Origin of the sequence: Streptosporangium sp. NPDC005286 (assembly GCF_040607515.1) — a bacterium.
Classification (GTDB): domain Bacteria; phylum Actinomycetota; class Actinomycetes; order Streptosporangiales; family Streptosporangiaceae; genus Streptosporangium.
In genome coordinates this window covers 1-42,833 of record NZ_JBEXGU010000072.1, presented here as the reverse complement: position 1 = coordinate 42,833, position 42,833 = coordinate 1, and the positions used below count along the sequence as shown (strand labels likewise).

The 42,833-nt window shown below is 69.3% G+C and carries 44 protein-coding genes; 25 read left to right on the top strand and 19 right to left on the bottom strand.

The genetic code is table 11. The features are described 5' to 3' along the window. Positions 1-202: 202 nt before the first annotated feature. From glgB to ABZU75_RS24925, 3 genes are all read left to right on the top strand, one after another. Entirely contained in the window at positions 203-2,509 is a 2,307-nt protein-coding gene (gene glgB, locus ABZU75_RS24935; protein WP_355558654.1) for a 1,4-alpha-glucan branching protein GlgB, read from the top strand. A gap of 317 nt (positions 2,510-2,826) precedes the next feature. Continuing rightward, a complete protein-coding gene (locus ABZU75_RS24930; RefSeq protein WP_355558652.1) occupies positions 2,827-4,434 on the top strand; it encodes a glycosyl hydrolase family 18 protein in 1,608 nt (535 codons plus the stop codon). Between the two features lie 172 nt (positions 4,435-4,606). Beyond that, positions 4,607-6,646, top strand: a complete 2,040-nt coding sequence (locus ABZU75_RS24925) for a S8 family serine peptidase (RefSeq protein WP_355558649.1) — start codon at positions 4,607-4,609, stop codon at positions 6,644-6,646. A 114-nt stretch (positions 6,647-6,760) separates the two neighbouring features. Here ABZU75_RS24925 and ABZU75_RS24920 read toward each other — a convergent pair whose 3' ends face one another. After that, positions 6,761-7,111: a VOC family protein gene (locus tag ABZU75_RS24920; protein ID WP_355558646.1), complete on the bottom strand. Its 351-nt coding sequence runs from the start codon at positions 7,109-7,111 to the stop codon at positions 6,761-6,763. Then, positions 7,108-7,428, bottom strand: a complete 321-nt coding sequence (locus tag ABZU75_RS24915; RefSeq protein WP_355558643.1) for a metalloregulator ArsR/SmtB family transcription factor — start codon at positions 7,426-7,428, stop codon at positions 7,108-7,110. Before ABZU75_RS24915 ends, ABZU75_RS24920 begins: the two co-directional genes overlap by 4 nt. 288 nt (positions 7,429-7,716) lie before the next feature. Here ABZU75_RS24915 and sppA point away from each other — a divergent pair, with 288 nt between their 5' ends. Then, entirely contained in the window at positions 7,717-9,417 is a 1,701-nt protein-coding gene (gene sppA / locus ABZU75_RS24910) for a signal peptide peptidase SppA (protein ID WP_355558640.1), read from the top strand. Positions 9,418-9,499: 82 nt separating this feature from the next. Here sppA and ABZU75_RS24905 read toward each other — a convergent pair whose 3' ends face one another. Then, on the bottom strand, positions 9,500-9,970 hold the full coding sequence (locus ABZU75_RS24905) for a flavin reductase family protein (protein ID WP_355558637.1): 471 nt from the start codon (positions 9,968-9,970) through the stop codon (positions 9,500-9,502). Positions 9,971-10,142: 172 nt separating this feature from the next. Between ABZU75_RS24905 and ABZU75_RS24900 the strand changes: the two genes are divergently transcribed. Then, positions 10,143-10,877 (top strand): alpha/beta hydrolase, encoded by a 735-nt coding sequence (locus tag ABZU75_RS24900; protein ID WP_355558635.1) that lies wholly within the window; start codon positions 10,143-10,145, stop codon positions 10,875-10,877. 720 nt (positions 10,878-11,597) lie between these two features. On the opposite strand, the gene ABZU75_RS24895 is transcribed toward ABZU75_RS24900, so the two are convergent. Continuing rightward, positions 11,598-11,699 (bottom strand): helix-turn-helix transcriptional regulator, encoded by a 102-nt coding sequence (locus ABZU75_RS24895; protein ID WP_355558658.1) that lies wholly within the window; start codon positions 11,697-11,699, stop codon positions 11,598-11,600. Between the two features lie 345 nt (positions 11,700-12,044). Between ABZU75_RS24895 and ABZU75_RS24890 the strand changes: the two genes are divergently transcribed. Together ABZU75_RS24890 and ABZU75_RS24885 are read left to right on the top strand one after the other, a co-directional pair. Next, positions 12,045-12,572: a hypothetical protein gene (locus ABZU75_RS24890; protein WP_355558632.1), complete on the top strand. Its 528-nt coding sequence runs from the start codon at positions 12,045-12,047 to the stop codon at positions 12,570-12,572. Beyond that, a complete protein-coding gene (locus ABZU75_RS24885) occupies positions 12,569-13,270 on the top strand; it encodes a hypothetical protein (protein ID WP_355558629.1) in 702 nt (233 codons plus the stop codon). The genes ABZU75_RS24890 and ABZU75_RS24885 overlap by 4 nt, the downstream gene beginning before the upstream one ends. A 45-nt stretch (positions 13,271-13,315) precedes the next feature. Here ABZU75_RS24885 and ABZU75_RS24880 read toward each other — a convergent pair whose 3' ends face one another. Beyond that, positions 13,316-14,539: a helix-turn-helix transcriptional regulator gene (locus tag ABZU75_RS24880; protein WP_355558626.1), complete on the bottom strand. Its 1,224-nt coding sequence runs from the start codon at positions 14,537-14,539 to the stop codon at positions 13,316-13,318. A 718-nt stretch (positions 14,540-15,257) separates the two neighbouring features. Here ABZU75_RS24880 and ABZU75_RS24875 point away from each other — a divergent pair. Further along, positions 15,258-15,656: a hypothetical protein gene (locus tag ABZU75_RS24875; protein WP_355558623.1), complete on the top strand. Its 399-nt coding sequence runs from the start codon at positions 15,258-15,260 to the stop codon at positions 15,654-15,656. Continuing rightward, positions 15,613-16,161, top strand: coding sequence for an ATP-binding protein (locus ABZU75_RS24870; protein ID WP_355558620.1), 549 nt, complete (start codon positions 15,613-15,615; stop codon positions 16,159-16,161). Before ABZU75_RS24875 ends, ABZU75_RS24870 begins: the two co-directional genes overlap by 44 nt. Before the next feature lie 195 nt (positions 16,162-16,356). Here the strand turns inward: ABZU75_RS24870 and ABZU75_RS24865 are convergent, their stop codons facing one another. The 4 genes from ABZU75_RS24865 to ABZU75_RS24850 all read right to left on the bottom strand — a co-directional run bounded on the left by ABZU75_RS24865 (position 16,357) and on the right by ABZU75_RS24850 (position 20,033). After that, on the bottom strand, positions 16,357-17,280 hold the full coding sequence (locus tag ABZU75_RS24865; RefSeq protein WP_355558617.1) for an ABC transporter substrate-binding protein: 924 nt from the start codon (positions 17,278-17,280) through the stop codon (positions 16,357-16,359). 36 nt (positions 17,281-17,316) lie between these two features. Beyond that, entirely contained in the window at positions 17,317-18,006 is a 690-nt protein-coding gene (locus ABZU75_RS24860; protein ID WP_355558614.1) for an ABC transporter permease subunit, read from the bottom strand. Between the two features lie 118 nt (positions 18,007-18,124). After that, positions 18,125-18,787 (bottom strand): ABC transporter permease subunit, encoded by a 663-nt coding sequence (locus ABZU75_RS24855; protein WP_355558611.1) that lies wholly within the window; start codon positions 18,785-18,787, stop codon positions 18,125-18,127. Beyond that, positions 18,780-20,033 (bottom strand): ABC transporter ATP-binding protein, encoded by a 1,254-nt coding sequence (locus ABZU75_RS24850; RefSeq protein WP_355558608.1) that lies wholly within the window; start codon positions 20,031-20,033, stop codon positions 18,780-18,782. The genes ABZU75_RS24855 and ABZU75_RS24850 overlap by 8 nt, the downstream gene beginning before the upstream one ends. A gap of 289 nt (positions 20,034-20,322) precedes the next feature. Here ABZU75_RS24850 and ABZU75_RS24845 point away from each other — a divergent pair, with 289 nt between their 5' ends. Beyond that, positions 20,323-22,245, top strand: coding sequence for a hypothetical protein (locus ABZU75_RS24845; protein ID WP_355558605.1), 1,923 nt, complete (start codon positions 20,323-20,325; stop codon positions 22,243-22,245). Between the two features lie 83 nt (positions 22,246-22,328). Here the strand turns inward: ABZU75_RS24845 and ABZU75_RS24840 are convergent, their stop codons facing one another. The 4 genes from ABZU75_RS24840 to ABZU75_RS24825 form a co-directional block, all read right to left on the bottom strand. Beyond that, positions 22,329-22,883 carry a DUF6529 family protein gene (locus ABZU75_RS24840; RefSeq protein ID WP_355558601.1) on the bottom strand — a complete coding sequence of 185 codons (555 nt, stop codon included), beginning with the start codon at positions 22,881-22,883 and terminating at the stop codon, positions 22,329-22,331. A gap of 76 nt (positions 22,884-22,959) precedes the next feature. Next, entirely contained in the window at positions 22,960-23,319 is a 360-nt protein-coding gene (locus tag ABZU75_RS24835; RefSeq protein WP_355558598.1) for a hypothetical protein, read from the bottom strand. Positions 23,320-24,170: 851 nt separating this feature from the next. Next, positions 24,171-24,338, bottom strand: a complete 168-nt coding sequence (locus ABZU75_RS24830) for a hypothetical protein (RefSeq protein ID WP_355558595.1) — start codon at positions 24,336-24,338, stop codon at positions 24,171-24,173. 23 nt (positions 24,339-24,361) lie between these two features. Then, a complete protein-coding gene (locus ABZU75_RS24825) occupies positions 24,362-24,988 on the bottom strand; it encodes a helix-turn-helix domain-containing protein (protein ID WP_355558591.1) in 627 nt (208 codons plus the stop codon). Between the two features lie 359 nt (positions 24,989-25,347). On the opposite strand from ABZU75_RS24825, the gene ABZU75_RS24820 reads away from it, so the two are divergent. After that, positions 25,348-26,412, top strand: coding sequence for a glycoside hydrolase family 19 protein (locus ABZU75_RS24820; RefSeq protein WP_355558588.1), 1,065 nt, complete (start codon positions 25,348-25,350; stop codon positions 26,410-26,412). A 285-nt stretch (positions 26,413-26,697) separates the two neighbouring features. On the opposite strand, the gene ABZU75_RS24815 is transcribed toward ABZU75_RS24820, so the two are convergent. From ABZU75_RS24815 to ABZU75_RS24790, 6 genes are read right to left on the bottom strand one after another with little or no spacing between them, the layout of a single operon-like run. Further along, entirely contained in the window at positions 26,698-27,870 is a 1,173-nt protein-coding gene (locus tag ABZU75_RS24815; RefSeq protein ID WP_355558585.1) for a lipid-transfer protein, read from the bottom strand. A gap of 16 nt (positions 27,871-27,886) precedes the next feature. Continuing rightward, positions 27,887-28,291 (bottom strand): MaoC/PaaZ C-terminal domain-containing protein, encoded by a 405-nt coding sequence (locus ABZU75_RS24810; RefSeq protein ID WP_350914428.1) that lies wholly within the window; start codon positions 28,289-28,291, stop codon positions 27,887-27,889. Further along, positions 28,291-29,370 (bottom strand): bifunctional MaoC family dehydratase N-terminal/OB-fold nucleic acid binding domain-containing protein, encoded by a 1,080-nt coding sequence (locus tag ABZU75_RS24805; RefSeq protein ID WP_355558581.1) that lies wholly within the window; start codon positions 29,368-29,370, stop codon positions 28,291-28,293. The genes ABZU75_RS24810 and ABZU75_RS24805 overlap by 1 nt, the downstream gene beginning before the upstream one ends. Continuing rightward, a complete protein-coding gene (locus tag ABZU75_RS24800) occupies positions 29,367-30,521 on the bottom strand; it encodes an acyl-CoA dehydrogenase family protein (protein ID WP_355558578.1) in 1,155 nt (384 codons plus the stop codon). Before ABZU75_RS24800 ends, ABZU75_RS24805 begins: the two co-directional genes overlap by 4 nt. Beyond that, positions 30,521-31,606: an acyl-CoA dehydrogenase family protein gene (locus tag ABZU75_RS24795; RefSeq protein WP_355558575.1), complete on the bottom strand. Its 1,086-nt coding sequence runs from the start codon at positions 31,604-31,606 to the stop codon at positions 30,521-30,523. Before ABZU75_RS24795 ends, ABZU75_RS24800 begins: the two co-directional genes overlap by 1 nt. Beyond that, positions 31,590-33,221 carry an AMP-binding protein gene (locus ABZU75_RS24790; RefSeq protein ID WP_355558572.1) on the bottom strand — a complete coding sequence of 544 codons (1,632 nt, stop codon included), beginning with the start codon at positions 33,219-33,221 and terminating at the stop codon, positions 31,590-31,592. Before ABZU75_RS24790 ends, ABZU75_RS24795 begins: the two co-directional genes overlap by 17 nt. Before the next feature lie 296 nt (positions 33,222-33,517). Here ABZU75_RS24790 and ABZU75_RS24785 point away from each other — a divergent pair, with 296 nt between their 5' ends. The 14 genes from ABZU75_RS24785 (at position 33,518) to ABZU75_RS24720 (ending at position 42,773) form a co-directional block, all read left to right on the top strand. Beyond that, positions 33,518-34,126, top strand: a complete 609-nt coding sequence (locus tag ABZU75_RS24785; protein WP_030913896.1) for a TetR family transcriptional regulator — start codon at positions 33,518-33,520, stop codon at positions 34,124-34,126. A 72-nt stretch (positions 34,127-34,198) separates the two neighbouring features. Next, positions 34,199-35,356 (top strand): steroid 3-ketoacyl-CoA thiolase, encoded by a 1,158-nt coding sequence (locus ABZU75_RS24780; RefSeq protein ID WP_350914418.1) that lies wholly within the window; start codon positions 34,199-34,201, stop codon positions 35,354-35,356. Positions 35,357-35,381: 25 nt separating this feature from the next. Further along, positions 35,382-36,401 carry an MBL fold metallo-hydrolase gene (locus ABZU75_RS24775; RefSeq protein ID WP_355558569.1) on the top strand — a complete coding sequence of 340 codons (1,020 nt, stop codon included), beginning with the start codon at positions 35,382-35,384 and terminating at the stop codon, positions 36,399-36,401. Positions 36,402-36,438: 37 nt separating this feature from the next. Then, positions 36,439-37,113: a FadR/GntR family transcriptional regulator gene (locus tag ABZU75_RS24770; protein WP_350914414.1), complete on the top strand. Its 675-nt coding sequence runs from the start codon at positions 36,439-36,441 to the stop codon at positions 37,111-37,113. A 321-nt stretch (positions 37,114-37,434) separates the two neighbouring features. Then, positions 37,435-37,635: a hypothetical protein gene (locus ABZU75_RS24765; RefSeq protein WP_355558565.1), complete on the top strand. Its 201-nt coding sequence runs from the start codon at positions 37,435-37,437 to the stop codon at positions 37,633-37,635. 159 nt (positions 37,636-37,794) lie between these two features. Then, positions 37,795-38,283 carry a methylated-DNA--[protein]-cysteine S-methyltransferase gene (locus ABZU75_RS24760; protein WP_355558562.1) on the top strand — a complete coding sequence of 163 codons (489 nt, stop codon included), beginning with the start codon at positions 37,795-37,797 and terminating at the stop codon, positions 38,281-38,283. 39 nt (positions 38,284-38,322) lie between these two features. Then, positions 38,323-38,820: an RNA polymerase sigma factor gene (locus ABZU75_RS24755; RefSeq protein ID WP_355558559.1), complete on the top strand. Its 498-nt coding sequence runs from the start codon at positions 38,323-38,325 to the stop codon at positions 38,818-38,820. Further along, a complete protein-coding gene (locus tag ABZU75_RS24750; protein ID WP_355558556.1) occupies positions 38,817-39,434 on the top strand; it encodes a methylated-DNA--[protein]-cysteine S-methyltransferase in 618 nt (205 codons plus the stop codon). Before ABZU75_RS24755 ends, ABZU75_RS24750 begins: the two co-directional genes overlap by 4 nt. Further along, on the top strand, positions 39,431-40,165 hold the full coding sequence (locus tag ABZU75_RS24745; protein ID WP_355558553.1) for a 2OG-Fe(II) oxygenase: 735 nt from the start codon (positions 39,431-39,433) through the stop codon (positions 40,163-40,165). The genes ABZU75_RS24750 and ABZU75_RS24745 overlap by 4 nt, the downstream gene beginning before the upstream one ends. Then, positions 40,162-40,449 carry an Ada metal-binding domain-containing protein gene (locus tag ABZU75_RS24740; protein WP_355558550.1) on the top strand — a complete coding sequence of 96 codons (288 nt, stop codon included), beginning with the start codon at positions 40,162-40,164 and terminating at the stop codon, positions 40,447-40,449. Before ABZU75_RS24745 ends, ABZU75_RS24740 begins: the two co-directional genes overlap by 4 nt. Beyond that, positions 40,437-40,946, top strand: coding sequence for a hypothetical protein (locus tag ABZU75_RS24735; protein ID WP_355558547.1), 510 nt, complete (start codon positions 40,437-40,439; stop codon positions 40,944-40,946). Before ABZU75_RS24740 ends, ABZU75_RS24735 begins: the two co-directional genes overlap by 13 nt. Positions 40,947-40,959: 13 nt before the next feature. Further along, positions 40,960-41,628: an alpha-ketoglutarate-dependent dioxygenase AlkB gene (locus ABZU75_RS24730; RefSeq protein WP_355558544.1), complete on the top strand. Its 669-nt coding sequence runs from the start codon at positions 40,960-40,962 to the stop codon at positions 41,626-41,628. Between the two features lie 16 nt (positions 41,629-41,644). Continuing rightward, positions 41,645-42,262 carry a DNA-3-methyladenine glycosylase I gene (locus tag ABZU75_RS24725; protein ID WP_355558542.1) on the top strand — a complete coding sequence of 206 codons (618 nt, stop codon included), beginning with the start codon at positions 41,645-41,647 and terminating at the stop codon, positions 42,260-42,262. 376 nt (positions 42,263-42,638) lie between these two features. Beyond that, positions 42,639-42,773 (top strand): hypothetical protein, encoded by a 135-nt coding sequence (locus ABZU75_RS24720; protein ID WP_355558539.1) that lies wholly within the window; start codon positions 42,639-42,641, stop codon positions 42,771-42,773. Positions 42,774-42,833: the final 60 nt, after the last annotated feature.

Sequence of the window (42,833 nt, the reverse complement as noted above, 5' to 3'; positions counted from 1 at the left end):
GGGCCGGGCGCCTCGCCCGGCCCGGATGCCCGGCACCGCCGGTGGAGGGCGTTCCGGTATGCCCCATATAACCGATAATCGTCACTTTTCTCTCACTCAGATCTGCACCTTTTCCCAGCACGCATGGTGATAGTGGACAAGGGCATGGGTTGAGAGACCCGGGTAGGGCAAGGTAGGGGCTATCGATCTACGGGAGTGAGTCATGAACGCGCACTTGGATCTGGACCGGCTCGCGGGCGGAGCGCACCATGACCCGCACTCGATCCTCGGGGCGCACCAGGGTCCCGAGGGCGTGACGATACGAACGCTGCGCCCGCTGGCGCAGAAGGTCCAGGCCCTCGTCGACGACAGGGCCCACGACATGAGGCACGTGGCCCACGGCGTTTTCGCGGTGACGATCCCCGGCCTCGACAAGATCCCCGACTACCGGCTCCGGATCGCCTACCCCGATGCCGAGCCCTACGAGACGGACGACCCCTACCGGCACTGGCCCACGCTGGGCGAGATGGATCTGCACCTCATCGGCGAGGGGCGCCACGAGCGGCTCTGGGAGACCCTCGGCGCACGGGTCATGCGGCACGAGGACACCGAGGGCACGGCCTTCGCCGTGTGGGCGCCCAACGCCCATGGTGTCCGGGTCATCGGCGACTTCAACCACTGGGACGGCACCGCGTACCCCATGCGCTCGCTCGGCAGGTCGGGTGTGTGGGAGCTGTTCATCCCCGGTCTCGGCCCCGGCGACCGTTACAAGTTCGGCATCCTCGGCTCGGACGGGATCTGGCGGGCCAAGGCCGACCCGATGGCCCGGCGTACCGAGATGCCGCCCGCGACCGCGTCGGTGATCGAGAAGTCGGAGTACACCTGGCGGGACGAGGAGTGGATGCGGCGCCGCGCAGACAGCGTCGCGGTGCGGGAGCCGATGAGCGTCTACGAGGTACACCTCGGCTCCTGGCGCCCCGGCCTGTCGTACCGGGAGCTGGCCGTCGAGCTGGTCGACTACGTGGTGGACATGGGGTTCACGCACGTGGAGTTCATGCCGGTGGCCGAGCATCCGTTCGGCGGTTCCTGGGGCTACCAGGTGACGTCCTACTACGCGCCGACCGCCCGTTTCGGCTCCCCCGACGACTTCCGTCACCTGGTCGACAGCCTGCACGAGGCGGGCATCGGGGTGCTGGTCGACTGGGTGCCCGCACACTTCCCGATGGACGACTGGGCGCTGGCCAGGTTCGACGGCACCCCGCTGTACGAACACGCCGACCCCGCGCGGGGCGAGCACCCCGAGTGGGGCACCTACATCTTCGACTTCGGCCGCAGGGAGGTGCGCAACTTCCTGGTCGCCAACGCGGTGTACTGGCTGCGCGAGTTCCACGTCGACGGGCTGCGCGTCGACGCGGTGGCCTCGATGCTCTACCTCGACTACTCGCGGCGCGAGGGCGAGTGGACGCCGAACGAGTACGGCGGCAGGGAGAACCTCGACGCGGTCGAGTTCCTCAAGGAGATGAACGCGGTCGCCTACCGCGAGGCGCCGGGCATCGTCACCGTCGCCGAGGAGTCGACCGCGTGGCCGGGCGTCTCACGTCCTGTGCACCTGGGCGGGCTCGGCTTCGGCTTCAAGTGGAACATGGGCTGGATGCACGACACGCTCGCCTACCTCAGGCACGAGCCGATCTTCCGCCAGTACCACCACCACCAGATGACGTTCTCGCTGATGTACGCGTACTCGGAGAACTTCGTGCTGCCGCTGTCGCACGACGAGGTGGTGCACGGCAAGGGGTCGCTGCTCGGCAAGATGCCCGGCGACGAGTGGCAGCGGTTCGCGAACCTGCGCGCGCTGTTCGCCTTCATGTGGGCCCACCCCGGCAAGCAGTTGCTGTTCATGGGCGGCGAGTTCGGCCAGGGCTCGGAGTGGTCGGAGGAGCGCGGGCTCGACTGGTGGGTGCTTGACTTCGACGGGCACAGGGGGGTGCAGCGGCTGGTCCGCGACCTCAACCGGGTCTACAAGGACTCTCCCGCCCTGTGGAGCGTGGACGCCTCCCCCGAAGGGTTCCGCTGGATCGACGCCGACGACGCGCTGGGCAACGTGTTCTCCTTCCTCCGCTACGCCGAGGACGGCTCGGCGGTGGCCTGCGTGGCCAACTTCTCCGGCGCCCCGCACGAGAACTACCGCCTCGGCCTGCCCTTCCCCGGCTCGTGGGAGGAGGTGCTCAACACCGACGCCTACGACTACGGGGGCAGCGGCGTGGGCAACCTCGGCTCCGCCGAGGCCGTCGAGGAGCAGCGCCACGGCCTGCCGTACTCCACCACGCTGCGCGTCCCGCCGCTGGGCGCCCTCTGGCTGCGCCACCCCGGCGCGCCTGAGTCCACCGTGGAGTCCACTGTGGAGCCCGCTGTGGAGCCCGCAGCGGACGAGCGCGCGGTGGAGGTCGTACGGGAGCAACCGGGGAGGCGTGCCGCGACCGATTCGCCCGCCGACGAGCCGGAGGAGCGCGAGGAGGCCGAACCGGCCTGATCGAGGCTCGGTACCCCGGCGATCGGCTCCCTGACCTGTCTCTTGACCGGTGAGGCGACGGCGACGTTCGGGCGCCGCCCCTTCGGAACGGCCTCCCCGGGAACCGGACCGCAGAGGGCCGGTCACGCGACCGCGTGACCGGCCCTTTCCGCGTTTTCGCCTCCCTGCCTCCACCCGCTTCCCCCAAAACCTTAAATCGGCCTTATATCCATGACCGAGGCATTGACCGCCGGCGAAGGAGAACCTACGCTCAGGAAACTAATAGGAAACTTTCCTATGAGTACGGGGGCTTGGCACTCTCTGACCTGGAGCGACCCTTGCGACGAATTACCATCGGCTCCTTCATCGCAGCGGCGGCGCTGCTGGTTCCCCTGGGGATCGGCAACGCGACGGCCGCCACACCCGCAACCGCGACGTACTCGACCGCCTCCGACTGGGGCTCCGGCTTCGAGGGCAAGGTCATCGTCAAGGCCGGCACGAGCGCGCTGACGAGTTGGCGGGTCGAATTCGACCTCCCCGCCGGCAAGTCGATCAGCTCGGCGTGGGACGCGGACATGACCAAGAGCGGGAACCACTACACCTTCGTCAACAAGTCGTGGAACGGCGCGCTGGCGGCGGGTGCCTCGGTGAGCTTCGGCTTCAACGGCGCGCCCGGCGGGGTGTCCGGCGTACTGAACTGCAAGCTGAACGGCGCCACCTGCGACGGCACCGGCGGCCCCGACCCGACGCCCACCCCGACTCCGACGGTGACCCCGACGGTGACCCCGACCCCCACCCCCACGCCGACCGTGACCCCGACCGTCGACCCCTCCGCCAAGAAGCTCATCGGCTACTTCACCCAGTGGGGCGTCTACGGCCGCAACTACCACGTGAAGAACCTGGTCACCAGCGGTTCCGCGAGCAAGCTGACGCACATCCTGTACGCCTTCGGCAACACCACCGGCGGCAGGTGCACCATCGGTGACTCCTACGCCGACTACGACAAGGCATACACCGCAGACCAGAGCGTCGACGGCGTGGCCGACACCTGGGACCAGCCGCTGCGCGGCAACTTCAACCAGCTCCGCAAGCTGAAGAAGGCGTACCCGAACATCAAGGTCATCTGGTCCTTCGGCGGCTGGACCTGGTCCGGCGGCTTCACCCAGGCCGCGGCCAACCCGACCGCGTTCGCCGACTCCTGCTACAATCTGGTCGAGGACCCGCGCTGGGCGGACGTGTTCGACGGCATCGACATCGACTGGGAGTACCCCAACTCCTGCGGTCTCACCTGTGACAACAGCGGCCCGAACGCGTTCAAGAACGTGATCTCCGCGCTGCGGGCCAAGTTCGGCACCGGCAACCTGGTCACGGCGGCCATCACCGCCGACGGCTCCACCGGCGGCAAGATGGACGTCGCCGACTACGCCGGCGCGGTCTCGAATCTCAACTGGCTCATGCCGATGACCTACGACTTCTTCGGCGCCTGGGACGCCCAGGGTCCGACGGCTCCGCACTCGCCCCTCACCGCCCTCCCCAACCCCACGAAGCCCGGCTTCTACTCCGACGCCGCCATCCAGAAGCTGAAGGGCAAGGGCGTGCCCGCCAACAAGCTCATGCTCGGCATCGGCTTCTACGGTCGCGGCTGGACCGGCGTGACCCAGGCGGCCCCCGGCGGCACCGCCACCGGTCCCGCCCCCGGCACCTACGAGCAGGGCAACGAGGACTACAAGGTCCTCAAGACCAAGTGCCCGGCCACCGGCACCGTCGCCGGCACCGCCTACGGCTTCTGCAACGGCCAGTGGTGGGGCTACGACACCCCCGCCACCATCACCGGCAAGATGACCTACGCCAAGAACCAGGGCCTGGGCGGTGCGTTCTTCTGGGAGACCAGCGGCGACACCGCGAACGGTGAGCTCATCACCGCCATGTCCAACGGTCTCAAGTAATATCCCAATCACTCGACCCTCCGTGTGCGTCACGCCGCGGGGGGTCGAGCAGTTTCTGAGAAGATCCTCAAAATCCGGGGCAAAGTATTCACTCGGCGCATATGGCTGCTTAGACTCCGAAACGCCCTTTGATCCCCCCGGAGGACGTGTGCGAGTTCGAGCCCTAGTGGCCATGGCGTTGGTTCTCACCATCGCACCTGCGGTACCCGCCCTCGCCGAGAGCCCTCCGGCTCCCCCAAGCGCCTCCGCGAGTCCATCCCCCGGCCCGGATGAGACCGCGCCCGCCGACGTACCGGCCCCGCCCGCCGACGGCGAGACCCCGCCCGGTGACGGCGAGACCCCGCCCGGTGACGGCGAGCCTCAGCCTGGTGACGGCGAACCCCAGCCGAAGCTGGAGGCGGGGCTCGCCTCGGAGAGCGACGGGACCCGGGTGATCGTCGAACTGGCGGCCCCCGAGGAGGCGGCGCCGGTGGCCGGGGAGGCGGAGCGGCTACCCGATGCCCAGGTCGTCCTCGAACCCTCCGACACCTCGTTCATCGTGGTCGAGGGCAGCGGCGAGTCGCTCGCCAAGCTGGCCGAGGACCCGCGCGTCCTGTCCATCCGCCGCGACCGCACCTACTCCCCCGCCTCACTGGGTTCGCTGGGCTCGCTGGCCTCCAGCCTGCAGGTGGTCGGCGCGGACAAGGCGCACGCCGCCGGGATCAAGGGGGCGGGCCAGACGATCGCGATCATCGACACCGGGATCGACGCCGACCACCCCGACTTCGGGGGCAGGGTCGTGGAGCAGGCCTGCTTCTCCGCGACGGACGAGGGCGCGCAGTCCCTGTGCCCGAACGGGCAGACGAGCGACCCCGGATCCGCCGACGCCGAGACCCCCGCCTGCGTCCACGAGCAGGTCAACCTCTGCGACCACGGCACCCACGTGGCGGGCATCGCCCACGCCGTCGCCCCCGACGCGGACATCGTGGCGATCCAGGTCTTCAGCAGGTTCAACGACTGCGACGAGGCGGGCGGGGCCTGCCTGAGCGCGTTCGAGTCCACCATCCTGCTCGCCCTTGAGCACGTCGCGAAGCTCAAGGAGGGCGGTAGGAACGTCGCCGCGGTGAACCTCAGCCTCGGCGGCGGCCTCTACGAGAGTGCGTGCGACACCGAGCCCGAGGTGGCGTCGTTGAAGAGCAGGATCGACGACCTTCGCGCCAAGGGCGTGGCCGTGGTGGCCGCCGCCGGGAACGAGGGCGTGTCCGGCGCCGGAGCTCCCGGCTGCCTCTCCGGCGCGGTGACCGTGGGCGCGACGGGTGACGACGACAACATCCCCTACTGGTCCAACTACGGCTCCGTGCTCGACCTCTTCGCCCCCGGCCTGGAGATCGACTCCGCGGTGCCGGGCGGCGGCCACCAGGTCTACAGCGGCACCTCGATGTCCACCCCGTTCGTCACCGGCGCCCTGGCGCTGATGGCCCAGAAGGCACCGGGCACCCCGGACGCGCTGGAGGCCGCGCTGAAGACCGCGGGCCGGCAGATCACCTACGGCAGCGTGACCACCCCCCGCCTCGACCTGAACGCCGCGATCGCCGGGGGCGCCCCCGGCGACCCCATCACCCAGACCCCTCCCCCCGACTCCCCCGATTCCCCGGAGGACCCGTCCGAGGAGCCCGACCCGGAAACCAGCCCTGAGCCGAGCTCGGGTCCCTCCCCATCGCCCACCCCGGCCGATCCGGTGCCGACGCCGATCCCGCTGCCGACGGTGACGGTCACCGTGACGGTGACCGTCCCCCCGACAACTCCCTCGACGGCGGCCCCCACGGTGTGCACGCGCGGCAAGTCCACGAAGACGCTGACCACCGCGCAGTGGGCGACGGAGATCAGCCGGGGCAAGGGGACGATCCCGGACGCGACGCTCGGCTGCTACCTCGGCCTGGTGAGCAAGGCCAGCAAGGTCTTCTCCGAGGTCACCCGCGCCTCCACCCTGGGCACCGCGTACAAGGTGCTCAAACCCGCGAAGAAGACGTCGAAGGCCAAGCTGGAGAGCGAGCTGCTGGCCGCTTGGCTGAACTGGGCGAACGGCGGGGTGAACTTCACCGCGAAGATCAAGGAGACGGCGACGCTGAAGACGGTCCTCACCTCGGTGGAGAAGCAGCGCCTGAAGGGCACCACTCCCGCCGCGTCCACCTCGCTGCTCAAGAAGCAGGTGAACGCCCGCCGAGCCGCCTAGTGCGTGTCCGGCCGGGCCGCACCGATCCGTTCGGCGGTCCTGCCGGCCCCGATGGCGTGATCCGGGGTTGAGGAACAGCCGGCGGCTGTTCCTCAACCCCGGATCAGCCGCCGCTCATGCTTGGATGAGGGTGAGGATGTTGCCGGCCGGGTCCTTGACCTGCGCCTTGACCACCCAGCCGTTGTCGGTCGGCGGCATGGTGACCGCGCCGCCCAGTTCGGCCGCGCGGCGGACCGCCTGCTCAAGGTCCGGGACCACCACGCCCAGGGTGACACCGGCCTGTTCGGTTTCGACGATCGCCCCGCCCAGCCCGCCGGGCGTCTGCACCAGCGCATACCCCGGCCCCTTGCGGTTGATCTGCCAGTCCAGCAGATCGCCGTAGAAGCGGTGCAGGCCCGCGTCGTCCGGGCCGCTGATGTCGAAATGCGCCACCGCATTCGCCTGGCGCACAGTCTGCTCGTTCATGTCGTGTCCTCCTGGGTCTCTTCGCTGTCCTGGGCTCGGACGGTGGCCGGAAAAGCCTGCATGAGCAGATCGGCAAGCTGGTGAAGCCGTTCAGGGCAGGCCCGGTAGAGCCGATACGTCCGGTTGACTCTCATCGTGACCAAGCCGGTCTTGCGCAGCACCTTCAGGTGCTCCGAAACGCTGGCCGGGGCCAGGCCGAGCCGGTCGGCCAGTTCTCCCGCACCACGCTCACGCTCCCAGACCTCGAAGAGGATGCGCCGACGGTGTCTGCCGGCCACGGCGCGCAGGAGTTCGTCGAGATCATCCGGCTCAGTCACGACGGCGATGCTATTTCGGATTATTCCGAAATAGCAAATGATCGGTCACCCGCGTTGACCCGACGTGAAGCAGGAACCGCACACCCGGCGGGCAGGTGAACCTCACCACACCGCACAACCCCGGCACCGCCGGTGAGGGAGCACCCACCGCGTACCCGGCGGGCAGGCGAACGCCCGGCGGGACCGGTGAAAGCAGGACACCGGTGACCCGCCCCCCGCCTCCCCGGAAAGCCGGTGAACCTTCGCCGATCCGCATAAGCCCGGTATGTGTCGCTTAGGGTGAAGGGCATGGACGCGACCAAGGTGATCATCGATACCGTCGACCGCTTCAAGCAGCGGCGTACCGCTCCACTGGTCCTTGAACTCGACCTCACCGAAGGTCTGACCGACGGCGCCCCGTCGGATCCGCTGGGCGCCATCCTCGCGATGCGCAAGACGAGCCTGGCCGACGTGCTGGCCGGGCTCAAGCGTGCCAGGAAGGACGACCGGGTCAAGGCCCTGATCGTCAAGATCGGCGTCCAGTCACCGGGGCTCGCGGCCGTCCAGGAGCTCCGCCAGGCCGTCGCCCTCTTCCGGGCCTCGGGCAAGCTGACCGTCGCGTTCGCCGAGAGCTTCGGCGAGTTCGGCGGGGGCACCGTTCCCTACTATCTGGCCAGCGCATTCGAGCGGGTCTACCTCCAGCCGTCCGGCGACGTCGGGCTCACCGGCATCGCGATGGAGCAGCGCTTCCTGCGGGGTGCGCTCGGCAAGCTCGGCGTCGAGTACCAGCTCGGCCAGCGGCACGAGTACAAGACGGCCGCCAACACCTTCACCCAGGACCACATGACCGACGCCCACCGCGAGTCGATGGGCCGCATCACCGAGTCGGTCACCGAGCAGGTCGTGGCGGGCGTCGCCGAGGGGCGCGGGCTGGAGCCCGCCAGGGTACGCGAGCTGATCGACCAGGGCCCGTTCATCGGCGCCGAGGCCGTCGACGCCGGGCTCGTCGACCGGATGGCCTACCGCGACGAGGTCTACGACGAGGTCAAGCAGGAGGTCGGCGACAACGCGCTGCTGCTGTACGTCGGCCGCTACGCCAAGGCGCTGACCGCGAAGAAGCTCCCGCACCCGGGCGAGCAGGCCGTCGCGCTGGTCCGCGGCAACGGCGCGATCCGGCTCGGCCGCAGCGGCCGCAGCCCGATGGGCGGCGGCGGCGCGATGGGCTCCGACACCGTCTGCGCCGCACTGCGCGCGGCCCGCCGCGACGACGGCGTCAAGGCGGTCGTCTTCCGGGTCGACAGCCCCGGCGGCTCGTACGTGGCCTCCGACGCCATCTGGCGCGAGGTGGTGCTCACCCGCAAGGCCGGCAAGCCCATCGTGATCTCGATGGGCGACCTGGCCGCCTCCGGCGGATACATGGTCTCGATGGCCGCCGACGTCATCGTGGCCCAGCCGGGCACGCTCACCGGCTCCATCGGCGTGTTCGGCGGCAAGGCGGTCATCGGCGGCCTGCTGGAGAAGATCGGCGTCACTTCGGAGACCGTCGGCGAGGGTGCCAACTCCGGGATGTTCTCCCCCACGAACGCCTTCTCCGAGGCGCAGTGGGCGCGGATCAACGCCTGGCTCGACCGGGTCTACGACGACTTCGTGAACAAGGTCGCCGAGGGGCGCGGCCTGACCCGCGAGCGCGCCCACGAGCTGGCCAAGGGCCGGGTCTGGACCGGGGCCGACGCCCTGGAGAACGGGCTCGTCGACGAGCTCGGCGGTCTGGAGGACGCCCTGGCCGTGGCCCGCAGGAAGGCCGGTCTGCCCGCCGACGCCCCGGTGCGCGCCTACCCCAGGCTCAACCCGCTGGAGCGGCTGCGCCCCGCGGAGTCCAGCGAGGACAAGGCCGCCGCGCTGGCCCAGGTCCGCGTGGAGGCATGGGGCCCCCTCGCCCATCTCGCGGGCGAGCTGGGCCTGCCCTCGTACGGGCCGCTCATCCTGCCGGGCTCGTGGACGATCCGCTGACCGCGTTCTCTGGTGAATAAGCCGCCGCGTTCGAACGCGGCGGCTCTTGCCGTACGAGAAGAATGAGCCATGGCTCGCCGGGTCAGCGGTAGCGACTCCGGTAGCGCGACAGCGGCAGAACGGACGCGTCGACGTAGTCGACCCCGAGGACCTTGGCGATGAAGAGCGTGTGGTCCCCGGCCGGAACGACCTTGACCGTCTCGGCCTCCAGCGCGGTGACCCCGCCGTCCACGATGAGGGCCCCGCTCTGCTCCCCCCGGTGATGCGGCATGCCCGCGAGCAGCAGCCTGGCACCGGGACGGCCCGCGGTGGCGAACCGGCTGGCGACCGTCTTCTGCCCGGCCGACAGCACGCTGGCGGCCCAGCGGTCGTGCCGGAGCAGCAGCTCGTTGAGGTATCCGGCGTTGTCCAGGCTCACCATCACCAGCGGCGGATCCAGCGAGATCGAGGTGAACGTGCCGACCGTGACCCCCACATCGTCCCGCTCGTCCTTCACCGTGACGACCGTCACCCCGGTCACCACCTGGGCCATGGACTCGACGAACTCGTTCATGCGGCAATCATCCCGGATGCTCAGCCTTCGCCGGGCAAGCCCGTGGCCGCACCGCGCTGATCAAGGTTTCGCCAGGTAGGACAGCGACGGCACTGGACGGGTCGCGCCATCGGCCGGATAGCCGCCCCTCTGGCATCATGGTCACCGGCCGACGCGACGGGAGCAGTTCCATATGCATGTCGAGACGCATGGTCCCGCCGGTGCCCCGCCCGTGCTCCTGCTGCACGGTGGTGGTGTCGCCGGTTGGATGTGGGAGCCGGTGCGGGAGCGTCTCGCGCGCGACCACCGGGTGATCGTCCCGGACCTGCCCGGCCACGACCGCAGCGCGGACGAGACGTATCACTCCCATGCCCGCACCGCCGAAGCCTTGACGAAGCTCCTCCACGACATGGGCGGTCGCGTCTCCGTCGCCGGGTTCTCCCTGGGCGCGCAGCTGACGGTCCTGCTCGCCGCACACCGGCCCGAGCTCGTGGAACGCGTGGTCGTGGTCAGCGCGCAGGCCAAGCCCATCGCGGCCGCCGGGTTCACCCTCGGCCTGCTCGGCGCCACCGCCGGGCTCGCCCGGCAGCGGTGGTTCGCCAGGTTGCAGGCCAAGCAGCTGTTCGTCCCCGGCCCGCTGCTCGACGACTACGTCCGCACGTCCGCGAGCGTCTCGAAGCAGACCCTGCTCGCCGCGGTCGGCGAGAACCTGCGCTTCACGCCGCCGCCCGCCTGGTCGCGTTTTCCCCGCGAGGCGCTGATCCTCGCCGGCGGGCGTGAACGGGGCCTGATGCGGGAGTCGGCCCGCGTGCTGCACGAAGCCCTGCCGGGCAGCGAGCTGGAAATCGTGGCGGACTGCGGGCACGGCATCCCGCTGCAACGGCCCGACTGGTTCGCGGACCGGGTGCGTGACTGGCTCGGCGCATGACCCGGCCGCCGAGCCGCACCCCTGGGCGCTCGACGCTAGAGTAAATCGTTTTCGGTCATTCAGGGGGCCCGCATAGGCCGTCCCAGTGTCGACACGAACGTGATCCTCGACGCCGCCGCGGAACTAGTCGCCGAACGGGGCCTCGGCGGGGTCAGGACCGCCCCATCGACTCCGCCCGTGCCCAAGAGCTCTACCACCCATAGGACGGACAACCCAGCCGGGGTGACACGATCGCTGATCGCCTACGACCTCTAATTATTCGGAATGACTCGTCTAGCACCGTGACAGGCGTTTCCGTACTAGACGAGCTACTGCAAGTAGCGCCACCTTGTCCACAGCGCCCGCTATTGATAAGTACAAAGTTCCATGAACAGCAGCAGAGCAAAAGGGAAACACCTACGGCTGCCCGGGAAAGACGATTATCGGCTCAGAGAGGGATCGAAATGACACGGACACTCGTTGGGCGCCTCCCATGCCGTTCCGTCATCGGATGTGTAAGCGCCGCGGCACTGGTGTTCGCGCTGGCCGGATGCGGGGAGGGGCCGTATCTCCCAAATGCCCCTGAATAAGCAGAAGCCGATCTGAGTACGCCGAGCGCCTCCGATGAAGCCACGCAACCACTACTCAAGCTGAGTCCGGGCTACCTCCACTGGCACACAAAGACCCCTCATGGCGTACCGAAGGCCGAAGGTTTCAGCAGGGCGCGGGCGAGGATGTTGATCAACGCGATGGAGTCCAGGGGATGCCGTCGTTCTCGACTCCGGACACCCGGGACTGCGTTCGGCCGACCCGCCGGGCCAGTTCGGTCTGGGTAATGCCCATCCGCTTACGAGCACGCCGTACGCGCGTCCCCACACTCTCCGCCGCCGGGTCCAAGGAGGCCATGAGCCCAAGGTAACCCGCGATGAAGCGCCTGGCTCCTTTCCTCGCCGAAGTATCAACCACGCTGATGTCGCCACCTCTGCGCGATCAAAAATTCACCCGCTGAGAACGGTGGTCTCTCCTAACAGGCAGGTGGATCGATATGCCCTGGGGATCGGGACTGCTTGCTCGTCTTGTGGTATTCGCCCCTCAACGCCCGTATTTGGTGTTGACTTACCCCTTATGTCAGCCGATCTTGGTGCTTCTCGATGGGGTCCTCGTGAATGGGGCGTGCTCGGGGTCGCGATGCTGCTGCTCGCGGTGAGTTTCTGGGAGTGGTTCGGTATCAGCTGGGCGGTCTCGGATCAGTACGGGGACCGCACCGAGCAGTCGACGGCGAACGCCTGGCAGGCCTCCACCACCTGGTCGGTCGCGGTGCTGCTGGTGGTGGTCGCCGCGCTGCTGTGGAGCCTGCGCGGCGTTGCCGCCGCGTCACGATGGAGTCGGCCTGCCGCGCTCACCCTTGTCGTCCTCGGCGTCGCTCTCACGACGTGGCAGTGGTGGAACATTCACCCGGGCGAGAAGGGGTCGTTTTACGACGAGCTCGAAATCTTGTCTGATTTCGACTCGCCCACCGTCGTATCCCAACCCGAAGAGCAGATCGGAGCCATCATTCGGGACGACTTGTTCAGCTTCCATCACCCTGGCTACAGCGCGGACGTACGTCCCGGTCTCTATATCGCGCTGTTTCTGCTCGTGCTGGAACTCGTTCTCATGGTCAGCGCGTTCCTTCCGCGCATCCCACTACGGCGAGACAGGGCGCAGACAGGATGAACGATCACGTGATCGACAGGGAGCGCGTCAGGGATGTGCTGTCCATCGGGATCGCTGTCGGCGTCCTGATCTGGGGCGCCGTCGGCGCGTGGACGGCCGTCACCGTGCAGAACTACCCGTGGAACCAGTGGGTGCCGTTCGCCAACGGAGCGAGCAAGGGCGTGCTACTCGGCATGCTCGCCGCTGCCGGCGTCGCCATCGCACTGGCCGGTGGCTCGCGGACCGGATGGCGATGGGCCGTGTTCATCGGCGCGCTGATCGGTGGCGGCCTGCTGGGTACGATCAAGGATCTCCTTGGTCCGCCGGCCCCCGCGGTGTACTTCGAGGAGTCGATTCCCGATGAGCGGTGGTACGGAACGACGATGCTGCTGCACTGGACGGGCAAGGTGGTGCTGCCCGCCCTGCTGTGTGCAGTGATTCTGACCCTGCTCGCGGCGCGTCCGTACCGGCGGACACAGTCGCTCCTGGCCGGTGCGGCACTTGCCCTCGCGGGTGTCGCGCTGCTCCTGCTTCCGGCGATCGCCTCAGCTCTCGCACCCGAGGTCCAGGGCAATGGCCAGCACGTCAACGAGGGCTTCAAAGCGGGACTAATCTGCTGGATCGTCGGAATCCCGGTGTTGGCCGTCGGCATGCTTCGAACGTTCTCGCTCCGCACCGGCCGGCGCGGAGCGCGCACAGAGCGGATACGTTCCCAGTAGCTGTGACGCCCAAGATCTAACGACCTGCCACCCAAATCGAACGTTTCAAAGGATGTGCATGCGTGTGCCGAGGCGACGGATGCGTTCGCGGTAGCTGTAGCGCTCCAGGTCCAGGAGGGTCCGTACGGCCTGCTGGGCCATCGGGTGGTTGCGGATGAGCATCGGGGCGATCTTCTCAGCGCGTTCGAGTGCGGCCAGGGCATCGTCGCGCCTGCCGCACCACAGCAGTCCTCGGGCGTGGTCGAGATGGTGGTGACCTGCGCGGCCGGCCTGCACATCTTTGGGGAGCCGTATCGCCTCTCCGCGCTGCACGGCCTTCGGCCCGTCCCCCAACTCGACAGCCACAGCGACGCCGTGGATATCGACGTTGGCCTGGTTGGTGGACAGGTCGTAGTAGTTGGTGCGCTGGCGCGAACCAAGCCTGGCGACCGCCTCGGCCGCGAGCCGGTGGCGTGACCAGGCCTCGTCGGCGTCGTTCTTCCGCGCCGCGGTGATCGCGGCTCGTAGTTGGAGCCCGCCCCAGACGGCCAGCGCCTCGGCTTGGCCTGCCGTGTAGTCGTCCTCGATGTTCGCGCATGCCTTGTCAAGCACGGCGAGCGCGTCGTTCCACGACGTGCTGGCCCACAGGCCTCGTATCCGCAGGTAGGTGAACACGGCCTCGTGGTAGGGGTCGCCCGCCTGTTCCCCGGCCCAGCGGACCCGATTGGTGGCGGTCAGGGAGAGGTCCGCGTAGCCGAGGTTGTAGACCACCGAGTCAGCCGCCAGGTAGGTCAGTCCGAGCAGTCTGAACGCCGCACTTCGATCAGGCTCCGCGTACAGATGGGTGGCTGCCTGTAGCTCGGAGAGCAGAGCCGGTAGTTCCTCCGCCAGCTCGGCATAGCGCGCCTCTCGCCGTAACCAGCGCGCACGTTCGGTCGCCGCGTGAAGTTCGGGCAGTGGCCGTACCGCTCCGGTCCATTCGGGGTCGAGGTCGTAGCGTTCCAGCTGGCGGCGGATCTCGGGGATCGCCGAGTGTCCACGGTCCTGGCTCGGGCTGTCGCCTCGGTAGGGGCGCGCGGTGAGCTCGTTGGGGTGCATGCGCAGGGCCTTGGCGAGGGTGTTGACCAGCGCGATGGAGTCCAGGGCAAGGCTGTCGTTCTCGATCGCCGACACCCAGGACTGGGCGCGACCGACACGCCGGGCCAGTTCGTTCTGCGTGATGCCCACGCGCTTACGAGCGCGCCGCACACGGGTTCCCACACTCTCCGCCGCCGGGTCTGAGTAGGCCATGGCCTCAAGGTAACCCGGCGCGACCTGCTTGACCTCCCCCTGCGCCAAAGTATCAGCGGCGCTGATGTCGGTATCTCTCCGCGTTCATAGCGTCACCTTCCGTGAGTGACGGCAGGCGCGGGTGCGACAGGAGATACCCCTGCCCTCTGCGCACTCTGACCGCGACCGAATCGGCCTTCAAGCAAGCGGCGCCTCACCCGCACAGGGGGAGCCGTCTTGGCCGAGGACCGCGAACATCCAGAAAACCAAGTCCCAGAACCTCATGAAAACGGCTCTGCCCGGCGAGTGACGTCGCCTGGCAGAGCCTCGCCCGCACACTGGAGGTGCGAACTGTGCTCAACCCTAGTAGAGCCTGCAAGATCATCAGGGTTCGCTGGCATGCTGAGCGACCCCCCTCGCCCCTGGGCTGCCGCTGGTGCGGTCATCCCCCCTACGCCCACGACGTGGACAGCCTGCCGCACCGGCCCGGACACCTGTGGGAACAGCCCACCCCCGCCCAGGTCCGCACCCGCATGGCGGCCCGGCGCCGTCTCGGGCTCTGCGGCCGACTGCCCGCGCCCACCGTCGCCGCCTGCCCGCCGAGCCGTCCGCTCACGGGCGCTCTCTCCAGTCGCGGACGCCGCTCGCAACCGGCCGCCCCACTGTACGGACGAGAATCGCCGCCGGATGTGCGGCCCGGACCGGGCAGGCGCGAACCACACCGCAAGGCGGTGACGGCATGACCCTCGTCGACACCACCTCCCGGCACGAGCCCGCCGAAGAGACCGGAGCGCTGCATACGCTGGCGCTGCGGTTCACCGGCTGGCACCTCTGGTACGGCAAGGCCACCGGCCGCTACTGGGCACTCTCCCCCACCTGGTGCCGAGAGCACATCGGCCTGATCGAGGCCGACACCCCCACCGAACTGGCCGCCCAGATGCAGCACATCGAGGACTTCCGCCGCCACCTCGCCCCCGGCCGCCCCAACCGCCCCCTCTCAACGAAAGAAGTCCCGCTCCCCGAAAGCAGCACAGACATCAAGGTCGCTGGAAATACCGAGCACAACACGACCGAGCACAAGGGAGGTGACCGAGATGGCAGCACGCCTGTTGTCCGCGCTCGTCGGCGTACTCGCTGACCGCTTCCGTACACCAGCCGACGGCGCCATATGGTCACCGCACCTGGGCCGAATTCCCGGCTGGTCGGCACCTCTGGGCCACACGCCCGTCATCTCCCAGCGGTTCGCGGCCACCCCCGACCAGGTCAGACCCGCACGCGTCTTCGTCGCCGAACTCCTCGGCGACGACCACCCGCTCCGTGACGACGCCGTGCTCCTCACCAGCGAACTCGCCACCAACGCCGTCGAGCACTCCAGCGGACCACTCGATGCCCGACCGCGCGACGCGGGACCGGTCGACCGCCCACGGGAGTTCGTCATCACGGTGGCCTTCCTCCCCCACGGCGCACTCATCACCGTCCAGGACCCCGGCGCCTCGGAGGTCCCCTGTACGAGGAAGCCCGGCCTGGACGCCACCGGCGGCCGAGGACTCATGCTCGTCAACGACCTCTCCACCCGCTGGGGATTTCACCGCGACTTCACCGGAACCGTCATCTGGTTCGAGCTCTGCTCGACCAGCGGGTAACCCCTGATCACGGCGCCTCGCCTCGGTTCCGGCTTCCTCGCCGCCGGAGTTCGCGACGATGTCCGCGCGGATATCGCTCCAATCGGTTCTCCGCCTCGCGTTCTCGCGGGTGATTTCCAGCGCGTCGGCTGGATACCGTCTCCGAGAACGCGAACCGGCCCCGGACAAGACGTCCGGGGCCGGTCGGATGGATCGCTAGAGCAGGCCGTTCTGAGTGAGCCAGTCCTTGGCGACCGCTTCGGCGTCGTCCTTGTCGACCGCGACGCGCTTCATCAGCGCGACCAGGCCGGCGGTGTCGAGTTTGGCGGAGACCGCGTCGAGGGTGGTCTTCACCGTGTCGTTCACGCCCGCCTTGTTGACCAGGGGGGCGATGTTCTCCGCGGCGAAGGCGCTCTTGTTGTCCTGGAGGGAGACCAGGTCATTGATGATGATCTTCGGGTCGGTGGTGAAGACGTTGCCGACCTGGACGGTGCCGTCCTTGATGGCGTCGGCGGTGGCGTCGCCGGTCTTCTTCCACTCCTTGAACTCCAGGCCGTAGGTGTCCTTGAAGTTCTTCTCCTGGCGGGTCTTGAACTCCGGCGGGCCGCCCACCGCGTAGTTCTTGGCGACCTTGACCAGGTCCTCGATCGTGGTGAGACCCTCCTTGGTGGCGGTCTCCTTGGTGACGGTCAGCGAGTTGTTGTCCTCGGCCGCGGCGGGCGTCAGGACCTCCAGCTCGGCCGGGAGCTTCTCCTTGAGCGCGGCGACGACGTCGTCCTTCGACTTCGCCGTGGCGGTGTTGTCGACGAAGGCGAGGAGCGAGCCGATGTACTCCGGCAGGATGGTCAGGCCGCCGCTCTTGACCTGGTCGTACAGGACCTCGCGGCTGCCGATGTTGAACTTCTCCTCGACCTGGACGCCCTTGGCGGCCAGGGCCTGCGAGTAGATCTCGCCGAGCAGGACGTTCTCCGGGAAGTTGGCCGACCCGATGACGACCTTCCCGGCGGCCGCCGGCTCGGAGGCGGACCCGGATTCGGCGGGAGCCGGGGACGCGCTGGTGAGGGGATCTCCGCCGCCGCACGCGGTAAGTGTGAGCGCCGCGGACAGAAGGATCGCCGCGGTGCTGAACAGGCGCTTCATGGTGCTATTCCCTTCCAAAACGGGGGGTAATGAAGACTATCGGATGGTCTGGCGCTCGCTCACCCCCGGGGAGACCGTTGCGCGCTGTACCAGGGTGAACCCGAGCTGAACGAGAAGCGCCAGCAGTGCTACGAGAACCGCTCCGCCGATCGTGCTCGGGAAGTTCTTGGTCGCGAGACCGTCGATGATGAAGCGGCCAAGGCCGCCCAGACCCACGTACGCGGCCACGGTCGCGGTCGCCACCACCTGGATGGCGGCCAGTCGCAGGCCGAGCAGGATGAGCGGCAGCGCGACCGGCACCAGCACCCGGCCGAGAACCTGCCCGCCCCGCAGTCCCATACCGTACGCGGCGTCGCGCAGGTCCGGGTCGACCCCGCGGATGCCCTCGTAGGTGTTGACCAGGATAGGCGGCACGGCCAGCGCCACCAGCGGGATCAGCACCGGCAGGATGGTGCCGACGCCCATCAGCAGCACGATGAGGACGAGCAGGCCGAGCGTCGGCAGGGCGCGGGCCGCGTTGGCGATGGAGACCACCAGCAGGGCGCCCCGGCCGGTGTGGCCGATCAGCAGCCCCAGCGGGAGCGCGATCAGCATGGCCAGCAGCAGCGAGAGCCCGGCGAACTCCAGGTGTTCGAGCAGCCGGACGGGAATCCCGTCCGGCCCCGACCAGTTGACCGGGTCCCCGAAGAAGTCGATCAGCCAGTTCACGCGGACCCCCTCGCCCACGACCACAGGGTGAATCGCTGACCAGACGTACGGCTTCCGGTGGCGACTCCGGCGAGGCGGCGACCGGAGATCCGGGGCACCACACCGGCCGGGTCACCAAAAAGGTCGATCAGCCGGTTCACGCGGACCCCCTTGCCCGCGACCACGGGGTGAGCAGGCGCTGCGCCAGGATCAGCAGCAGGTCGGCGACCCCCGCGAGCACCACGACCAGCACGATGCCGACCACGATCGGGGTGTAGAACTGCCGCTGCCAGCCGTCGATGAACAGGTAGCCGAGCCCTCCCCTGCCGACCAGCGCGCCCACGCTGACCAGGCTGACGCTGGCGACCGTGGCCACCCTGAGCCCGGCCAGCACGACCGGCACCGCGATCGGCAACTCGACCTGGAGCAGTCTGCGCAGCGGGGTGAAGCCCATGGCCACCGCGGACTGGCGCACGTGGTCGGGGACCGAGCCCAGCCCGTCGACGACCGCCGGGATGAGCACCGCCATGGCGTAGAAGGTGAGCGGGACCATCACGGTCAGCCGCGTCGCGAGGCCGGTGACCGGGATGAGCACGATGAAGACGGCCAGCGAGGGCAGCGAGTAGATCACGTTCATCACGCCGACGGTCGGCTGGTAGAGCCAGCGCCAGCGGGCTCCGGCCAGCCCGAGCGGGAGCGCGATGAGCAGCCCGACGACGATCGGGACCAGCGCCATCACGATGTGGTCCTCCAGCAAGCCCTGGATCGTGGGCCAGTTGCGCCCGATCCAGTCCCAGCGGACCAGGGGTTCCTCACTCACCCGCGTCCCCCGTGCCTCCCGCGCCCTCACCGGGGCTTTCCGCGTCCGCCGCGGATCCGGCCGCGATTCCCGTGCCTCCGGTGGATCCGCCGACACCTCCCGTGCCCCCCGCGGAGCGGGAACCCGGCACCGATCCGCCGACGCTCCCCGCCACCACGGCCAGCGCCTCGTCCAGGGCCTCGCGGGTGGCGACGCCCACGGCCCTGCCCGCCCCGTCCACCGCGACGGCGTTGCCCGACGGGGAGAGCAGCGTCGCGTCCAGCGCGCCGCGTAGCGAGTCGCGCCCGCTGACGAACGTCCCGTACGGCGCGAGCTCCACCTCGGCGAGAGTGCCCGACTCGGGCAGGTCCTTGACCGCGACCCAGCCCAGCGGCCGGTTCCCCGCGTCCACCACGGCCAGCCACGGCTCGCCGGCGGCGCGCGCCGAGGCCGACGCGGCGTCGGCGTCGGTGGAGACCGGGACGAGCAGGTCGGTGCGGAGCCGTACCCCCTCGTCCGAGACGAACGAGAGCCGCCGGATGCCCCGGTCGCGGCCGAGGAACTCGCGGACGAAGTCGTCGGCGGGCCTGGCCAGCAGCGTCGCGGGGTCGTCGAGCTGGGCCAGGTGGCCCCCGACGCGGAAGACGGCCACCCGGTCGCCGAGCTTGACCGCCTCGTCGATGTCGTGGGTGACGAACACGATGGTCTTGTTCAGCTCGGCCTGGAGCCGTAGCAGCTCCTCCTGCAGGCTGGTCCGGACGATCGGGTCGACCGCGCTGAACGGTTCGTCCATCAGCAGCACCGGCGGGTCGGCGGCGAGCGCGCGGGCCACGCCGACGCGCTGCTGCTGGCCGCCGGAGAGCTGGAAGGGGTAGCGGTCGGCCATCTTCAGATCGAGCCCGACCCGCTCCAGCAGTTCCATCGCCCGGTCACGGGCCTTCTTCTTCTCCCAGCCGAGCAGCAGGGGAACCGTCGCCACATTGTCGACGATCTTGCGGTGCGGGAAGAGCCCGGCCTGCTGGATGACGTAGCCGATGCCCCGACGCAGTGTCGGCGGGTCTATGGTCTTGACATCGACGCCGTCCAGGAGGATCTGGCCCTCCGTGGCGTCGATCATTCTGTTGATCATGCGGAGGGAGGTCGTCTTGCCGCACCCCGAGGGGCCGACGAAGACGGTGATCTCCCCGGTGGGCACCTCAAGGCTCAGGTCGTCCACCGCTACGGTGCCGTCAGCGTAGCGCTTGGTGACACCGTTGAATGTGATCATGCGCAACCTCTTGTTTTCGCCGGGTTACGGCCCCCCTGCCCCGGCCGCCTCCCTGATCTGGCCCAAGTCAGCCTATGCCCCACTTCTCCGATCTGTCTTCCCGGCTTTGTCCGGTAGATCGACATGTGTATTTCTCACCAAAAGGGCATTCGGTAGTGCGGGAGGTGCCCATGACTTGACATGATTACCCACATTGCTGGAGTTGATCCCTCTGGCACCGTACGTCACAGGCTTCACAGCCGCCCCAGCTCTTCACCACGCTCGACGAACCACCAGAGGAACCGGTCCCGTGACCCAACCGCTCCTCGGTCAACGCTCGCGCGGCGAACTGATCGCCGAGCTCTACGACCGCCACGCAGCAGGGCTGTACGCCTACTCCCGCGACCAGCTGGGCAGCGCGGACTCGGCCTTCGACGTCTTGGTGACCGTTCTGTCCAGTGTCACGGACACCCACCCCCCGCGCGCCGCGCTGTACGCGCTCGCCCGCCGCGAGATCTTCCTGCGCGACATCGTCTACTCGCCCCCGGTCACCGGCCTGGACCCGGTCCCCGCCCTCGTCGAGCGCGTGCTGAGCGAGCTGCGCACCCACCAGCGCGAGGTGCTGTACCTGTCGGGCGTCTGCGAGATGAACGCCGCCGAGCTGTCCTGGGTGCTCGACGTGGCCGTCGACACCGCCGACGAGCTGACGGTGAGCGCCTGCCGCAGGTTCGCCCAGTCGCTGGGCGCCGCCCTGGCCTCGGCCCGGATCCCCGCGCACCTGACCGAGGTGTTCGGCGCCCTCGCCGTCGCCCCGGTCCGCGACGTGCTCGTCCTCGCGCCCTGGGCCACCCCTCCCTCCGGGCTGCGCGCCGCCGTGCTCGGACCGCGGGCACCGCTCGCTCCCGTCGCCAGACGGTCAACGTCCCCGCTGGTCAGGCAACTGTGGCCGACGTCACCCGCCTGGCCGCCGCCGTCTCCCGAGAACGACGCCCAGACCAGCGCCCCGGCCTTCCCCGTGCCGGACCACATGGCGGGCGACCGCTTCCCGGACCCCTTCGCGCCGAGGGAGCCCGGCACGGTCTCCACCCACGAGGCCAGCACCGAACCGCTGCTCAGGCTCGGCGACTCGGTGCTCACCGCTCTGGACACCGCGGCCCTGCGGCCGCGCCGCCGGCTCCAACGTCCCAGACCGCGCCGGGCGGCACCGCTGTCGGCGCCCATCCCGGGGGACGTGCTGGAGGGCGCCCCCGTACGGGAGAACCTGTTCCGCCCGCTCAGCCCCGAGGCGCGGGCGGCCCGCGTCTACACCGACAGGCTCGTCGCCGCCGCGCCCCGCCCCGAGGCCGCACCCGCCGATCCGCCCGCCGATCCCACGCCCGTCGAGACGCCCAAGGCTCCGTCCGCCGAGGCCCCTCGCACGCCCCTCACGATCGCCCCGGCTCCCGGACCCGTGCCGGGAGATGTGCTGGACGATGTGCCCACCGCGCACCCGCTCCCCGGCTGGCCCCTGCAGACCGATCAGCTCGACGCCCTCTCCGACGCCGAGCGCCACCGGCCTCTCTTCCCTGTCAGGTCCGCACAGGTGGAGACTCCTGACGGCGAAACCGGTCGCGCACAACCGCCGATGCCCACCTGGGCCACACCGGCCCCCGACCCCGAAACCGGTCGCGTGCAGCCGCCGATGCCCACCTGGGCCACCGACCCCGTTCAGACGCCCGCGGTCAACTGGTTCACGGACGCCGCTCCCTCCGGCACCGAGACCGGCGACGAGACCGGCACCGGAACAGACGCTCAGACCGACGAGACCCCGACGGCCCTTCCCGCCTGGTCTCCCCGGCCTGACCATCTCAGCACCCCGGCGGGCCGTGCCCAGCTGCGCCTGCCCAGCTGGATCATGCGGGTCGACCAGCCGGACGACGCCCCGCCGCACACCGTGCCTCCGAACTACACCGCACCCCAGGACCAGTACGACGCGCAGTGGAGCGAGCCGACGACCGCGCAGGAAGGCGATTCCGGGGCGGAGACCGGCGAGGCCGGGACGGCGGAGACAGGGCTCCGGCTTTCCGGACGGGCCGGATCCCGCAGGCGTGCGGGCCGCCGGGCGGCACGCAGACACAAGGCGCCGGCGAAGGTCTCCCACCACGACTGGGCCTGGGAAGTGATCGGCTTCATCATCGCGGTGGCGATCGCCATGATCGTCTTCTTCGCGGTACCAATGATCACAACCCCGTGAAGCCGCCCTGATTCCTTCGCCGGCCCTTCGGGGACCTGATCTCCGCAGGTCGGCAATGGAACCGCCGTGGGAGCTCCGCCAAGCTACGGCTGGGTCAGCTGCCAGAGTGCCGCTGAGGACCACAGGATCGCGATGAGGGTGACCAGGGTGCCGCCGGCGACCGGCAACGCCCAGGCGGGTAGGTACCGGCTGCGGACGAGGAGTACCTTCGCGGCGAATGCGCCGTAGAAGAAGCAGCCGGCGAGGGAGTGCAGGGCGACCCGGGCGTTGTCCAGCTGCACTCCGTAGGTGGTGATGCAGTGGTAGGCGACGGGGAGGGAGAGCACGAACAGCACGGCTCCGCCGATGCGGTGGGCGAGGGGTACCGGGCGGGGGGCTGCGCCGGCCCCGGGTAGCCGCCGGTACATCCACAGCGCCAATATGAGCTGGTAGAGGGCCAGGCCCAGCAGGGCGGTGCCGAGTTGCGCCTTCAGCAGGTTCGCGTCGTTGCCACGGCGTCCGAACAGGCTGCCGGCGTAGTCCGGAGTGTGTATCCGGCCGAACGCGTACAAGGCCGCCGCCACGGCCAGGGCGAGCCCGGCGGCCACCGCCGGCCGCAGCCAGACCGGGCGGGGTGACATCGTCCGTGCTGCTCCCATGTTCGTCTGCTCCCTTCCGTGATTCCGGCCGCCGGCGCCCTCGTAACAGCCCGCTCAGCGTTGCCCGTGTAGTGACTCATGGCGACCGACGGTGCTCAGCCCGTGTCAATGGGGTCCATGCGGGGTCGGGTTTGATCCGTGGGTTGCCTGCGGCGGAGCGGATGGCGGTGATCGGCCGCCAGAACCGGTAGTGGTACTTGGCGTTGTAGACGCCGATGGTGGCATCGGCGATGGTGAGGTTGAGCAGGGTCCGGTTCCACTCGATCACCACGTTGCCCTGTGGCGTCCCCTCGACGGCGTTCGCGGTCGCGAGCGGGGCGGCATGGGCGGCGGGTGCTGCGGCGCCCTGGGCGCCGATCGTCAAGACGGCCACCGCGAGCGCGAGCACAGGCCGCCGCTGGGTTCTCCGCGGTTCTGGAAGCGCGAACATCCTCATGATCCTCCTCCTGTCAGGTAGCAGGGAGAGAAGAGATGACAGGCCAATTCAGCGTTTCCTCGCCGGCCGGCGCCGACCGTGTCGGGGGCCGACGTCCTTAACCCAGTCGGGATTTGGCCGGGCCGGCCGTTACCGTGCCGGCCCGTGTAGCTTGCGTCGCTGGTTTGGCTTGCGGAAGCCGCTCCAGCTCATGGCGAAAAGCACCGCAAAGAAAGACGTAACCAGAAGTCATAATCTCGCTGTTCTTTTCATGGAGAACGGCACCCCTTTGTCAGTGGTGTTCGCCGGTTCGAGCTTTGAAGGCAGAGACCCCTCTTCTGAACGAAGACACTTCCCGATCGGTCAGCCGACGGCGAGAGTTTTCTGCTCACGGGTCACTGCACCAGGGCACCCTCGGTGCCGGAGGTAATCAAACATTCCATACCGTCACACTCTCTACCGTAGCGGACAGCAAGCACACATAGCCATTGCCGCGGCAAAGCCCTATGCAAATTCAGAGCACCGGAGCGCTCATTCCACAGCCGCAGCGCCCGATTACCGTAAGCCTCAGGGGTCGGAGAACAACGGAACGGCAACATGCGCCGCGAACAACGCTACGCGAGCCGTGTCAGCGCGATCACGCCGAGAAAATGATCGATTTTTGGTTGCGATGGAGTGGAAACATATGTCAGGGCGGTGCGCCCAACCGTCCGCACACCGTCATCAAGCTGCGCCGTTGCCGTTTAATGTACGTTTCCGATCCGCCATTTTACACCTGGCGCCATATCGCCTTCGGGAAGGGGGCCGTACAACTCCTGATCCAGGCATCCGAGGCGATGAACCCGAAAGACGCCGCGTCCCCAGCAGATCGTCTACGAGTCCGACTCGAAGAACCCGGCCCGGGTGAACGCCGGGTACCACGAGAGCGGCGGCGGGTTCGTACCGGGGCCGAGCGTGCCGAGTAATGTCACCTCGGGTGACACCTCCTGGCGGCAGGTGATGCGGCACAGGACCCCGTGGGCGGCGTGGGGCCCGCTCACCCCGGGTTCGCCCGCCCCGCGGGTCAGAGCCAGCCTTCGGTGGCGGCGCGCCAGGCCAGCTGCATGCGGGTCTGGGCGCCGGCGAGTTCCATGACGTTCGCGACGCGCCGCCGCACGGTCCGCCGGCTGACCCCCAGCTGGGCGGCGATCGACGCGTCCGGCACGCCGGCGACCAGCAGTGCGAGCAGGTAGAGGTCATCGGAGCCGAGCGGGCAGGGCGTCGTCCCCTCGATGATCCGCAGCGGCGTCGCCCGCTCCCGGTAACCCTCGAACGGCTGGTCGAACCGCTCCCGGAACGTGGCGTGGTCGGACAGGACCTCGACCTGCAGGCCCGCGTCGCGGCGGCGGGCGTTGTCCCGGTACTCCTCGGACAGCCGCTCCACCTCACGCCGAGCCCAGTCGAGCGCCTGCTGGTGGCGGAGGAGTTGCGAGCCCAGCACGATGTCCGGTGCCACGGCGGCGAACCGCCGCCTGCCGGGAGAGACCGTCCTGATCAGTCCCCTGACCCGCATGGCGACCAGCACCGTCTCCGCCGTCTCGGCATCGATGCCCAGATTCCCGATGAGGTCGGTGACATCCGCCTCCGCGGTCGTCACCAGGAACCGGTAGACGCGCTCCTCCACAGGATCGAGCCCGAGGGATTCCAACATGCCGCAATAGTGGCACCCTAAACGCCGATAAAAGTTACATTTAATAGCTAACCGGACGGATCGCGCCCTGGTGAACCGGCGGCGCGCGAGATTCCCCGCGTTTGGAACGCACCCGGCCCGCAATGGCGGGACCCGATGTCCGAACGGGTTGTGACAGTGATCTGTCAAGGCTAGTATCACGGCAACTCTTAGGAAACTTTCTTAAGAGAAAGATCGGATTGGTAGCCCCGCACCTCGCGGCAGACCCGCCCGATCCAGGTATGAGCTGCGCGAACGCGATGACGCGGGCCGTCACCGCGCGAAAGTCCGACCGTCCGGACACCCCACACCATCCGGTTTCCCCCCATGGGAGTGATCAAGTGTTGAGACAGCGCATCATGGCCGCCCTCGCCGCCCTGGCGGTCACCGGCGTGCTCGCGGTCGTCCTGCCGACGTCCTCCGCCTCCGCCGAGAGCTGCGCGGCCGCGTGGAGTTCCTCGGCCGTCTACACCGGCGGCATGACCGCCTCGTACAACGGCCACAACTGGTCCGCGAAGTGGTGGACCCAGAACGAGAGGCCGGGCACCGCCGACGTCTGGGCCGACAAGGGCACCTGCGGCGGCACGACGCCGCCCACGGGCAACTGCAACCACCCGAACTGGGCGGCGGGCACCTGGTACGTCGCCGGCAGCATCGTCAAGTACACCGACGGCCGGTACTACATCGCCGAGCACGACAACCCCGGCTACGACCCGGTGATCAGCACCTGGTACTGGGACCCGTACACCTGCGGCGGCACGACGCCGCCCACCGACCCGCCCACCTCGGGCTTCGTGGTGAGCCAGGCACAGTTCAACCAGATGTTCCCGAACCGGAACCCCTTCTACACCTACAGCGGGCTGACCGCCGCGCTGAGCGCCTACCCCGGCTTCGCGAAGACCGGCAGTGACACCGTCAGGAAGCAGGAGGCGGCCGCCTTCCTCGCCAACGTCAACCATGAGACCGGCGGGCTGGTCCACATCGTTGAGCAGAACACCGCGAACTACCCGCACTACTGCGACGCGAGCCAGCCCTACGGCTGCCCCGCCGGCCAGGCGGCCTACTACGGGCGCGGCCCGATCCAGCTGAGCTGGAACTTCAACTACAAGGCGGCCGGCGACGCGCTCGGCATCAACCTGCTCGGCAACCCGTACCTGGTGCAGAACGACGCGGCGGTGGCCTGGAAGACCGCCCTGTGGTACTGGAACACCCAGAACGGCCCCGGCACGATGACGGCGCACAACGCGATGGTCAACGGCCACGGCTTCGGCCAGACGATCCGCAGCATCAACGGCAGCCTGGAGTGCGACGGCAGGAACCCGGCGCAGGTGCAGAGCCGGATCAACGCCTACCAGAGCTTCACGCAGATCCTCGGTACCCCCCCGGGCAACAACCTGAGCTGCTGAACGACCGGGCGGCCGGTGTGGGTGATCCGCCCTCCGCGACCACCGGAGCCACCGAACGACCGCGTACCCGGCCTCCCGCCGGGCACGCGGCCTCCGCGAAACGTCCCGCCGAGCGCGAACCCGCCAGGCGGTGACCACACGCGTGCGACCCACACGCGTGACACGAAGGGCGCGGCCCACCGGCCGCGCCTTTCCCGCGTTCGCCCTTCCCGCGTTCGCCCTTTCCCCGTGCCGATCCTGCTTCCGCTCCGTTTCCGAGCCCGCCCGGCCGCGAGTGGCGCCGGCTCACTCCGCCGACAGGACCAGCCCGCTGGTCGGCACGCCCGTGCCCGCGGTGACCAGCACGTTGCGTACCGAGGCGAGCTGGTTGGCCGAGGTGCCGCGGATCTGCCTGACGGCCTCGGCGATGCCGTTCATCCCGTGGATGTACGCCTCGCCGAGCTGGCCGCCGTGCGGGTTGACCGGCAGGCGGCCGTCGATCTCGATGCCGCCGTCGGCGACGTAGTCGCGGGCCTCGCCGCGCCCGCAGAAGCCCAGCTCCTCCAGCTGGGTGAGCACGAACGGGGTGAAGTGGTCGTACAGGATGGCCGCCTGCATGTCCGAGGGCCCGAGCCCGGACTGCTTCCACAGCCGGCCGCCGACCACCCCCATCTCCGGCAGGCCCGTCATGTCGTCGCGGTAGTAGCTGGTCATCGTCATCTGACCGGCGCCCGCGCCCTGGGCGGCGGCGGTGATCAGCGCGGGTGACCTGCGCAGATCCCTGGCCCGTTCGGCGGAGGTGACCACCAGCGCCACCGCGCCGTCGCTCTCCTGGCAGCAGTCGAGCAGGTGCAGCGGCTCCGCGATCCACTTCGACGCCTGGTGCTCCTCCAACGTGATCGGGCGCCCGTGGAACCAGGCGGCCGGGTTGGTGGCGGCGTGCCTGCGCATGGCCACCGCCACCCTGCCGAAATCCTCGGAGGTGGCGCCGTAGGCGTGCATGTAGCGCCGGGCGAACATGGCGACCCAGGCGGCCGGAGTCATCAGCCCGTACGGCAGGTGCCAGCTCATGTCCAGACCGTGGGACGTGGGCTCGCCGCCGATCCCGGGGTTGGGCTGGCCGAACCTGCGTCCGGAGCGCTCGTTGAACGCCCGGTAGCAGACCACGGTCTCGGCGACCCCGGTGGCGACGGCCATCGCCGCGTGCAGCACGGTTCCGCAGGCCGCGCCGCCGCCGTAGTGGACACGGGAGAAGAACGACAGGTCGCCGATGCCCACCTCGCGGGCCACGGAGATCTCCTGGTTGGCGTCCTGGGTGTAGGTGACGAGGCCGTCCACGTCCGAGGGCGCCAGGCCCGCGTCGTTGAGCGCCGCGAACACGGCCTCGGCGGCGAGCTGGAGCTCGGACCGGCCTGACTGCTTGGAGAACTCGGTCGCGCCGATGCCGGCGACGGCCGTACTCCCGGAAAAGGAGACCACGCTGGTGAGGGCCTTTCTACGGGAGGGCGAACCTGACGGTGCCCGAGGCGTGGTCGCCGAGGCTGACCCTGCCGCGGACCTCGACCGTGAACTCGCCGTCCTCGCAGGCGAGGACGGCGCCGCTGAAGGCCAGTCTGTCGCCCGCGTACGCGGGGACGCCGAGCTTGACGTTGATGCCGCGGATGATCGCCTCGGGTCCGGCCCAGTCGGTGACGTAGCGCTCGACGAGGCCCATCGTGGTCAGGATGTTGAGGAAGATGTCCTTCGACCCCTGTGCCCTCGCGCCCTCGACGTCGTGGTGGACGGGGGTGAAGTCCATGGTCGCGAGTGCGGTCGAGACGACCACGGTGGGGGTCAGCTCGATCGCGAGCTCGGGGAGGACGGCTCCGACCCGCACCTCGTCGTCGGTAAGTGTCCGCATCACGCCTCCCGGGGGACCCACATGGGCAGGATCAGCTCGTCGTCCATCTGGCGATACGTCAGGCGCACCGGCATACCGATACCCACCCGTGAAGGAACGCAGTCCACCACGTTGCCCACGATCCGCACACCTTCCGGCAGTTCCACCACCGCGACCACGAAAGGCGTCCCAAGGCCCGGCACCGGGGGGTTGTGGTGGACGACATAGCTGTAGACCTCGCCCTCACCACTCGCCGTCAGGTACGTGCGCGCGGCCGAGCGGCACGAGGGGCAGACCGGTCCCGGCGGGTGGCGGAGCTCGCCGCAGTCGGCGCACTTCTGGATCCGGAGCTCACCTTCGGCGGCGCCCTCCCAGAAGAACGCGGTGTCGGCGTTGACGGCGGGTCTCAGCGGGTACGGCGCGCGAGCGGGTGCGTCCCCATCGGCCGCGGGCGCGTCCCGGCGGGCCGCCGACCCGTTACCGCCCGTCGCGGGCGTGCCCGCACGAGCCGGGGGCGTACCCTCTCCGGCCGCCTGCCCGTTTCCCGCGGGTTCCTTCGCCCGCTCCCTGGGCCTGAACTTCAGCACCCGGAACAGCATCTCGGCCACCGCCTCGCCGGCCACGTACCAGGTGACGTTCCAGGTGACGAAGTAGCCCTCGCCGAGCGCGGTCCGTTTCGGGCCGGCCAGGCCGGTGAACCGGGTGGCCGGGACCGGGGACTCGCCGAGCCTCAGGTAACGGTGGTAGGTCTGTTCGCAGTTGGTGGCGACCACGCCGGTGTAGCCGTTGCCGTCCAGCATCGCGAGCACGGTGTCGACCGGGGTGCCCGCCTGCTTGCGGTCCCTGCTCACGCCGGGCATGGTCCAGACCTGGATCATCGCCGGTGGCGCCACGATCTGCCCGTGCACCCCGGCCGCGGCCGCCTCGGGGTCGGTGTAGATCGGGTTGGCGTCGCCCAGGGCGTCGGTCCAGTGCCGGATCATCGGGGCGTTCACCGGGTCCGCCGCCGCGACCCCGAGCACCTCGCCCGCGGCGATCTGCCGCTCGGCCAGGGCGGTGAGCCGCTCGTGCAGGTCGCTGGGCTCCGCCGTCGCGGTCATCGGGGCGGCCTCGGCAGGCTCAGGCCGAGCATGGCGATGAGCTCGCGCTGTACCTCGTTGACGCCGCCGCCGAAGGTGAGCACCAGGGCGCCCTTGGCGCCGCGGTCGACGCGCTCCATCAGGTCGGCGGTGCCGGGGTCGGACGGGTCGCCGAAGCGGGCCAGCACCTCGCCGACGATCCGGCCGACGTCCTGCAGCCGCTCGGAGCCGTAGACCTTGGTGGCCGAGGCGTCGGGGGCGCCCAGCCAGCCGAGGTCCATGTTGGCCGCGACCTGCCAGTTCAGCAGCTCGTTGGTACGGAAGTAGGCGTAGACCTGGCCGAGCGCCCTGCGCACCGCGGGTTCCTCGATCGCGCCGGTACGGCGGGCCCAGGCCAGGAACCGGTCGTAGGTGTGCGCGATGTTGCCCGCCGGGCCGAGCGTGACCCGCTCGTGGTTGAGCTGGTTGACGATCAGGTCCCAGCCCTTGTTCTCCTCCCCCACGACCATGTCCACCGGCACCCGGACGTCGGAGTAGTAGGTGGAGTTGGTGTGGTGGCGCCCGTCCATCGTCAGGATGGGCGTCCAGGAGAAGCCGGGGTCGGCGCAGTCGACGATCATCATGGTGATCCCCCGGTGCTTCTTCGCGTCCGGGTTGGTGCGGGCGGCGAGCCAGATGTACTGGGAGTAGTGTGCGCCCGAGGTGAAGATCTTCTGCCCGTTGACCACGTAGTGGTCGCCGTCGCGGACCGCGGTGGTGCGCAGCGACGCCAGGTCGGTGCCGGCCCCCGGCTCGCTGTAGCCGATCGCGAAGTGGCACTCTCCGGCCAGGATGCGCGGCAGGAAGAACTCCTTCTGCGCCGCCGTGCCGTACTGCATGAGGGTCGGCCCGACGGTCTGCACCGTGATGATCGGGTACGGCACCTCGGCGCGGGCGATCTCGTTGGCGAAGATCTGCTGCTCCAGCGGGCCGTACCCGCCGCCGCCGTACTCCTTGGGCCAGCCGAGACCGAGCTTGCCGGCACGTCCGAGGTTGCGGCAGTGCTCCATGTAGGCGTGGCCGAACGGGTCGGTGGAGATCTTCTTGCGGTCGGCGGCGGTGAGGCAGGACTGGAAGTACTCGCGCAGCTCGGCGCGGAGCCTCTGCTGCTCGGGAGTCAGGTCGATCAGCATCAGACGAGCGCTCCGATCATGTCGAGCCGGGCTTCCACCCCGCCCAGCAGGTGGGCGTGGTGCTTGCCCCAGGCGAAGTAGCGGTGCAGCGGGTAGGTCACGTCCACGCCGATCCCGCCGTGCAGGTGCTGGCAGGTGTAGAGCGCCCGCAGCGCCTGGTCGGTGGCGGTCAGCGCGCCGACGGCCAGGTCGGCCTCGGCCTCGGAGTCGGCCCCCTCGGCCAGCCGCCACGCCCCTGACCAGACGGCCACGTCCAGTGCCCGACCGGCGATGTAGACGTCGGCGATCTGCACGGTGACCGCCTGGAACTCGGCCAGCGCCCGGTCGAACTGCCTGCGCGTCCTGATGTACTCGGTGGTGAGCGCCAGCGCTCCGGCCAGCACTCCGGAGGTGACCGCGATGTTCCCGGCCAGCACCAGCCTGCGCAGGCCGTCGGCCGCGACACCGTCCGCGGCGCCGACGAGCTCGCCGGGAGTGCCCGCCAGGCTCAGCGCGGCGGCCGGCTCGCCGGTGGAGAGCGTCACCCGGTGCTGTGTCGTCTCGGCGGGGTCCACCAGGAACAGGCCGACGCCCGTCCCCGTGGTGGCCGGAACGAGGATCTTCGCGGCCTGGGCCGCGTAGGGCGTCGTGGTCCTGGCGCCGTGCAGCACCCACCCGGAGCCGTCCTCACGCGCGGTCGTGGCGGGCGGGGCGCCGAGGTCACGTCCCGGCTCGGACGGCGCGGCGGCCAGCGAGATCTCACCGTCCGCCAGCGGGGCCAGTGCCTCGCGCTGCTCGCGGGAGCCATACCTGGCGATCACCTGCGCGGCGACCAGGCTCTGCTCGGCGGGGACCGGCGCCACGTGGGCGCCGATCTCCCGCAGGATGACCGCCATCTCCACCGGACCCAGCCCGGCCCCGCCGGCCTCCTCCGGCAGGCAGACGCCGAGCAGTCCCGCCTGGGCCAGGGAGCGCCACAGGGCCGCGTCGTAGGGGGCGCCGCTCTTCTCGTGGGCTTCGAGCCTGGCCGAGGTCACCTCCCTGCCGAGGAGGTCGACCGCGAGTTCACGCAGGTCGGTCTGGGTCTCGTCAAGATTGAAATCCACTGGCGCTCCAGGGTTGCCGTCGGCCGTGCTGGATGAACTCGTCGTCGATGCGGCTGGCGTCCTCGGGGGTGAGTGGCCGCCAGGACGCCTGCCCGGGTGGGCGCCACCAGACGGGGTCGCCGGTGTGCCATGCCTCGGCGGCGAGGATCCGCTTGATGACCTTGTTGGACGCGGTCTGCGGCAGTTCCGCGCTGATCCGGATATATCGGGGTATGGCCTTGGGGCCCACGTCCTTCCTGCCGGCCAGGAAGCCCGCGAACGCCTCGGGATCGAAGCCGTCCCGCAGCACCAGGGCCGCCATCACCTGGTCGCCCGCCGCGGCGTCCGGTACGGGGTAGACGGCCGCCTCGACCACGCCGGGGAACTCGCGCACGACCGCCTCTATCGGCGCGACCGCCAGGTTCTCCCCGTCCACCCGGAGCCGCTCGGTGCCCCGCCCGGCGAAGAACACGTAACCGTCGGCGTCGGCGTAGGCCAGGTCCCCCGACCAGAACGCGCCCCGCCTGACGCGCTCGCGGTCGGCGTCGGGGTCGTTGTAATAGCCGTCGAACAGGCCCAGTCCGCGGGTGTTGACCAGCTCCCCGATCGCCTCGCCCGCGTTGAGCAGCCGCCCGTCCTCGAAGACCGCGACCGGGCACCTTTCCCCCGTGGCGGGGTCGCGGATCTCGACCTCCTCGGGGAGCCTGCCCAGGCATCCCGGTGGCCCGGACGGGGCGGGGGTGATCGAGATCGCGGTCTCGGTGGACCCGAACGCGTCGATGACGTAGCAGCCGAAACGCTCCCCGAACCGGCTGACCGCGGTGGCGCTGCCCTCGTTGCCGAACGCGATCTTTAGGGTGTTCTCCGCGTCCGATGGCTCCGCCGGGGTGGCCAGCACGTAGGAGAGCGCCTTGCCCACGTAGTGCAGGTAGGTGACCCCGTAGCGCCTGACGTCGGGCATCAGGCCCGAGGCCGAGAACCTCCGCCGCAGCACCAGCGCCGCCCCCGACGCCACCGCCGGGGCGTACGCGGCCATGATCGCCCCGGAGTGGAAGAGCGGCATCGAGCAGTAGACGACGTCCTGCGGCGACAGCATCGCCGCCAGGCTCGCCCCCGGAACCGCGATCTTCCGCTGCGTGATCTTCACCGCCCTGGGCCGTCCCGAGGTCCCCGACGTGAAGATCAGCATCGTCAGCGCGTCCTCGCGTACCGGGCCCGCCAAAGGAGCGGGCGACGGCGCGGCGGGATCGGCGGATGGCCGGGAGCGGGCCGATTCCGGATCGCGGAGCGCGGCGAGGTCGGCCGCGAGGGTGGCGTGGGCGGGCTCGTGCAGGATCAGGTCGACATGTGTCGCGTCCGCGTCGCGGGCGAGTTCGGCGGCGCTCCTGGTGGTGTTCAGCGCGACGACCACGTGACCGGAGAGCGCGGCCCCGCCCAGCAGGAACAGCACCTCGGGAACGTTGTCGAACAGCACGCCGACGTGCAGGTTCCGGCCACGCGCGTCCAGCAGGGCGGCGCGGGCCCGGCACTCGGCGACGTACTCGCGCCAGCTCCAGGTCCGCTCCTCGAAGAGCAGGCCGGGCCGGTCGTCGTCGGCGCGCCGCTCCAGCAGCCCCGCCAGCGTCTCTTCGGACATTGCGCCTCCCGCCAGGATGCCCAGGCCAGCTGCTCCGAAAAGTAGAACAGATTCTATTCCGTGTCCAGAGCCGGCTGATCGCAACACCTCACCGGATAACCGCGACATCGCATATGCCGTGTAAGCGCGGGGCGTCTTTGTGACCGGCGAGTAACCCACCGGAGTATCCGGAAATCAGATAACGTGTTCTCATGCGTACCCCGCATGTGTCCACCGACGTGCCGGTCACCCCGCACGCGGCCGACAGGCCCGTCCCGAGAGACCTCGATCCGGTCACGACCGAGAAGACATCCGGCATGCAGAGCGAACCGGCGTCCACGGGCGTCCGCACCAGGAGCCAGCACCAGCGGCGCAAGCGCATCGTCCAGGCCGCCGCCGCCCTCGCCTCGCGAGGCGGCGTCGAGGCGATGCAGATGCGGACCGTCGCCGAACGTGCCGGAGTCGCACTGGGAACGCTCTATCGGTACTTCCCCTCCAAGATGGATCTTGTCGTCGCCGTCGTGGGCGAGGAGATCGACCTCCTCGAAAGCAGCATCGAGCGCCGCCCGCCCAGCGCCACCGCGGCCTCGGGGCGGGCCGTCGACATCCTGATGCGCGCCACCCGCGGCCTGATGCGCGAGCCCGAACTCGCCGACGCGCTCATCCGCTCGCTGATCATGGCCGAGGTCGAGACGCCGTTCGGCGACCGGATGACCGGGCTACTGCTCCGCGTCGCCGGAGACGACCTCACCGTCGACACCGCCACCGAGGAGCAGTTCGCCCTCGCGGGCTCGCTGTCCAGCATCTGGGTGCACGAGCTTCTGGAGATGCTCAGGGGGCGCCGCACCTACGAGCAGATCCAGCGGCGCATCGAGATCGCCGCCGAACGCCTGCTCGCCGATTTCCGACCCTCTCCTTCCACCTGAAACTAGAACCCGTTACAGTCGCACTGGAAGGCGACTAGAGCAACGTTCTGGGACGGCGGGCGAGGAGATCGTATGGGTGCAGTGATCGTCGAAGCCGTGAGAACCCCGATCGGCAGGCGCAACGGATGGCTCGCCGGGCTGAAGCCGCAGGCGGTCCTCGCGGCGGCGCTGGGTGGTCTGATCGACAGGGCGGGCATCGACCCCGCCGCCGTGGAACAGGTCTTCGCCGGGTGCGTCACGCAGGCCGGTGAGCAGGGCGGTCATGTCGGGCGGCATGCCTGGCTGTACGCCGGCCTGCCCTACCAGACGGGCGTGACCACGATCGACGCGCAGTGCGGCTCCTCCCAGCAGGCCGTGCACCTGGTCGCGGCGCTCATCTCGGCCGGTGTCATCGACGTCGGCGTGGCCTGCGGCGTCGAGGTGATGAGCCGGGCACCGCTCGGCTCCAACGTGCTGCCCGCCCGGCCCCGGCCCGACGACTGGTCCATCGACCTGCCCGACCAGTTCACCGCCGCCGAGCGGATCGCGCGACGGCGCGGGCTGACCCGCGAGCGGCTCGACGGGTTCGGCGCCAGGTCCCAGCGGCTCGCCGCGGCGGCGTGGGCCGAGGGCCGCTTCGACCGGGAGATCATCCCGGTGACCGCGCCGATCCTCGGCGAGGACGGGCAGCCCACCGGGGAGACCCGCGTCGTCAGCAGGGACCAGGGGTTGCGCGAGACCACGCTCGAAGGGCTGTCCGGGCTCAAGCCCGTGATGGGCGAGGGCGGCATGCACACCGCGGGCACCTCCTCGCAGATCTCCGACGGCGCGGCGGCGGTGCTGCTGATGAGCGAGGAGGCCGCCGCCCGGCACGGCCTGCGTCCCAGGGCCCGCATCCTCGCCCAGGCGCTCGTCGGCGCCGAGCCGTACTACCACCTGGACGGGCCGGTGGACGCGACGGCCAAAGTCCTGTCCGCCACCGGGATGAGCACGGCGGACATCGATAGGTTCGAGGTGAATGAGGCTTTCGCAGCGGTGGTCTTATCCTGGTCATCGGTGCACAAGCCAGACATGGAACGGGTCAACGTCAACGGCGGTGCCATCGCACTCGGCCATCCGGTCGGCGCGACCGGTTCCCGGCTGGTCACCACCGCCCTGCACGAGCTTGAGCGGTCCGACTCCTCGACCGCGCTGGTATCGATGTGCGCGGGCGGGGCGCTCGCGACCGCGACCGTCCTGGAGCGCCTTTGACCGGCGCCGGTAAGGAGCAGCACCGTTGAAATCCCGCCGCAGGCCGTACAGCGAGCAGCGTCCGTTCGACACCGGTGGCGGTGTGTGGAGCGTGCCCGTCCCGATCCCCGGCAATCCGCTCGGCTACACCCTGGTCTACGCGATCGAGTCCCCCGCCGGGCCGGTGCTCATCGACGCGGGCTGGAACGCCCCTGAGGCGTGGCTGGCCCTGCGCGACGGGCTGGGCGCGGTCGGCATGGACGTACGCGACGTGCGCGGGGTGGTCGTCACCCACTTCCACCCCGACCACGCCGGGCTGGCCGGGCAGGTCAGGGAGGAGTCCGGCGCGTGGATCGCCATGCACGAGGCCGACGCCGAACTGGTCAGGTTCATGCGGGAGGTCGAGGGCGACGCGCACCGCGACCTCCAGGCCGACATGCTGCGCCGCGCGGGAGCGGGCACCGTCGAGGTGGAGGAGGTGACCGTGAACCGGCCGAAGCCGCCCGCGCTGCCGGACCGCGTTCTCTCCGACGGCGACCTGATCGACCTGCCGGGGCGCAGGCTCCGTACGATCTGGACCCCCGGCCACACGCCGGGCCATGTCTGCCTGCACCTGGAGGACGCCGACCGGCTCTTCACCGGCGACCATGTGCTGCCGGCGATCACCCCGCACATCGGCATCTACCCGTACGACCGGGCGGACGTCGACCCGCTCAGCGACTTCCTGGAGTCGCTGGAGAAGGTGAAGGGCATGGGCGAACTCGAAGCCCTGCCCGCCCATGAATGGATATTTCCGGATACGGCGGCTCGGGCGGCGGAGATCGGCATCCACCACGAGGAGAAGCTCCGACGGCTGGCCGCACTGCTCGCCGAGGCGGCGGAGCCGCTGACCATCTGGGAGATCGCCGGACGGATGACCTGGAACCGGCCCTGGGAGGACTTCCCTCCCATGCTGCGTGGGATGGCGGCCGGGGAGGCGGCGGCGCACCTGCGCACCCTGGAGGCTCGCGGGATCATCCGCCGGGTGACGGGGGTGGATCCGGTCCGGTTCGCCATACACTCATAGACATCGGATGTCTGGCGAAACCTGAGGACGGTGCGGAGTGGCGGTCACCGACGCCGCTATCGACAGGATCAAGCAGATGATCCTGTCCGGCGAGCTCGCCCCGGGCAGCAGGCTGCCCAAGGAGGCCGACCTGGCCGACCGGCTCGGCCTCTCGCGCAACTCCCTGCGCGAGGCGGTCAGGGCGCTGGCCCTGATCAACGTGCTGGACGTGCGCCAGGGCGACGGCACGTACGTGACCAGCCTGGAGCCGAGGCTCCTGCTCGACGCCATGTCGTTCGTGGTCGACTTCCATCAGGACGACACGGTGCTGCAGTTCTTCCAGGTTCGCCGGATCCTGGAACCTGCGGCGACCGCCATGGCGGCGACGTACATGTCCGAGTCGGAGGTGGCCGAACTCCGTAAGATCCTCGACGCGCTGCCTCCAGACCCGAGCGTCGAGCAGCTCGTCGCCAACGATCTGGAGTTCCACCAGCGCATCGCGGCGGGCTCGGGCAACGCCGTGCTCTGCTCCCTCATCGAGAGCCTCTCCGGTCCCACCACCAGGGCCAGGATCTGGCGGGGCCTCACCCAGGAGAACGCCCTGGAGAAGACCCGCGAGCAGCACACCGCGATCTGCGACGCCATCGCCGCCCACCAGCCGGAGGTCGCCCGCGCCTGGGCGACCGTCCACATCGCCGGCGTCGAGGACTGGCTCCGCAACGCCCTGGCCTGACGCGCCCGCCCACCGGCCGATCCCCCCTGCCTCTTGTTCACGGCAACCCGCCGCCTGTCCCATGCCTGCCCGGCAGCACCGTTCCCCTTGTAGAGGCCGACATCGTGACTGACGGGCCGACTAATCAGCAGGGATCGGGACACAGTGATGCCCGGCCGGGCGGCCAATCGTGCTCCAGAGCGCCCGGCCAGGGTCAAGATCACGCCACGCGGTCTCCCGAACCACCTCGTGTGAACCTCGGCGATCCACGGACGCCATCTCACATTCACGCACGTCCGGACGTCTTCAATGCATGAGGACGAGGTCGTACCGCAAACACGGATGGATCGCATCTCGGCGTGGGAGCGGCACCGCTTCGGGATCACCTTCGTCGGAGACGACTGGCGCGGGAGCGAGGACTGGCATCGCTACGAGTCCTTCTTCGGTCCCGCCGGTGTCCGCATCGTCTATTTCCCCTACACGGGCGGCGTGTCGAGCACGTTGCTCCGCGAACGACTGTCTACTCGACTTGCCGCCGCGTAGCACAGCAGCAACGTCCTTTCTGTGGCGCTGCGCGAGTCGACGTCGCGAGGTTCGGCAGTCCTCGACATGTCTGAACAGAAGCCGCCTCACATTTGAGGCGCCCCGTGCGTCTCCACAGCAGAGAAAGCGAAAGGAACCGACATGAGTACTCGACACACCGTGGCGAATACCACCCTGGGGCCGGTCACGATCGTCGCCGAGGGCGACGCGGTCACTGGCCTGTACTTCCGGCACCACATCCGCAGTCCGGCGCAGGAGACGTTCGGTGCCGTGGTCGCGGGCGACGCCCTGCTTGCTGAGGCCGCCACGCAGCTGGAGGACTATCTCGCCGGTCGCCGGCGGGAGTTCGCTCTACCGCTGCGGGCAGACGGCGACGCGTTCCAGCAGGCGGTGTGGAGCATCGTGAACGAGATCCCGTTCGGCGAGACGACGACCTACGGTCGCATCGCAGAACGACTCGGCGACCGCGGTCTGGCGTACCGCGTCGGTCAGGCGGTCGGCGCGAACCCGCTATGCATTTTCGTGCCGTGCCACCGCGTGCTCGGCGCGAACGGAAACCTCACCGGCTACGCCGGCGGGCTGAAGCGCAAGCAGGCGCTGTTGGAGCTCGAGGAGCCCGCTCAGGTCCGCGCCGGACGATTGTTCTGACAGGACCTCACGTAAACCTGCGTTCAGCGACTTCATGGGATGAAGATGAAACAACCGTTCGAGAAGGTGGTCGCGCAGCACGGCACCACCGTGTTGCGCGTCTGCCGCGCGCTCCTGGGCGTGCATGAAGCCGACGACGCCTGGTCGGAAACCTTCCTGTCGGCAATGCGTGCCTACCCCGACCTGCCGGACACGGCGAACGTGGAAGCCTGGCTCGTGACCATCGCCCGCCGCAAGGCAATCGACGTGCACCGGGCCGCGAAACGGAACCCGCTGGCCGTCGAAACCCTCCCCGAGGCGCCGACCAACCTCGGCATCCCCGGAGCGGACGACACGAGTCTGTGGGACGCGGTGGCGAAGCTGCCCGACAAGCAGCGCCAAGCCATCACCTTCCGATACCTCGCCGGGATGTCGCACGCGGAGATCGCGGCGACCCTCGGCGGTACCGTCGACGCGGCCCGAAGAGCCGCGGCCGACGGGTTGAACAATCTCAGAAAGAACTATCCGGGCGCACACACGAAAGGAGCATTCTCATGAGCGACATCCGACACGATAACGACACTCTCAGCGTGCTGTCGACGCCCATCGACGCCGACACCCTCGCCCGCCTCCACGCCCGGCTCGAACGTGACGCCGAGGCCAACGGGCTCGTGGACGTCGCGTACACCACCATCGACTCCCCGGTCGGGAAGCTGCTTCTCGCGGCAACCTCGAAGGGCCTCGTCCGGGTCGCATACGCGAACGAGGACCACGATCACGTGCTGGAGACTCTGGCGCGGAAGATCAGCCCCCGCATCCTGCGCGCACCCCGCCGGCTCGACGACGCGGCCCGCGAGATCGACGAGTACTTCGACCGCCGCCGGAAGGCGTTCGACCTGCCCCTCGACCTGTCGCTGTCCCACGGGTTCCGGCAGCTCGTGCAGCGGCACCTGCCCGAGATCGGCTACGGGCAGACCCGCAGCTACCGGCAGATCGCCGAGCTCGTCGGCAACCCGAAGGCCGTCCGCGCCGTCGGCACCGCCTGCGCCACCAACCCTCTCCCCGTCGTGGTTCCCTGCCACCGCGTGCTCCGCACCGACGGCACCCTCGGCGGCTACATCGGAGGCCTCGACGCCAAGACCGCCCTGCTGAACCTGGAGGCCGCGGCATGACCCCCACCGCCAATCCCCAGACCGATCCGTGGCGCGACCGCGTCGACGCCGCGGACTGGGCCACCGTCACGGCCGAGATCGACGAGTACGGCGGCGCCCTGCTCCCGCAGCTCCTCACTCCGACCGAGGCCGAGCAGGTCCGAGAGATGTACGGCCACGACGAGCTGTTTCGCAGCACGATCAACATGGGCCGGTATCGCTTCGGCGAAGGACAGTACAAGTACTTCGCCGCGCCCTACCCGGAACCGATCGAACGGCTGAAGCAGGCGCTCTACCCGCGCCTGCTGCCAATCGCTCGCGACTGGTGGACCAAGCTCGGCCGCCCCGCACCGTGGCCTGACACGCTCGACGAATGGCTCGCGATGTGCCACGACGCCGGACAAACCAGGTCGTCGGCGATCCTGCTCCGCTACGGCGCGAAGGACTGGAACGCGCTGCACCGCGACCTCTATGGCGACCTCGTGTTTCCCCTTCAGGTCGTGATCAACCTCAACCAGCCCGGCGTCGACCACACGGGAGGTGAGTTCTTGCTCCTGGAACAGCGCCCCCGCGCCCAGTCCCGCGGAACGGCGACGCTCTTGCCCCACGGGCACGGCTACCTCTTCACCACCCGGGATCGCCCCGTCCGTTCGGCCCGAGGATGGTCAGCCGCACCGGTTCGTCACGGCGTGTCCGCCATCCGCTCCGGTCAGCGCCACACCCTGGCCCTCGTCTTCCACGACGCCGCATGAACACCGCGAAGAGCTACACACTCACCGGATCGGACGACCCCCCTTTCTCGTCCCCTGTCAAGGGCGAGTGGGCCGGCCACCGCGGCAGCCGGATTTACGGTCGGTTTGACTGCCCGGCGGCGCTGCGCGCCATCGCCCGCGGCGGCTACCTGAAACACCGCGTCTTCTTCGCCGACGAGGCTACGGCGATCACTGCCGGCTACCGCCCCTGCAACACCTGCTGCAAGGACCGGTACGCAGCGTGGAAGGCCGCGTGCGAGCGGGGCGAGTCATGGAAACCATGACCACTCCGTTGCTGCAACGGTCGGCGCCGGACCGCGCGGAAGTGCCCGTGCCACAGCACGAGCTCGCCGCGTTGGCTGACCTCGCCCGCTCCCGCGGTGCACGACGCGTCGCGATCGGCTCCGGCAGAACGGCCCGTGCACTCGCGTTCGCGGACGAGTTCGCGGCCGTCTGGGAGGCAACGGGCGGAGAAGTCGTCGATGCGATCACTTGGCCGGAAACGGCCGCGTCATGGCTGCGCCAGGCGACACGCTTCGCGGGCGCAGGCGCAGACCTCTGGATCATGACCGGCCCCGCCGCCGGGTGGGCCCAGATGACCCGGCGGCTGCTGTGGTCGACCCGATGGCGTCCCGAACACGCCCTCGTCACGGCGACCATCGGCAGTCCAGAGACATTGGAACTCGTCGGCCTTTGGGATCTCGACGGTCTCGCCGGAGTGAGCTCGCAGGGCACCCCCTGGACCGTCCGCGAAGGACGCCTCATCTTCGACGAAGCCTAAGGAATCACACACAATGACGCTGTTCATCCCCGATCTGGAGCCTCAAGAGCGCAGTACACCAAGCCCGGACGCAGTCCTGGTGCCCGGCTGGCTGACGCTCGACCAGCAGGCCTGGATCGTGCGTCAGTTCCACTCGTGGACGCAGGGGCCTGTTCCGATTCGTGCCGCGAAAGTCCGCGGCCACGAGATGTCGGTGCGCACCGTGTGCCTCGGCTGGCACTGGCAGCCGTACAAGTACACACGGGAGGCGACGGACGTCAACGGCGCCCGGGTCCTCCCCTTCCCCGACTGGATGATTCGGCTCGGACGGCGCGCCCTCCACGAAGCCGGCTACCCGGAAACGGAAGCAGGCGCCTACACCCCCGACGCGGCGCTCGTGAACTACTACGACGAGAACGCACGCCTCGGAATGCACCAGGACAGGGACGAACGCTCCCTCGCCCCGGTCGTGTCTCTTTCCATCGGCGACTCCTGCACCTTCCGCTTCGGCAACACCGAGAACCGCGGCAAGCCCTACGCCAACCTCCTGCTCCGCTCCGGCGATCTGTTCGTCTTCGGGGGCGCGTCCCGGCTCGCCTACCACGGCGTCACCCGCATCCATCCGCTCACCGCACCAGACGGATGCGGCCTGGACAGCGGCCGGATCAACATCACCATGCGCACGACCGGCCTCGCCGGCTGAAAGGACGACATCGCCGATGACCGAATCGCCTCCCGGGTCCGACCCCGGTGTCATCGTCGGAGACGACGGCCTCGCCCGGCCCGCGTGGGCGGCGACCGATCGACTGCTTCGCGACTACTACGACACCGAGTGGGGCGTGCCCGTCACCGACGAGCAAGGCGTCTACGAACGCATCAGCCTCGAAGCGTTCCAGGCCGGACTCTCATGGGCGACGATCCTCCGCAAGCGGCCCGCCTTTCGTGCCGCGTTCGACGGATTCCACCCCGACACGGTCGCCGCCTACACAGCACGCGACATCGAACGCCTTCTCGCCGACACGGGTATCGTCCGCAACCGGCAGAAGATCGAAGCCGCGATCACCAACGCGCGCGCGACGATCGAACTTCGCGAGGACGCCGGCATCAGCGGGCTGGTCTGGTCATTCAAACCCGCCGATACGCCGCACCCTCGTACCTTCGCCGAGATCCCCACGTCCTCCGTCGAATCGGTCGCGCTGTCGAAGGAGCTCCGCCGGCGCGGTTTCGTGTTCGTCGGCCCGACCACCATGTACGCACTCATGGAAGCGATCGGCATCGTCGACACCCATCTACTCGGCTCGCATCGCCGGGGAAGCTCGGGAATCTGGCCAGCCTGAACTTGCGGGATCGACCCCTTTAGTGAGGCGCGAGTAGCTCTCCTCGCGATCCCGGGAATCGGACCGTGGACCGAACTACGTCTCCGTCCGCGCGCTTCAGCACCCCGACACCTTCGCCTCCGGCGACCTCGTGTCCCGCCGGGCGCTCAGTGCAGCTACCCCCGCGGAAGCAGATGCATGGGCCCCTTACCGGTCCTACGGAATGCTCCACCTCTTGGACCGATCGCGCGTATCGCCGATCGAACCGACAATCTCACGAACCTATCGCCGGCGCCGTCTCCAGAGATGTCGAGGTTCCTCCTCGATGGTGCCCGCGGCGCAGCGCCCGGTGTCCGCGGGCACCCTACTCGGCACCCTGCCGAAGGAGCCAATGCATATGTCTCCGATGCTGTACGACCTCACAACCATCGATAAGGCGCCGCCGCGCGTCAGTGGCAAGATGTGCCCAACTGTCGGCGTGGAGTTCATCGCGCTGAAGAAGTTCCACGCCGAACCCACAGAGAGGGGCTGAGCCGCCAGGCTCAGCCCCTCTCGCCATAGAGCCTCGACGAGGGAATCAGACCTTCGGCCG

Bases quoted from the DNA above. Each gene is read 5' to 3' on its own strand.
- ABZU75_RS24750 (WP_355558556.1), top strand. From the start codon at position 38,817: ATGAGCGACATCCGACACGATAACGACACTCTCAGCGTGCTGTCGACG.
- ABZU75_RS24755 (WP_355558559.1), top strand. From the start codon at position 38,323: ATGAAGATGAAACAACCGTTCGAGAAGGTGGTCGCGCAGCACGGCACC.
- ABZU75_RS24900 (WP_355558635.1), top strand. From the start codon at position 10,143: ATGCATGTCGAGACGCATGGTCCCGCCGGTGCCCCGCCCGTGCTCCTG.
- ABZU75_RS24890 (WP_355558632.1), top strand. From the start codon at position 12,045: ATGCTGCTGCTCGCGGTGAGTTTCTGGGAGTGGTTCGGTATCAGCTGG.
- ABZU75_RS24835 (WP_355558598.1), bottom strand. From the start codon at position 23,319: ATGAGGATGTTCGCGCTTCCAGAACCGCGGAGAACCCAGCGGCGGCCT.
- ABZU75_RS24865 (WP_355558617.1), bottom strand. From the start codon at position 17,280: ATGAAGCGCCTGTTCAGCACCGCGGCGATCCTTCTGTCCGCGGCGCTC.
- ABZU75_RS24850 (WP_355558608.1), bottom strand. From the start codon at position 20,033: ATGATCACATTCAACGGTGTCACCAAGCGCTACGCTGACGGCACCGTA.
- ABZU75_RS24730 (WP_355558544.1), top strand. From the start codon at position 40,960: ATGACGCTGTTCATCCCCGATCTGGAGCCTCAAGAGCGCAGTACACCA.
- ABZU75_RS24780 (WP_350914418.1), top strand. From the start codon at position 34,199: ATGGGTGCAGTGATCGTCGAAGCCGTGAGAACCCCGATCGGCAGGCGC.
- ABZU75_RS24735 (WP_355558547.1), top strand. From the start codon at position 40,437: ATGGAAACCATGACCACTCCGTTGCTGCAACGGTCGGCGCCGGACCGC.
- ABZU75_RS24800 (WP_355558578.1), bottom strand. From the start codon at position 30,521: ATGCTGATCGACCTGACTCCCGAGCAGCAGAGGCTCCGCGCCGAGCTG.
- ABZU75_RS24825 (WP_355558591.1), bottom strand. From the start codon at position 24,988: ATGTTGGAATCCCTCGGGCTCGATCCTGTGGAGGAGCGCGTCTACCGG.
- ABZU75_RS24880 (WP_355558626.1), bottom strand. From the start codon at position 14,539: ATGGCCTACTCAGACCCGGCGGCGGAGAGTGTGGGAACCCGTGTGCGG.
- ABZU75_RS24925 (WP_355558649.1), top strand. From the start codon at position 4,607: ATGGCGTTGGTTCTCACCATCGCACCTGCGGTACCCGCCCTCGCCGAG.
- ABZU75_RS24810 (WP_350914428.1), bottom strand. From the start codon at position 28,291: ATGCGGACACTTACCGACGACGAGGTGCGGGTCGGAGCCGTCCTCCCC.
- ABZU75_RS24840 (WP_355558601.1), bottom strand. From the start codon at position 22,883: ATGGGAGCAGCACGGACGATGTCACCCCGCCCGGTCTGGCTGCGGCCG.
- ABZU75_RS24790 (WP_355558572.1), bottom strand. From the start codon at position 33,221: ATGTCCGAAGAGACGCTGGCGGGGCTGCTGGAGCGGCGCGCCGACGAC.
- ABZU75_RS24870 (WP_355558620.1), top strand. From the start codon at position 15,613: ATGGCAGCACGCCTGTTGTCCGCGCTCGTCGGCGTACTCGCTGACCGC.
- ABZU75_RS24745 (WP_355558553.1), top strand. From the start codon at position 39,431: ATGACCCCCACCGCCAATCCCCAGACCGATCCGTGGCGCGACCGCGTC.
- ABZU75_RS24720 (WP_355558539.1), top strand. From the start codon at position 42,639: ATGTCTCCGATGCTGTACGACCTCACAACCATCGATAAGGCGCCGCCG.
- ABZU75_RS24885 (WP_355558629.1), top strand. From the start codon at position 12,569: ATGAACGATCACGTGATCGACAGGGAGCGCGTCAGGGATGTGCTGTCC.
- ABZU75_RS24805 (WP_355558581.1), bottom strand. From the start codon at position 29,370: ATGACCGCGACGGCGGAGCCCAGCGACCTGCACGAGCGGCTCACCGCC.
- ABZU75_RS24875 (WP_355558623.1), top strand. From the start codon at position 15,258: ATGACCCTCGTCGACACCACCTCCCGGCACGAGCCCGCCGAAGAGACC.
- ABZU75_RS24920 (WP_355558646.1), bottom strand. From the start codon at position 7,111: ATGAACGAGCAGACTGTGCGCCAGGCGAATGCGGTGGCGCATTTCGAC.
- sppA (WP_355558640.1), top strand. From the start codon at position 7,717: ATGGACGCGACCAAGGTGATCATCGATACCGTCGACCGCTTCAAGCAG.
- ABZU75_RS24725 (WP_355558542.1), top strand. From the start codon at position 41,645: ATGACCGAATCGCCTCCCGGGTCCGACCCCGGTGTCATCGTCGGAGAC.
- ABZU75_RS24905 (WP_355558637.1), bottom strand. From the start codon at position 9,970: ATGAACGAGTTCGTCGAGTCCATGGCCCAGGTGGTGACCGGGGTGACG.
- ABZU75_RS24765 (WP_355558565.1), top strand. From the start codon at position 37,435: ATGGATCGCATCTCGGCGTGGGAGCGGCACCGCTTCGGGATCACCTTC.
- ABZU75_RS24740 (WP_355558550.1), top strand. From the start codon at position 40,162: ATGAACACCGCGAAGAGCTACACACTCACCGGATCGGACGACCCCCCT.
- ABZU75_RS24895 (WP_355558658.1), bottom strand. From the start codon at position 11,699: ATGGGCATTACCCAGACCGAACTGGCCCGGCGGGTCGGCCGAACGCAG.
- glgB (WP_355558654.1), top strand. From the start codon at position 203: ATGAACGCGCACTTGGATCTGGACCGGCTCGCGGGCGGAGCGCACCAT.
- ABZU75_RS24785 (WP_030913896.1), top strand. From the start codon at position 33,518: ATGCAGAGCGAACCGGCGTCCACGGGCGTCCGCACCAGGAGCCAGCAC.